Source organism: Haloarcula sp. MBLA0138 (assembly GCF_055632455.1).
This window is the reverse complement of record NZ_JBVMVU010000002.1, coordinates 334,256-391,633: the sequence shown is the minus strand read 5'-3', so window position 1 is coordinate 391,633 and position 57,378 is coordinate 334,256. Positions and strand designations below refer to the sequence as shown.

49 protein-coding genes and 1 pseudogene (2 of these 50 only partly in view) are annotated in these 57,378 nt (G+C 63.9%); 25 read left to right on the top strand and 25 right to left on the bottom strand.

Features of this window, described 5'->3' with window-relative positions; genetic code table 11:
- The 3 genes from ACV7JO_RS17375 to ACV7JO_RS17365 all read left to right on the top strand — a co-directional run.
- Positions 1–1,304, top strand: the 3' portion of a protein-coding gene (locus tag ACV7JO_RS17375) for an MmgE/PrpD family protein (RefSeq protein ID WP_470355926.1). Its footprint begins 49 nt before the window's first position; the window shows 1,304 of its 1,353 coding nt (coding positions 50–1,353); the start codon falls outside the window, past its left edge; it ends in the stop codon at positions 1,302–1,304.
- A gap of 128 nt (positions 1,305–1,432) precedes the next feature.
- Positions 1,433–2,257 carry a phosphosulfolactate synthase gene (locus ACV7JO_RS17370; protein WP_470355925.1) on the top strand — a complete coding sequence of 275 codons (825 nt, stop codon included), beginning with the start codon at positions 1,433–1,435 and terminating at the stop codon, positions 2,255–2,257.
- A gap of 139 nt (positions 2,258–2,396) precedes the next feature.
- Positions 2,397–3,065 carry a histidine phosphatase family protein gene (locus ACV7JO_RS17365; RefSeq protein ID WP_470355924.1) on the top strand — a complete coding sequence of 223 codons (669 nt, stop codon included), beginning with the start codon at positions 2,397–2,399 and terminating at the stop codon, positions 3,063–3,065.
- Position 3,066: 1 nt separating this feature from the next.
- Here the strand turns inward: ACV7JO_RS17365 and ACV7JO_RS17360 are convergent, their stop codons facing one another.
- From ACV7JO_RS17360 to ACV7JO_RS17345, 4 genes are all read right to left on the bottom strand, one after another.
- Positions 3,067–4,299 carry an ABC transporter substrate-binding protein gene (locus ACV7JO_RS17360; protein WP_470355923.1) on the bottom strand — a complete coding sequence of 411 codons (1,233 nt, stop codon included), beginning with the start codon at positions 4,297–4,299 and terminating at the stop codon, positions 3,067–3,069.
- Between the two features lie 64 nt (positions 4,300–4,363).
- Positions 4,364–5,485, bottom strand: a complete 1,122-nt coding sequence (locus ACV7JO_RS17355; protein ID WP_470355922.1) for a FecCD family ABC transporter permease — start codon at positions 5,483–5,485, stop codon at positions 4,364–4,366.
- Positions 5,486–5,573: 88 nt separating this feature from the next.
- Complete coding sequence (locus ACV7JO_RS17350; RefSeq protein WP_470355921.1) at positions 5,574–6,815, bottom strand: ABC transporter substrate-binding protein; 1,242 nt, start codon at positions 6,813–6,815, stop codon at positions 5,574–5,576.
- Positions 6,816–6,961: 146 nt separating this feature from the next.
- A complete protein-coding gene (locus ACV7JO_RS17345; RefSeq protein WP_470355920.1) occupies positions 6,962–7,729 on the bottom strand; it encodes an SDR family NAD(P)-dependent oxidoreductase in 768 nt (255 codons plus the stop codon).
- 69 nt (positions 7,730–7,798) lie between these two features.
- On the opposite strand from ACV7JO_RS17345, the gene ACV7JO_RS17340 reads away from it, so the two are divergent.
- From ACV7JO_RS17340 to ACV7JO_RS17320, 5 genes are all read left to right on the top strand, one after another.
- Positions 7,799–8,311: a TspO/MBR family protein gene (locus ACV7JO_RS17340; protein WP_470355919.1), complete on the top strand. Its 513-nt coding sequence runs from the start codon at positions 7,799–7,801 to the stop codon at positions 8,309–8,311.
- A 403-nt stretch (positions 8,312–8,714) separates the two neighbouring features.
- Positions 8,715–9,818 carry a metal ABC transporter substrate-binding protein gene (locus ACV7JO_RS17335; protein ID WP_470355918.1) on the top strand — a complete coding sequence of 368 codons (1,104 nt, stop codon included), beginning with the start codon at positions 8,715–8,717 and terminating at the stop codon, positions 9,816–9,818.
- Positions 9,815–10,600: a metal ABC transporter ATP-binding protein gene (locus ACV7JO_RS17330; RefSeq protein WP_470355917.1), complete on the top strand. Its 786-nt coding sequence runs from the start codon at positions 9,815–9,817 to the stop codon at positions 10,598–10,600. The genes ACV7JO_RS17335 and ACV7JO_RS17330 overlap by 4 nt, the downstream gene beginning before the upstream one ends.
- Positions 10,597–11,604, top strand: coding sequence for a metal ABC transporter permease (locus ACV7JO_RS17325; protein WP_470355916.1), 1,008 nt, complete (start codon positions 10,597–10,599; stop codon positions 11,602–11,604). The genes ACV7JO_RS17330 and ACV7JO_RS17325 overlap by 4 nt, the downstream gene beginning before the upstream one ends.
- Positions 11,605–11,662: 58 nt before the next feature.
- Positions 11,663–11,818: a hypothetical protein gene (locus ACV7JO_RS17320; protein WP_470355915.1), complete on the top strand. Its 156-nt coding sequence runs from the start codon at positions 11,663–11,665 to the stop codon at positions 11,816–11,818.
- Positions 11,819–11,858: 40 nt separating this feature from the next.
- Here the strand turns inward: ACV7JO_RS17320 and ACV7JO_RS17315 are convergent, their stop codons facing one another.
- From ACV7JO_RS17315 to ACV7JO_RS17305, 3 genes and pseudogenes are all read right to left on the bottom strand, one after another.
- On the bottom strand, positions 11,859–13,694 hold the full coding sequence (locus tag ACV7JO_RS17315; protein ID WP_470355914.1) for an SLC13 family permease: 1,836 nt from the start codon (positions 13,692–13,694) through the stop codon (positions 11,859–11,861).
- A 190-nt stretch (positions 13,695–13,884) separates the two neighbouring features.
- Entirely contained in the window at positions 13,885–15,012 is a 1,128-nt protein-coding gene (locus tag ACV7JO_RS17310; RefSeq protein WP_470355913.1) for a tyrosine-type recombinase/integrase, read from the bottom strand.
- A gap of 362 nt (positions 15,013–15,374) precedes the next feature.
- Positions 15,375–17,050 (bottom strand): annotated as a pseudogene (locus ACV7JO_RS17305) (transposase).
- A gap of 306 nt (positions 17,051–17,356) precedes the next feature.
- Between ACV7JO_RS17305 and ACV7JO_RS17300 the strand changes: the two are divergent.
- From ACV7JO_RS17300 to ACV7JO_RS17275, 6 genes are all read left to right on the top strand, one after another.
- Positions 17,357–17,725, top strand: coding sequence for a response regulator transcription factor (locus tag ACV7JO_RS17300; protein ID WP_470355912.1), 369 nt, complete (start codon positions 17,357–17,359; stop codon positions 17,723–17,725).
- Between the two features lie 176 nt (positions 17,726–17,901).
- Positions 17,902–18,810, top strand: coding sequence for a hypothetical protein (locus ACV7JO_RS17295; protein WP_470355911.1), 909 nt, complete (start codon positions 17,902–17,904; stop codon positions 18,808–18,810).
- Entirely contained in the window at positions 18,807–20,216 is a 1,410-nt protein-coding gene (locus ACV7JO_RS17290; RefSeq protein WP_470355910.1) for a glycosyltransferase family 2 protein, read from the top strand. Before ACV7JO_RS17295 ends, ACV7JO_RS17290 begins: the two co-directional genes overlap by 4 nt.
- Positions 20,217–20,314: 98 nt before the next feature.
- The gene (locus ACV7JO_RS17285; RefSeq protein ID WP_470355909.1) at positions 20,315–24,220 is read left to right on the top strand and encodes a PAS domain-containing protein; all 3,906 of its coding nucleotides are present in this window, start codon (positions 20,315–20,317) and stop codon (positions 24,218–24,220) included.
- A 197-nt stretch (positions 24,221–24,417) separates the two neighbouring features.
- Positions 24,418–25,521: a MarR family transcriptional regulator gene (locus ACV7JO_RS17280; RefSeq protein WP_470355908.1), complete on the top strand. Its 1,104-nt coding sequence runs from the start codon at positions 24,418–24,420 to the stop codon at positions 25,519–25,521.
- A 3-nt stretch (positions 25,522–25,524) separates the two neighbouring features.
- Positions 25,525–26,694, top strand: a complete 1,170-nt coding sequence (locus tag ACV7JO_RS17275; RefSeq protein WP_470353182.1) for an ISH3 family transposase — start codon at positions 25,525–25,527, stop codon at positions 26,692–26,694.
- Between the two features lie 683 nt (positions 26,695–27,377).
- Here the strand turns inward: ACV7JO_RS17275 and ACV7JO_RS17270 are convergent.
- Together ACV7JO_RS17270 and ACV7JO_RS17265 are read right to left on the bottom strand one after the other, a co-directional pair.
- Complete coding sequence (locus tag ACV7JO_RS17270) at positions 27,378–28,130, bottom strand: Lrp/AsnC family transcriptional regulator (RefSeq protein WP_470355907.1); 753 nt, start codon at positions 28,128–28,130, stop codon at positions 27,378–27,380.
- A gap of 57 nt (positions 28,131–28,187) precedes the next feature.
- Positions 28,188–28,646 carry a universal stress protein gene (locus ACV7JO_RS17265; protein WP_185194139.1) on the bottom strand — a complete coding sequence of 153 codons (459 nt, stop codon included), beginning with the start codon at positions 28,644–28,646 and terminating at the stop codon, positions 28,188–28,190.
- A 386-nt stretch (positions 28,647–29,032) separates the two neighbouring features.
- Here ACV7JO_RS17265 and ACV7JO_RS17260 point away from each other — a divergent pair, with 386 nt between their 5' ends.
- Together ACV7JO_RS17260 and ACV7JO_RS17255 are read left to right on the top strand one after the other, a co-directional pair.
- A complete protein-coding gene (locus tag ACV7JO_RS17260) occupies positions 29,033–31,279 on the top strand; it encodes an amino acid permease (RefSeq protein ID WP_470355906.1) in 2,247 nt (748 codons plus the stop codon).
- Between the two features lie 748 nt (positions 31,280–32,027).
- Complete coding sequence (locus ACV7JO_RS17255; protein ID WP_470355905.1) at positions 32,028–32,615, top strand: AsnC family transcriptional regulator; 588 nt, start codon at positions 32,028–32,030, stop codon at positions 32,613–32,615.
- 39 nt (positions 32,616–32,654) lie between these two features.
- Here ACV7JO_RS17255 and ACV7JO_RS17250 read toward each other — a convergent pair whose 3' ends face one another.
- On the bottom strand, positions 32,655–33,482 hold the full coding sequence (locus tag ACV7JO_RS17250) for an MBL fold metallo-hydrolase (RefSeq protein WP_470355904.1): 828 nt from the start codon (positions 33,480–33,482) through the stop codon (positions 32,655–32,657).
- Positions 33,483–34,050: 568 nt separating this feature from the next.
- Entirely contained in the window at positions 34,051–34,353 is a 303-nt protein-coding gene (locus tag ACV7JO_RS17245) for a DUF8011 family protein (protein WP_470355903.1), read from the bottom strand.
- Positions 34,354–34,795: 442 nt separating this feature from the next.
- Between ACV7JO_RS17245 and ACV7JO_RS17240 the strand changes: the two genes are divergently transcribed.
- Positions 34,796–35,869 carry a CNNM domain-containing protein gene (locus ACV7JO_RS17240; protein ID WP_470355902.1) on the top strand — a complete coding sequence of 358 codons (1,074 nt, stop codon included), beginning with the start codon at positions 34,796–34,798 and terminating at the stop codon, positions 35,867–35,869.
- Positions 35,870–36,028: 159 nt separating this feature from the next.
- On the opposite strand, the gene ACV7JO_RS17235 is transcribed toward ACV7JO_RS17240, so the two are convergent.
- Positions 36,029–36,898: a universal stress protein gene (locus tag ACV7JO_RS17235; protein ID WP_470355901.1), complete on the bottom strand. Its 870-nt coding sequence runs from the start codon at positions 36,896–36,898 to the stop codon at positions 36,029–36,031.
- A gap of 364 nt (positions 36,899–37,262) precedes the next feature.
- On the opposite strand from ACV7JO_RS17235, the gene ACV7JO_RS17230 reads away from it, so the two are divergent.
- A complete protein-coding gene (locus ACV7JO_RS17230) occupies positions 37,263–37,550 on the top strand; it encodes a DUF8153 family protein (RefSeq protein ID WP_470355900.1) in 288 nt (95 codons plus the stop codon).
- 277 nt (positions 37,551–37,827) lie between these two features.
- Here the strand turns inward: ACV7JO_RS17230 and ACV7JO_RS17225 are convergent, their stop codons facing one another.
- Both ACV7JO_RS17225 and ACV7JO_RS17220 read right to left on the bottom strand, forming a co-directional pair.
- Positions 37,828–39,327 (bottom strand): CoA-acylating methylmalonate-semialdehyde dehydrogenase, encoded by a 1,500-nt coding sequence (locus tag ACV7JO_RS17225; protein ID WP_470355899.1) that lies wholly within the window; start codon positions 39,325–39,327, stop codon positions 37,828–37,830.
- A gap of 44 nt (positions 39,328–39,371) precedes the next feature.
- Positions 39,372–39,791, bottom strand: coding sequence for an SRPBCC family protein (locus ACV7JO_RS17220; protein WP_470355898.1), 420 nt, complete (start codon positions 39,789–39,791; stop codon positions 39,372–39,374).
- 156 nt (positions 39,792–39,947) lie between these two features.
- On the opposite strand from ACV7JO_RS17220, the gene ACV7JO_RS17215 reads away from it, so the two are divergent.
- Both ACV7JO_RS17215 and ACV7JO_RS17210 read left to right on the top strand, forming a co-directional pair.
- The gene (locus tag ACV7JO_RS17215; RefSeq protein WP_470355897.1) at positions 39,948–40,262 is read left to right on the top strand and encodes a CGCGG family putative rSAM-modified RiPP protein; all 315 of its coding nucleotides are present in this window, start codon (positions 39,948–39,950) and stop codon (positions 40,260–40,262) included.
- A gap of 75 nt (positions 40,263–40,337) precedes the next feature.
- A complete protein-coding gene (locus ACV7JO_RS17210; RefSeq protein WP_470355896.1) occupies positions 40,338–40,922 on the top strand; it encodes a DUF7998 family protein in 585 nt (194 codons plus the stop codon).
- An 82-nt stretch (positions 40,923–41,004) separates the two neighbouring features.
- Here the strand turns inward: ACV7JO_RS17210 and ACV7JO_RS17205 are convergent, their stop codons facing one another.
- The 3 genes from ACV7JO_RS17205 to ACV7JO_RS17195 all read right to left on the bottom strand — a co-directional run bounded on the left by ACV7JO_RS17205 (position 41,005) and on the right by ACV7JO_RS17195 (position 43,909).
- Positions 41,005–42,369, bottom strand: coding sequence for a hypothetical protein (locus ACV7JO_RS17205; protein WP_470355895.1), 1,365 nt, complete (start codon positions 42,367–42,369; stop codon positions 41,005–41,007).
- Positions 42,370–42,474: 105 nt separating this feature from the next.
- Complete coding sequence (locus tag ACV7JO_RS17200) at positions 42,475–42,783, bottom strand: hypothetical protein (RefSeq protein WP_470355894.1); 309 nt, start codon at positions 42,781–42,783, stop codon at positions 42,475–42,477.
- Positions 42,784–42,790: 7 nt separating this feature from the next.
- Positions 42,791–43,909, bottom strand: coding sequence for a TIGR04053 family radical SAM/SPASM domain-containing protein (locus ACV7JO_RS17195; RefSeq protein WP_470355893.1), 1,119 nt, complete (start codon positions 43,907–43,909; stop codon positions 42,791–42,793).
- 220 nt (positions 43,910–44,129) lie between these two features.
- On the opposite strand from ACV7JO_RS17195, the gene ACV7JO_RS17190 reads away from it, so the two are divergent.
- Positions 44,130–44,390: a DUF2249 domain-containing protein gene (locus ACV7JO_RS17190; RefSeq protein WP_470355892.1), complete on the top strand. Its 261-nt coding sequence runs from the start codon at positions 44,130–44,132 to the stop codon at positions 44,388–44,390.
- A gap of 21 nt (positions 44,391–44,411) precedes the next feature.
- Here the strand turns inward: ACV7JO_RS17190 and ACV7JO_RS17185 are convergent, their stop codons facing one another.
- Both ACV7JO_RS17185 and ACV7JO_RS17180 read right to left on the bottom strand, forming a co-directional pair.
- Positions 44,412–44,645, bottom strand: a complete 234-nt coding sequence (locus ACV7JO_RS17185) for a DUF2249 domain-containing protein (protein WP_470355891.1) — start codon at positions 44,643–44,645, stop codon at positions 44,412–44,414.
- A 49-nt stretch (positions 44,646–44,694) separates the two neighbouring features.
- Positions 44,695–44,931, bottom strand: a complete 237-nt coding sequence (locus ACV7JO_RS17180; RefSeq protein WP_470355890.1) for a DUF2249 domain-containing protein — start codon at positions 44,929–44,931, stop codon at positions 44,695–44,697.
- A 140-nt stretch (positions 44,932–45,071) separates the two neighbouring features.
- Here ACV7JO_RS17180 and ACV7JO_RS17175 point away from each other — a divergent pair, with 140 nt between their 5' ends.
- From ACV7JO_RS17175 to ACV7JO_RS17165, 3 genes are all read left to right on the top strand, one after another.
- The gene (locus tag ACV7JO_RS17175; protein ID WP_470355889.1) at positions 45,072–45,737 is read left to right on the top strand and encodes a helix-turn-helix domain-containing protein; all 666 of its coding nucleotides are present in this window, start codon (positions 45,072–45,074) and stop codon (positions 45,735–45,737) included.
- Between the two features lie 129 nt (positions 45,738–45,866).
- A complete protein-coding gene (locus tag ACV7JO_RS17170; protein WP_470355888.1) occupies positions 45,867–46,178 on the top strand; it encodes a hypothetical protein in 312 nt (103 codons plus the stop codon).
- Positions 46,179–46,335: 157 nt separating this feature from the next.
- Positions 46,336–48,621 (top strand): nitric-oxide reductase large subunit, encoded by a 2,286-nt coding sequence (locus ACV7JO_RS17165; RefSeq protein ID WP_470355887.1) that lies wholly within the window; start codon positions 46,336–46,338, stop codon positions 48,619–48,621.
- A gap of 119 nt (positions 48,622–48,740) precedes the next feature.
- Here ACV7JO_RS17165 and ACV7JO_RS17160 read toward each other — a convergent pair whose 3' ends face one another.
- The 6 genes from ACV7JO_RS17160 to ACV7JO_RS17135 form a co-directional block, all read right to left on the bottom strand.
- Entirely contained in the window at positions 48,741–51,866 is a 3,126-nt protein-coding gene (locus tag ACV7JO_RS17160) for a hypothetical protein (protein WP_470355886.1), read from the bottom strand.
- Positions 51,867–51,929: 63 nt separating this feature from the next.
- On the bottom strand, positions 51,930–53,678 hold the full coding sequence (locus ACV7JO_RS17155; protein ID WP_470355885.1) for a cbb3-type cytochrome c oxidase subunit I: 1,749 nt from the start codon (positions 53,676–53,678) through the stop codon (positions 51,930–51,932).
- 85 nt (positions 53,679–53,763) lie between these two features.
- Positions 53,764–54,069 (bottom strand): cupin domain-containing protein, encoded by a 306-nt coding sequence (locus ACV7JO_RS17150; protein ID WP_470355884.1) that lies wholly within the window; start codon positions 54,067–54,069, stop codon positions 53,764–53,766.
- Complete coding sequence (locus tag ACV7JO_RS17145) at positions 54,066–54,452, bottom strand: cupin domain-containing protein (RefSeq protein ID WP_470355883.1); 387 nt, start codon at positions 54,450–54,452, stop codon at positions 54,066–54,068. The genes ACV7JO_RS17150 and ACV7JO_RS17145 overlap by 4 nt, the downstream gene beginning before the upstream one ends.
- Positions 54,449–54,700, bottom strand: a complete 252-nt coding sequence (locus ACV7JO_RS17140) for a hypothetical protein (protein ID WP_470355882.1) — start codon at positions 54,698–54,700, stop codon at positions 54,449–54,451. Before ACV7JO_RS17140 ends, ACV7JO_RS17145 begins: the two co-directional genes overlap by 4 nt.
- Before the next feature lie 986 nt (positions 54,701–55,686).
- Positions 55,687–56,454 (bottom strand): IclR family transcriptional regulator, encoded by a 768-nt coding sequence (locus tag ACV7JO_RS17135; protein ID WP_470355881.1) that lies wholly within the window; start codon positions 56,452–56,454, stop codon positions 55,687–55,689.
- Positions 56,455–56,659: 205 nt separating this feature from the next.
- On the opposite strand from ACV7JO_RS17135, the gene ACV7JO_RS17130 reads away from it, so the two are divergent.
- Positions 56,660–57,378, top strand: the 5' end (the start) of a protein-coding gene (locus tag ACV7JO_RS17130) for an ABC transporter substrate-binding protein (protein ID WP_470355880.1). The gene runs 787 nt beyond the window's last position; only the first 719 of its 1,506 coding nucleotides appear in the window; its start codon is at positions 56,660–56,662; its stop codon lies beyond the right edge, outside the window.

Below are 57,378 nucleotides of genomic sequence, written 5' to 3'. Positions count from 1 at the left end.
AGCAGTTCGACGACGGGACCGTCGAGGAACTCAAAAAGCGGGTGCTCGACTCTGTCGGCATCGGTATCGGGGCGCTGGGCGAGGAGTCCGTCGAGGTGGTCGCGGAGACAGTCACCGGCGCGAGCGACGGCGGGGACTGCTCGCTGTGGGGCCGGTCGGCCACGGCCTCCCCCGCGCAGGCGGCCATGCACAACACGGCGCTGACGCGCTATCTGGACTACATGGACTCGTTTCTCGCGCCGGGGGAGACGCCCCACCCCAGCGACAACATCGCCAGCGTCGTCGCCTGCGGCGAGCGGGTCGACGCGTCGGGCGCGGAACTCCTCGAAGCCGTCGGCGTCGCCTACGAGCTACAGGGCGAACTCGCGTGGAACGCCCCCGTCCGGGACAAGGGCTGGGACCACGTGACCCACACCGTGCTGTCCGCCGCGGCCGGCGCGGGGGCCGTCCTCGACCTCGACCGCGAACAGCTCCGCAACGCCGTCGGCATCGCGGGTACGGCCCACAACGCGCTCCGTGTCACCCGGACCGGCGGCATCAACGAGTGGAAGGGCGTCGCCAGCGCCAACGCCGCGCGCAACGGCGTCTACTCGTGTCTGCTGGCCGAGAACGGCATGGAAGGGCCGACGAACCTCTTCGAGGGCCAGAAGGGCTGGCAGCAGGTCATCAGCGGCGAGTTCGAGGTCGACCTCTCGCCGGGATGTGAGCGCGTCTTCGACACGATGACCAAGCGGTACGTCGCCGAGACCTACGCTCAGTCGGCGGTCGAGGGCGTCATCGAACTCGCCGAGGCCGACGACCTCGACCACGAACGGGTCGAGTCCATCCACCTCGACACGTTCCACGGCGCGAAGCTCATCATCGGCGGCGGCGAGGGCGACCGCCACGAGGTCGAGACCAAGGCTCAGGCCGACCACTCGCTCCCGTACATGCTCGCGGCCGCGCTCATCGACCGCGAGATGACCAACGACGCCTACGACCCCGAGCGCATCCGGCGGGACGACGTGCAGTCCCTGCTCCGGACCGTCACCGTCGAGGAGGACCCCGCCTTGACCGACCGGTTCGAGGCCGGCGAGATGCCCGCGAACCTCACCGTCACGCTCACTGACGGGACGACCTTAGAGGTCGAGAAAGACGACTTCCAAGGCCACCCGAACAGCCCGATGGACTGGGCGCAGGTCGAGGAGAAGTTCGAACTGATGACCCGTGACCGCTACGACCAGCAGCGCCGCGACGCCATCGTCGACACGGTGAAACACCTCGAAGAACACGACGTCGCCGACTTGGTCGCGCTCCTGACGTAGGCCCGCGACCGACGCCGCCCCGCCGTCGTCCGCTCGGAGACAGCGACGCGACTGGCGAAAACTGACGAATCTAAACTTTTAGTCCGGCCTAAAAATTATATGGGTGGCCGACGTACGCTAGCTTGCACATGTCACGAGCCTTCGACTTCCTGCACGTCAACGACAGACCGGACAAGCCCCGCACGAAGGGTATCACCGAGATACGCGGCCCCTACTACGACCCGATGGGGCCGCGGGAACTGCGCGACATCCTCGAGACGATGGGGCGGTACGTCGACATCTACAAGTTCTCCGGCGGGTCGTTCGCGCTGATGGACCGGAACACCGTCACAGAACTCATCGACATCTGCCACGAGTACGACGTCGACGTCTCGACGGGCGGGTTCGTCGAGAACGTCCTCGTCCGGGACAACGACAAGGTCGAGGACTACGTCGCCGAGGCCGAGACACTCGGGTTCGACATCGTCGAGATATCCAGCGGGTTCCTCGCCATCGACACCGACGACCTCGTCGCGCTGACGGAACTAGTCGCCGACTACGGCCTCAAACCCAAGCCCGAAATCAACGTCCAGTTCGGTGCCGGGGGCGCGTCCGACCCGGACGACCTAGAGCGGGAGGGCCAACAGGACCCGTCGATGGCGATTCGCGAGGGCCAGCGCCACCTCGACGCCGGCGCGGACCTCCTGATGGTCGAGGCCGAGGGCATCACCGAGGAGGTCCACGAGTGGCGGACGGACGTGGTCTACGAACTCGCGAACGAACTCGGCATGGAAAACCTGGTGTTCGAAGCGCCGGGGCCGGAGATGTTCGAGTGGTACGTCAAGAACTTCGGGCCGAACGTGAACCTCTTCGTCGACAACTCCCAGATAGTCGAACTCGAGTGCATGCGCTCGGGCCTGTGGGGGAAGGCGACGAGCTGGGGCCGGACGACGACGTTCCGCCGCGAGGAGTGAGCCGGCCGCCAAGCGCCGCCCGGGACGGCCGTTCGGCCGCGGTCGACCGCCGTATCGCTCGACTGACTGACGGCGGCCACGCGCGTGGCCGCCGCGACCGCGCGCCGCGGCGGACCACCGTCGGTATCGTCGGGACCGCGTGGCCGACCCTGCTGACGCCGCCATCCACCAGCCCATGACAGCGATAGTATTCCTGCGACACGGAGAGACGGAGTGGGACCGACAGCGCCGGCTCCACGGGACCGCGCCCGTCCCGCTCACCGAGACCGGCCGCGACGCCGCCGAGGCCGTCGGCCGCGAACTGTCCGCGACCGGCGCGTTCGACCGCGTATACGCCGCCGACACGACCGCCGCCCGCGAGACGGCGTCGCTCGTCCACCTCGCCGGCGTCGCGACGCCCCCGCGCACGGAGCCGGCGTGGCGGCCCCGCGACCCGGGCGCGTACCAAGGCCTCGCCTACGACCGCTTCGAACCGACCGACGACGCGGCCACCCTCCGGACAGATGTCGACGCCTTGCCGCCGCTGCCCCGGGACGGCGAATCCGTCACCGACGCCCGGGAGCGCGTCCTCGGCCGGTGGCGACGGCTCCGCGAGAACTCGACGGCCGGCGAGCGCGTGCTCGTCGTCACACACGATTTCCCGATTGCGGCGGTGCTGGCCGACGCTGCCGGCGCGGCGTCGGTCGCTGACCTCGGTCGGTTCGCGCCCGGCGAGTGCGCGGTGCGGGCGGTCCGGCTCACCGACGAAGGGCCGGTCGTCGACGACGCCGGGGTCGACGCCGGGCCGTCACCGAGCCGGTTCGACTGAGCTACTCGCTGACGATGTCGGCGACGCGGTCGCGGTCGAACAGCCGCTCGGACGCGGGAATCTCGGGGTAGGACTCGCCGTCGCCGTAGCCGGGCCACGCGCCGAACCGCTCGGGGTAGAGCTGTTTGGCCGTCATCTCTATCTGGAAGAGGTTCATGACTGGCCCCTGTCGCGGGTTCCCGGAGGCGTAGAGGCGGTCGTCGCGGACGGCGCGTAGCTCCGACCCGACGCTGTGTTCGCGGATGGCTCGCTTGGTCTCGGGCACGTCGTAGTACGCCGAAATCCCGTGGTTCATGATGACGACCTCCGGGTCGGCCTCCAGCATCGCCTCGTAGTCCACGAGTTTGCCGCCGTACTCGCCGGTCTCGATACCCGCGAAGACGTCGACGGGGTCCAACGGGCGCGTGTGTGCGAAGAAGTACCCCGGCTGGTTGAGTCGGTGGACGTAGAAGGAGTTCTCGGCGAGTCGCGGGTACACCATCGCAACGGTGGGGCGCTCGCTCCGCTCCGGGAGTCGGGACTCGACCGTTGACAGCAGGTCGTCCCGGACGGCGGCCAGCCGCTCGAACCGGTCCCGTTCCCGCAACACGGCGGCGTACGTCTCCGTGAGTTCCCAGAGCGTGTAGTACTCGTAGGCGTCGCGCCACGACGCGGGCGGCTGGCGGTGTTTCCGGCTGTACATGTTGCCGAAGAACGGGCCGACGTTCGACGCGATCTCGTCGATGTCGGTCGCGCTCCACCCGTCGAGCGTGCTGACGTACGCGGGGTCGAGGAAGTGCACGTCGCTGTCGAGTTCGTACAGCGTCTCCTTGCTGTACCCGCCCGCGTCCCGGAACTCGATCCAGTCCGTCGAGACGTCGAGCGCGCCGTAGCAGTACTCCAGCGACGGGACGGACGAGGACGGCCGGACCGTCGCCTCCACCGCCCGGCCGTGGCCCAGCGCTCCCGCGATGTCGATGTAGCTGGTCGAACTCGCCAGTATCTCGCGTGGCACGGCGTCGAACTCGACCGCTCCCATCGGTGCCATCGTCACCGAGTACGACCGGTCCTCGGGCGTCGACGTGGCGGTCGCTGCGCTGTCGCCGGTCGCCACGCTGTCGTCGTTCGGCCCGCCGTCGTCGCTGGACTCGCCGCTCGAACAGCCCGCGAGCAGGCCGCCGCCGACGAGTGCGCCGCTGTACTTCACGTAATCCCGCCGGGTCGGTGCGTCGCGAGTCGCGTCGTCCCTCACCATATTTTTAGTCCAACCTAAAGATTGATACTCGCTTCGGTCGACGACGCCGGGTGACTCGGACGGGTCAGATTTCACCCATCTCGTCCTGTCGCCGCATGAGATAGAGGAAGTACGGGCCGCCGACGAGCCCGGTGACGATGCCGACCGGAATCTGGACCGGGTTCAGCGCGAGCCGCGCGCCCACGTCGGCGGCTATCATCAACGCCGGCCCGGCGAACACGCAGCCGACGACGAGCTTCCGGTAGTCGCTGCCGACGATGTTGCGGACCATGTGCGGGACGATGAGGCCGACGAAGCCGACGATGCCGGCGACGGCGATGCTCGCCGCGGCCGCCAGCACCGCCACGCCCGACAGCGCGAACCGGACCTTCTCGACGCTCATCCCCAGCGACGACGCCGTGTCCTCACCGAGCAACAGGACGTTCAGCTGCCGGGAGCTGACGAGCGCGAGCACCATCGCGACGGCGCTCCACGGCAGCGCCATCCGGACCTGCTCCCAGTCCGTGCCGGTCAGCGAGCCGGTCGTCCACGCGATGGCGGACTGGACGACGCCGATGTCGTCCGCGAAGAAGAACAGCGCCGTCTGGAGCGACCCGAAGACGGTGCCGACGATGACGCCCGCGAGCACCAGCCGGACCGGCGACGTGCCGTTCTTCCACGCGATGACGTAGACGACGAGGAACGCGATGGCACCGCCGAGGGCGGCGACGAGCGGGAGGAACGTCGACAGCCCCGAAAAGACGACGAGCGTCAGGAGTATCATCAGCCCCGCGCCCGAGGAGACGCCCAGAATGAACGGGCTGGCGAGTTCGTTCCGTGTCACCGCTTGGAATATCGCCCCGGAGACGGCGAGGTTCATCCCGACGAGCGCGCCGACGAACACCCGCGGGAGCCGGATGTTCCAAACGATGAGGCTGCGGTTGTTCATCTCCGGGACCTCGCCGCCGAGCAGGAACGCCTCCCACGTCTGCCGGTTGAGTATCACGTCGGGGTTGAAGACGGCCTGCCACGCCTCGACGATGGTCATCGAGAACGCGCCGAAGCTGACCTGTACGAGGCCGCCGACGACGGCCACGACGAGGCTCCCCACACAGAGCGTGAACAGCGAGCCGTCGAACCGACCCAGCCACCGGTCGCGCCAGCCGGCGGGGTCCGCCCCCGACCCTGAAGACGTTTCGGTTGCCATCAGCGACCCCCCGCCGCATCCGGTTCGCGGGCACGGCCGTTGGTCCGTCCGTCCCGGCGGCCCTCGCCGCTCGACAACTCTGTGGCGGTCACGCTCCGCCCTCCCCGGTGACGATGTCGACGACGCGGTCGCGGTCGAAGAGCCGCTCGGACGCGGGAATCTCGGGGTACGGTTCGCCCTCCTCGTAGCCGGGCCACGCACCGAACTGCTCGGGGTAGAGCTGTTTGGCCGTCATCTCCAACTGGAAGAGGTTCATAATCGGCCCCTGCATCCCGTTCCCGGAGGCGTAGTACCGCTCGTCCCGGAACGCCGGAACGTCCCCGGCGAGCGCGTTGTCCAGCACCTCGGCGCGGTTCTCGACGAAGGTGTCGCCAAGCGCCGCGCCCCAGTAGCGCAGGACCACGTCGGGTTCCGCCGCCACCATCGCCTCGTAGTCGTAGGACCCGTCAGTGCCGGGGCCGCCGTCGATGGTCGTGAAGGCGTTGGTCACGCCGAACGGGCGGACGTGCGCCCAGAGGTAGCCGGGCTGGGTGAAGTCGTAGGGCCAGAAGGTCCCGCCGCTGTAGGCGACGACCGCGAGCGACGGCCGCTCGGACTCCGGCGGTAGCCCCGCCTCGATTTCGGCGAGTACGTCGTCGCGTACCGACTTGAGCGCCCGGTACCGCTCTCGCTCCCGGAACACCGCCGCAATCTTGCCGATGTACTCCCAGAGCGTGTAGTAGTCGTAGTGGTCCCGACACGCCGCCGGGGGCTGTGCGTTCGTTCGGCTGTAGTAGTTCCCGAACCACGGGCCGATGTCCGAGGCGAGCGCGTCCACTTCCGCCGCGTCCCACCCGAACGAGCCACTCTGGAGGAGACAGGGGTCGAGGAAGTGCACGTCGCTGTCGAGTTCGTAGAACAGTTCCTTGTCGAGCGTGTTCGGGTTGTCGCTGGGCGTGACCCGCCCCAGTTCCTCCCACTCGAAGTCGACGCCGTCGAGGCTGTCGTAGTAGTAATCGACCGTGTCGCCGAACAGTTGCTTGTCGTAGCCGATGGCGTTTATCGCGTCGCCGTGGCCGAGCGCGGCGACCGTCCCGGCGGCGATGGGGTAGTACGTCAGGACGCTCGTCGGGACGGCGTCAAGTTCCACGTCGCCGACGGGGGCCATGCTCACCGTGTACGACCCCGTCCCCGCTGCTTCCGCGGTTTCCGCCTCGGTTTGCGTCGGCGGCGTCGAATCGGACTCGCCGTCCGAACAGCCGGCGAGCAGGCCGCCGCCGACGACTACCCCGCCGTATTTCACGTACTCGCGTCGCGTCGGTGCGTTGCGTTCCGTTTCGTCGCTGGCCATATTTTTAGGCCCACCTAACTACACAAAACGGTTCCGATTATTAGGCGGGCCGAAAACACGCCGACGGCGCGGTACGGGCGCGTCAGCCCCTTTCGCCCGGTGAACCGCTTCGCGTTCCGGGACCGCACGGGCTCGGCGTCGACCGCTCAGTCAGCCGCCTGACCGCCGTCTATCGGCAACGTCTGTCCGGTGATGTACGACGCGTCCGCCGAGCAGAGGAAGACGACCGCGCCCGCCATCTCCGCCGGTTCCGCCTGTCGCCCCATCGGAACGTCGACCATCGCGGACGTGTCGAAGGGCAGCGCCGACGGGTCGCGCCCGCCGGTCATCCCGCGCTGGATGTTCGTCTTCGTCGGGCCGGGGGCGATAGCGTTCACGCGGACGCCCCGCGAGGCGTACTCCAGCGCGACCGTCTTCGTCAGTCCGACGACGCCGTGTTTGCTTGCCGAGTAGCTGGCGAGTCCACCCATTCCGACGAGCCCGGCCTCCGACGCCGTGTTGACGACGGCACCGCCGTCCTGTGCTATCACGGGCAACTCGGCTTTCAGGCACGTCCAGACCCCCTTCAGATTGATGTCGACGAGGCGGTTCCACTGCGACTCCTCGATGTCGGTCACCTCGTCGAAGCCGGTGAGGACGCCCGCGTTGTTGTGTGCGAAATCCAGACCGCCGTAGCTGTCGACGGCGACCGACACCATGTTCTCGACCGACTCCGAGTCGGTGACGTCGACCTCGACGAACGTCGCGTCCCCGCCGGCGTCCGCTATCAGGTCGACTGTCTCCCGGCCGCCGTCGGCGTTGACGTCCGCGACGACGACGTTTGCTCCCTCCTCGGCGAACCGCCGCGCCGACGCCCGTCCGATGCCCGAGGCCGCTCCCGTCACGACTGCCGTGTTGCCGTTGAGTCCGTCCATAGCGTCTCTCCGGTTCGGAGTGAATAGTCAGTGAATAATAAATTTATCTCGGGGCACACTTCACCACTCATGGCATCCCTCTCGGCACGTCTCCGCGAACTGCCGCGCGAGCGCCCGGTCCTCGCGCTCGCAATCGCCGTCCTGACCGTCGAACTCGTCGGCGCGTCGGGTTCGGTCTTCACCGTACAGGGGCTCGACCCGTGGTACGCGACCCTCCGGCGGCCGGCGCTCGCTCCCCCGAACTGGGTGTTCGGGCCGGTCTGGACCGCGCTGTTCGCGCTCATGGGCGCTGCGCTGTGGCTCGTCTGGCGACAGGCCGGGTCGTCGCCCCGCGAGGTCCGGGTCGGTTTCGCCGTGTTCGCGCTCCACTTCGTCTTCAATCTGGGCTGGTCGGCGGTCTTTTTCGGTGCGCGGGAGATCGGCTGGGGGCTGGCGGTAATCGCGCTCCTCTGGGCGCTCATCGTCGCGACGATGTGGGCCTTCGCCCGCGTCGACCGGCGCGCGGCGCTCTTGCTCGTCCCGTACCTCCTCTGGGTCTCGTTTGCCGCCTCCCTCAACTACCGCTTCTGGGTGCTGAACTAGCCTGCCGTCCGGACCACGGGGCCGGACGGCGACGTTCTCCCCGCGGCGTCGGCCTCGGCCACCACTTCTCGGAGGGCCTCGTGAAACGCGTCGTCCGCGGTACCCGCGGGTACGTGCCGCTCGTCGGGTGGAGCGCTACTCTGCTCGGGTTCGGTGCTATCGTCGTCTTTCGGAGTCATGTGTCGTTTCCCGGGGTGGGCGAAAGACCGCCGGCGTCGAGAGTCGCTACCTGACATGTCGGGGCCAACCGAGGGGGGCGACACGCGTCTTCTGTGGACGAAACTGGGCACGTAACGGTATATAAATGTGGGTCGCTGGGCATGGTCCGTGAATTATTAGACCTGTCAAAATAATAGATTCGATAGAAAGTACTATATTATTTGTACCACCAACATCAAATAGGATGGCAGACCAAATCCAGTCGACGTCCGAGTATCGTCTCTCACGAAGACACGCCATCGCTGCAGGGGCCGGACTACTCACTACCAGCCTCGCCGGGTGTACGACCGGTGAGGGAGACACGAGTGACGGCGGCGCTGGGGACGGGACCGGTACCGAGAACAGCGGGGCGTCGGGAGACGGGCCGTCCGTCGCGGTCGCCTCGTTTTTCAGTTTCTACGATTTCGCGCGTCACATCGTCGACGGGACGCCGGTCAGCGTGGAGAACCTCGTTCCGACCGGCCTCCACGGCCACGGCTGGCAACCCAACGCCAGCGTCACCCGACGGATAATCGAGGCCGATGCGTTCATCCACGTCGGTCCGGGGTTCCAGCCGTGGGCCGACCGCGCGATTCAGACGATTCAGGACGACGACGTCGACACCCGGCTCATCAACGCCCGTGAGGGAGTCGCCCTCGTCGACCTCGCTGCGACTCTCGACCCCGACGAGGAGGGCGTCGGTGAGCAACGGGGGAAAGACCCCCACTTCTGGCTCGACCCGCGACGTGCGAAGACCTCGATCGATAACATCACCGACGGGCTGGCCGAACTCGTACCGGACCGAGAGGGCGCGTTTCGGGACAACGCGGAGACCTACACGTCCGAGACGATCGACCGCATCGACGCGGACTATCAGGCGATTTTCGACGCCGCCGACCGCGACGTAGTCCAACTGGCGGCACACAACGCCTTCCAGTACATCGGCGTGCGGTACGGGGTCGAGATGCGCCCGCTCGTCACCAACTTGGCGGCGAGCGGCGATGTCGCGCCGGAAGACATCCGCCAAGCACAGGACGTTATCGAGGAACACGACATCCGGTACATCGCAAACGGCGTCTTCGAGGCGCGCCGTCCCGCCGTTCAGCTAATCGAGGAGACCCGAGCCGAGGCGTACTTCCCGGTAACGCCGTACGCAGGCGTCCGCGAGGACTGGGTCGAGGACAACTGGGGGTACGAAGAGATCGCCTACAACATCAACATGCCGACCTTCGAGGTCGTTCTCGGCAACGAACCGCCCGCGGAAGCCCGCCCCGACGGCTGGGCGAACGAGTGGAGAAACTTCGAATGAGTACACACCCCGATACGCGAGCGACGCCGGACCAATCGCGTGGCCAGCCTTCCGTCATCGAACTCACAGGCGTCGACTTCGGATACGCGGCCACACCCGTGGTCACAGACATCTCGCTCCAAGTCGACCCCGGCGAGTACGTGGCCGTGGTCGGCCCCAACGGTTCGGGAAAATCGACGCTAATGAAGCTGATACTGGGGCTTCTCGAACCCGACGACGGCGTCGCACGGCTGTTCGGCGAGCCGTCACACGCGTTCGACGACGGCTCTCGGATAGGCTACGTCGCCCAGCACGCCAGCGCCTCGAAGGCGATGCCGATTACCGTCCGGGAAGTCGTCAAAATGGGTCGGTTCCCCCACGTCGGCTTCGGGTTCCTCTCCCGAGCGGACTGGGAAATCGTCGACGACGCGCTCGAGACGGTCGGGATGACGGCGTTCGCGAACCGCCGGGTCACGCAGCTCTCGGGCGGACAGCGCCAGCGGGCGTTCATCGCCCGCGCACTCGCGAGCGAAGCCGATCTGCTCGTCCTCGACGAACCGACCGTCGGCGTCGACGCCGAGTCGGTCGAGGCGTTCTACGGATTGCTCGAGGCGCTGAACGCCGACGATATCACCGTCTTGCTCATCGAGCACGACCTGCGCGCGGTCACGAACCAAGCCGAGCGCGTCGTCTGCCTCGACGGTGAGATATACTTCGACGGACCGACCGACGAGTTCGTCGACAGCGACGCACTCGCCCGTGCGTTCGGGACCGCGGCAGCTATCACGGGTGACTCGGAGTGATCGAGCCGGTTCTCATCCCGCTACAGGGCGGGGGGCTCGATGCGATACTTACCCCCCTGTACTGGATTCTGTCGTTCTGGTCCGGGATACTGTCGTGGCTCGCTGACGTCACCGGGCTCGAACTGCTCACGTACGGGTTCATGCACCGAGCTATCCTCGTCGGGCTCTGCATCGGCGTCATGGCCCCGCTCATCGGGACGTTCCTCGTCCACCGGCAACTCGCGCTCATCGGCGACGCCCTCGCACACACCGCCTTCGCCGGTGTCGCCGTCGGATTGTTCCTCAACGCGGTCATCGACCTCGGGGTGACGCCGTACCTGACTGCCGTTGTCGTGGCGATGGTCGCCGCGCTGTTTATCGAACTCATCTCCGAGGCGACCGACGCCTACAACGACGTCTCGATGGCGATCGTCCTCTCGACGGGATTCGCGCTCGGGACGACGCTCATCAGCATCAACGCCGGCGGACTGACCGTCAGCGTCGACCAGTACCTGTTCGGGAACCTCTCGACGGTCACACAACAGAGCGCCGCAATCCTGCTGGTACTCTTTGCCGTCATCGTCGGCGTCGTCACACTCACTCGGAACCAGTTGCTCTACGTCACGTTCGACGAGACAGCTGCGGAGGTATCGGGGCTCTCGGTGAACTGGTACAACCGAATCATGGTGATGCTGACCGCGCTGGTCGTCGTCGGCGCGATGCAGATAATGGGTGTCATCCTCGTCGCGGCGATGCTGGTCGTCCCGGTCGCCGGCGCGGCGCAGGTCTCCCGGAGCTTCAACGCGTCGCTGCTCGTCTCGATCGTCCTCGCCGAACTGTCCGTCCTCCTCGGCATCGGCGTCGCCTACTACGCCGGTGCGACTGCCGGCGGCGTGGTCGTCCTCGTGGCCGTCGCCATCTACGTCGTCGCCGTCGTCGTCGGGAAGGTACAGACGGCGCTCGGAGCGGAGTCGACCCCGGAGACAGGGAGCATCGAGTCGGGAAAGAAACCGACCGGCGACTGACCGAAACGCGGTCAGAAAGCGAACCGCGCCGCTCCGAGACACGCACTCGACAACTCCGATGGACTCCTCGGACGCCACGCCGCCCGCAACATCCGAACCGGCCACGTCGTTGACGCCGAAGATGGAGGACGACCTCCGTCGCATCTATCGGCTCCGACAGGGGTCGGCGAGTCGCGTTTCGAACTCGGACCTCGCCGACCCCCTCGATAAATGATGAAGCGGTATATGGTTTATCACGTCGTGGGCGAGTCCTCTCAGACGCCCCAGAAGAGCGTGATGCCGCCGACCGTTACCACCGAGAGGAGCAGTTGCAGCGGCGCACCGATACGGAAGTAGTCGCCGAAGCGATACCCCCCGGGGCCGTAGACGAAGAGGTTCGTCTGGTAGCCGACGGGGCCGAGAAACGTCGTGCTCGCGGCGAAGGTCACCGCCAGGACGAAGGCGAACGGGTTGGCTCCGAGGCGGGCCGCCGAGGCGGCCGCTACCGGGACGAGCAGGACGATGCTCGCGTTGTTGCTGATGACCTCGGTGATGAGTCCCGTGGCGATGTAGAACAGCCAGAGGACGACGACGACAGGAAGTGCCGCACCGAACGCGACGACCTGCCCGGCCAGAAACGTCGCCGCGCCGGTGCGTTCGAGCGCGATTCCCAGCGGAATCACGCCGGCGAGCAGGAAGATGATGTCCCACTCGACCGCGTCGTAGAGTTCGTTCGGTTCGAGGACACCGGCCAGTACCATCGCCACCACCCCGGCCAGCGCCGTCACGAGGATGGGAAGCACTTCGAGCGCGGCGAGGCCGACCACCCCGACCATGATGCCGACTGCCAGCGGGGCCTTCTCCGTCCGGTAGTCCGGCTCTCGGGGCTCGCGCGCGACGATGACGTCGGGGTCGCGGCTGAGGCGCTCGATACCCGCCTCCGACACGTTGACCAAGAGCGTGTCCCCGACGCGGAGGCGACGGCCAGCGATGCGGTTGACCACTCCGTCGCTCCAACTTCGAACGCCGAGGACGGCCGCCCCGTACTCCGTCCGGAACAGCTCGGGGTCGAACCGCTCGCCGACGAGCCGCGAGTCCATGGCGACGACCAACTCGACCAGCGTCCCGGTGTCGCCCGATTCGAGCGCCGCCGTTCCGGACCCGCTGACGACGAGCCCGGGAATCTGTGGCCCCCCCGCGACGACTTCCCGATTGGTCCGGACGACGAGTACGTCGCCCCCGTCGAGTCGCTGCTCCTGTCTCGGCGCGACGGTGTCCCGGCCCTCGCGGACCAGTTCCACGACGTCGACGTCCGGGCCCAGCGCCGCGGTCACCGCTTCGACGGAATCGCCGACGAACCGCGATTCGGGGCTGACCGCGAGTTCCGTGACGTACTCGCCGACCTCGTACTCCGCCAGATAGTCCGCTTCCGGCGGGACTCGCGCCGGTAGCAGTCGGTAGCCGACGAAGACGAGGTACGCCCCGCCGACGAGAACGACCAGCACCCCGAGTCTGGTGAACTCGAACATCGAGAAGGCGTGCAGCTCCGGATAGCGCCCGGCCAGTCTCGCGCTCACGTCGCTGGCGAGGATGTTCGTCGAGGTGCCGACGAGCGTGAGCATGCCGCCGAGCTGTGAGGCGTACGACAGCGGGATGAGCAGCTTCGACGGCGAGGTCCCGCCGCGGTTGGCGACGTCGGTGACGACCGGAACGAGCAACGCGACCACCGGCGTGTTGTTCAGGAAGCCCGAGACCGGCCCCGCGACGCCGACGGTCGCAAACAGCTGTCGCCGGAGGTTCGTCCCGGCGAACTCGGCCATCCGGCGGCCCAGTCGTTGGACCAGTCCGGTCCGGCTGACGCCCGCGCTCAGAATGAGCAACGCGAGGACGGTGATGGTCGCCTCGTTGGAGAACCCGGAGATAGCTTCGTCGGGCGAGATGGTCGTCCACGGTTCGAGCAGCGTCAGGACCAGCAAGACGACGATGGCCGTCACGTCCACCGGCAGCGCCTCTGTGACGAACAGCACGAGGGCCAGCAACACCACCCCGAGAACGACGGTGATGTCCGTCGAGACACCCGCTTGGAGCAACTGCCCGTGGGCCCAGCCCATCGCTGATGGGTTCCGGTGTCGGACGCAAAGTTACCGTTCGGTTATCGACGCGTCCGGCTGTCTACCGGCGGCCTCGGCCCCGCTGTCCGCCGATTACCGGCGGAGTCGGACGCGAACGAATCTTCGGTCGGTAACGGCAGCCTAGTCGTCCTCGCCGTCGATTCCGTTCCCGACCGCCACGGGGAACGTGCTACGAGTCGTGGCTCTCGAACGCCTCGCCGGTCGTCTCCGCCTGCTCCGAGGCCAACACGTCCGCGTACCGCTCCTCGAAGACGCGAACGGAGTTCCCGAGCTGACGAGCGCCGGGGTCGGCCCCCTTCTCCTTTGCGAGGACGCGACCGACGCCGCGGCGGGCTCCGTGGGGTTCGAGGTACGCCTCGTCGACGTCGATGTCCGCGGCGTCGGTGAGCGTCCGGAGCAGTCGCCGCGCCCCGTCGGCGGTCATCGCCGGCGGCGAGCCGTCGGCGGCCCGCAGCGCGTCGAAGATGCTGGCGTACCCGTCGAAGCCGTCGGTCGGACACCCCGCCTCACGCAGCGCCTCGTACAGTGACGGGTAGTGCAGCGTCGGAACCACCGGCCAGTCCGGGGCGGGCGAGAGGACGGTGGCCCACCGCTCTAGCGCCGGCCGGGCCTGTGGCGGCACCGACCGCGTCTCCCAGTTCTGGGTCTTGCCGAGGACGGTGACGCTCTCGTAGCCGTCGCCGAGGTCGCCCCACTGCGCTCCGACGCGGCGGTCGTCCTGCGAGTTCGCGAACAGTTCGCTCGCTCGCAGCCCCGTGTAGGCCAGACTGTAGACGACTGCGCGGTCCCGGACCGGCTTGTACGCGTCCGTGCCGTCCTGCGTGATGGCCGCGCGGGCCCGTTCGTCGACGTGGAACAGCAGTTGCGTCCGTTGTTCGCGCGTCCACGACTGCTGGCGCTGTTCCTTTCGCGTGTCGGCCTCTGGCAGAAGTTCGCGGGCCGTCTGCTGGTTCCCGTAGTGTTCCGGCACGAGCCCTTCCCGCTGTGCCCAGCCGACCCACGCGGAGACGTAGTCGAAGTACTTCCGCACCGTTCGGGCCGAGAGGGCTCCGTCCAGCAGTTCGTCCTGTACGTACTCGCGCAACACCCGGGCGTCGATTCCCCGGAGGGTTCGGATGTCGCGGCCGGCGAGGTAGTCGATGAACTTCGTGAGTTCGCGCTCGGCGTTGCGACGGTAGGTCCCGCTCTGGTTGTCCCGTCCCTTCCCGCGTGAGAGCAGGTAGCGGTCGCGGGCACTCGTGAGGGCGTCTGGGCGGCCGTCCTCGGCCGCTGAATCCCCGGATTCGTCGTCTGGCATCGGGTCGGCTTCACCGAGGGCACGGTGTCCCATAAATCCACTCGTGATTCTCACGTGAATCACGAGTGGACACGATTCCGATAGATTCCGGGCGTACAGTACGCTAACGCTCTTGCGGCGTCTTTTCGTGCATCTATAAATCTCATGCCGCTATATTCAATCGATTCCCGGGGAAGTTGAGACTACACCGGGTTTAGCGGGGCTGTGATGCGTGATGTCGGGCGGTTTTTCGAGGCGAAGCTGCTTTGAATCTCCTCTCGATGGTCTTCTCGTGTCGCACTACCAACTGGACTTGTGAATTTCCAAGATTCCCGACAGCGTTGCCACTCAGGAATCCGTACTGGCCCGAACAGAGGACCGCCCTATCCAATTCCGGTCTCCTTCTTCAACAGCGTCAGCGTATTGTCGGCCGTCACAATAGGCGAGTGCTCGTACTCGTCGGTTAATTCAACCTGCACGAGCAGATCGACCGCTCGCCAGATAGAGTACAGCAGACACGCAAACGCGAAGTAGAAGAATCGAAGCCCGAAATCCTTCGACGTCGTCGCTGCCATGAACCGTTTGATCGACCGATAGCCACTCTCGATTTCCCACCGGTAGCCGTACTCCGTGAGGTGCCCACTCCCGCAATTCGTCATGAACACCGAGTACTGCCGGTGGTCGTCGTGCTCGGAGTCCTCTTTCCGGCGGTAGATCAGCGTCGTCTCGTGCCACTCGTTCTTCCCGAGGTGGAGCTTCCGGTCGGTCTCGTATCGGTCCCGGTCACGCTGGAGCAATCGCTTGGCCTGGGCTTTCTCGCTAGTCTGCATCCGCTTCGGAACGACGTAGGAGAGCCCTCGCTGGCTGATCATCTCCAGGACGTGCTGGCTATCGAACTCCCGGTCCATCAGCACGTTATCGACGTGAACGAGGTCCTCAGCCGAATCGAGCAAGTCTTCGACGATTTCCAGTCGTGTCTCCCCCTTTCGGACGGGGCGCGCGTCCAGCACGATTGGGACGGCATTGCCGACCAGCTGTACTGTCGCCCACTGGTAGGCGTATTGGTCACTCTTCTCTTTCGTTCCGATGATTTCGTCTTCGTAGCCCGTCCTGTACCGGTGAAAGGGTCGGCTTCGGTAATGTCGATGGCGACGACTCCGGCTCGAAAGAACTGCTCTGTCTCCGCAACTTCGTTTAGGAGCCGAGTGGTGGCCTGCTGGTACATCGCTCGAATCTTTTCAATCGAGAGGTCTCGAATCTGCTCCCGATGAGCGTGCCCCAGCGGTGTCCGATCCCGAGTCGACTCGTAGAGGAAACTACGAGCACCTTCGTTTGCAGCCAGCCGCTCGCGAAGTCCGAGATATGTCTGCAGGCCCCAGTAGGCGTTCTCGTGGATCTCACAGCCCTCTCCACGGTCCAGAGAGAACGCGGGAAAGACGACACGGCTGACGTGCTTGGTGACTCTATCGGCGTTGTCTAGAATGGCTCGATCGTCTGGAACCGATTCGTCCACGTCATCGCCACGAGCCGGGAGGATCTGCTCCGGTTCGCGGGGGACGATGACGTCGGCGTTCTGCGCTTTGATGAGGATCGTTCGAGCCGCTTTCTGGACCGTCTCGCGAAGCTCATCGCTGAAGCGCGTGTGCCAACTGCGCCAGAGTGTCGATTGGTCAGGCACTGTCTCCAGCCCAAGCCGCTCGCAAAGTTCCGGATGACTTTCGAGGTACTCGTAGAGTGCTGTTTCGTGCTCCCATCCGTGAAGTTCTTTCAGAACGAACACGCGAAACAGGGTGTCCATCTCGTAGTGTGTCGGACTCTCGTAGCAGTCGTGGGTCTCGAATTGGAAGTAGGTCAGCGGAAGTTCGAAGACGAACTGCTCAACAGAGATGTGCTTATCGTGGGCGAACCAAGCTCCTGAGACAATCCGGACGTCCGATTCTAATCCGGCAAGTGAGGTGCGATCGTACAACGGTGTCGAATCGTACGCTGGCCACTCAACGTACGACCGTCGTGCAATTTGTCGAAAGACGGTTCTCCGGGATTCAGTAGTAATGGGCACTACCGGACAATCGCTATGGCTCCCTCAATAACAAGTCTACATCTAACCAAAAGGCCGGACCCGTACAGAAGCTAACGTTTTATTTGTGCTCTTTTGATTTAGTCGCTTCCACGCACCCCAGTTTGGAGATGTCACCAGCTTCGCTTGCCGAGGCAGCCTCTTTTTCGATCGAAGGACAGTATCACGCATAATGTATTTATAGACTGTCCATCCAAAGCTAACTTGAGAAACATAAACAGCACGCAATTGGAGACTCATCCAAACACATATTGTAATAGAACGATTACTTCTAGGAACTCACTACGGATGCATTCTATCCTAATTGCTGACGATGACGAAGAGATGCGTGAACTGCTTAAATTCAAATTACAGGGTGGATACGAAGTCACTGCCGTGAGCGATGGCGAAGAGTGTTGGAGCTTTCTTGTAACAAATTCAGATAACCTCCCGGATTTGATGGTTCTCGATGTCATGATGCCCGGGTTGAACGGGTACCGGATTCTCGATAGAATGCAAAACGACGATCGCTTCGATGAGGTGGATGTGATCATGCTAACATCACGCGGGAAAAAAGACGATATCGTTCGCGCACTTGAGTCCGGAGCTACCGACTACATGACAAAGCCGTTCTCAGCGAATGAACTCATCGCACGAATCAAGAGAGTGCTTGAATGAGTGGTATCTCCGGCATTTCTTTCGATATTTTGATACTGCTCAGTTCTATCATAACGGTTCTACTTGCCGTCATTGCGATACTCACGATCTCTAAGTCAATTGTATTGAGACGTAGAGATCGACGTGACACCGAAGTAAGATCAAGTGTTCGGCAGACACTTCTCGGACGAATGGAGATGGAAGACCCAGAATGGCAAGAGTGGGTCGAAGGTCTAAGTGTATCTGAACGACGTGTTGCCACTGAACTGCTAGAAGAATACCTTCAGCGAATTCGTGGACGTGATCGAGCGGTCCTGCAACAACTCGGCTACGCGCTTGGGGTCGATCAACGGGCCCGGCGTAAACTTCGTGTTGGCGATCCTTTCGAACGCCGCTGGGCACTGCATTGGATTGCCCGTCTCGATATCGATATCGAAATAGAGACGCTCCAGATCAGTAGTGGAGACTATCCAGAAACGAGAGCTGCAGCAGCGCGAGTGCTCTTCGAGCAGGAGCGTCCGGAAGCAGCACGAACGGGTACCGAGTTACTACTGCAGGGGCCGAAGCCACTGTCTGTTCTCGGCATCGATACACTCTATCAACTCAATAAGCTCTCGCCTGAGCCACTGGTTTCAGCTACGAAAAGCTCGTACGATGAGTGGGACGAATCGCGACTCATTCAGGTGTTACAGGTGATCGGTGAAGCAGGTCCCTCGAAGCCGGATACAGCTCTTGGGTGGATTGGTTTTCTGTTCTTGAGTGAGTCTCCGAAGGTCCGAGCGGCGGCAGCGCAATCTCTCTACGGGTACGGGTGGCACGATGATGTTCGATCTGCAGTCGATATCGACCAAGTGCGAACAGACGAGTCCCCGCAGGTCCGACAGGCAGTCTATGGAATGCTCGGAACATGGGAGGATGACGCGTCAACGAATGCACTCCTCGACGCTGTCGGAACTGAATCGGATCCGCGGGCGGCGATTGACGCGATTACCGCTCTCGGAGAGCGGGCCGAACAGATCCCCGAAAGCGAACTCAGCACTCCCAGTTCGGCAGCCAGAGACTGGGTTGTTGCTTCGACGTATACGAACAAGGAGGCCACACAGTGACGACCTTGAGCGATATACTACTGTTTGTCGGCTGGGTCGTGCTAGGGTATTACCTGTTGGTCAACGGTGTGTATCTGCTGGTACATATCGCAGCACTGTACGAACTCCGTGCCGATCTGAAGAAACAGGCCGCAGGAACGATGTTCCAGCGGTTTTCCTCACCTTTCTTTCCGGGCGTAACCGTCGTAGTTCCCGCGTACAACGAGGAAGCCGTAATCGTCGAATGCGCCCAGTCGCTGTTGAATCTCAACTATCCAGAACTCGAAATTATCGTCGTCAATGATGGCTCAGACGACACGACCCTCTCTCGGCTCCGCTCAGCGTTCGATCTCCAGCCGATCGACGCTCCAGTTCCGTTCGATGTCCCGAGCGAACCGATCGAAACCGTCTATCAATCCACTGATGCGAACAACCTAAAAGTCATCGACAAAGAGAATGGAGGGCGAGCTGACGCGGTAAATGCCGGTATCTGGCTTGCCGAGCAGCCACTGTTCTGTACGGTCGACGCCGATTCGATTATCGACAGAGACGGACTACTGCAAGCAGTCGAACCGTTCTTGGAGCAGCCGGAGGAAACCGTCGCCACCGGTGGGACGATTCGTGTCGCAAACGGGTGTACAATCGAGAACGGCACTATCGATTCAGTCGGCCTCCCGAGTAACCGATTGGCTGGCATCCAGACGATGGAGTACCTCCGGGCCTTCTACTCGGGGCGACTCGGACTCGACCGGTTGAACGCCTTGGTTTTGATCTCTGGAGCCTTTGGCGTCTTCCGAACGGATCTCGTCCGCGAGGTCGGTGGCTACGAAACCGACAGCGTCACCGAAGACTTCGAGTTGACCCTTCGGTTGCATCGCTACCTTCGAGAGCAAGGCCGCGATTACAACGTCGAATTCGTCCCGGAACCAGTCGTCTGGACAGAAGTCCCGGAATCGCGCACCGCGTTCAGTCGACAGCGACGACGCTGGTATCGTGGGCTTCTCGATACGATGACTCGGCATCGACAGATGGTCGGTCGGCGACGGTACGGATCACCCGGGCTATTCGGGTATCCCGCGTTTCTGCTCGCCGAAGTGCTTGGACCGCTCGTCGAAGGGTTCGGCTACGTGATCGTACCACTGGCGTTCGCGATCGGGGCAGCAGATCTATCGTTCGTACTCATGTACTTCGGGATCACAGTCGGTGTCGGAGTGTTTCTGTCCTGGTTTGGCATCCTCAGTGAGGTGTGGAGCTTCAGACGATACGATCGACCGAAACAAGTAATTCGACTGTTAGGCATGGGAATCATCGAAAACTTCGGGTTTCGTCAGTGGAAGACACTGATCGCATGGCGGGGGCTATACGAATATATCCGTGGAGACACATCGTGGGGAGAGATGCAGCGCTCCGGTTTTGACGCCGACTAGCGAGTGCGATTCTACTCAGGACAATCATCTTCACTCGGGATATCGCGAACGAGAACTGGCCCAAACAATTGATAAAAGAATACTGTTTAGATGTAATAATGAATCATACAGACCGCGGGGCACCCGATTCGATTCACGTTCTATATGTAAACGACGATGCTGACTTTGCCGAGTTGGTTCAAACCAAACTCCTGAATATTTCACCAGTCTTTGAGTTTACGGCTGTCGGCACTGCGGAGGCTGCTCTCGAAGAACTGGCTATTTCTCCTATCGATTGTGTTGTCACCTCCTATTCACTACCAGATGAAACTGGAATTGATTTCTTGGAGCAGTTACGAGCCGAACGGGACGAACTGCCGACCATCTTGTTTACTGGTAGAGGAAACGAACAGATCGCAAGCGAAGCGACAAAAGCCGGCGTCTCTGATTATATTCCGATCCATGCCGAGCAAGACAATTTCGAGTTGCTTGCCCGCCGCATACAGACCCTGATCGAGGCGGCTCGTCAAGAAGAAGTCGCCGAGCGGATGTTTGACCGTTTTCAGCGGACGCTCGAACGCGCAGCTGACGCGATTTACGCCGTTGATACCGAGTGGCGCATCGAGTATATGAACGGGAAGATGGCCGAGCGAGTCGACTGTGACCCGGACGCGGTCGTCGGAGAAATCATCTGGGAAGAGTTCCCGTCGATTGTTGGGACGGAACTCGAAGACAAGTATCGAACGGCGATGGAAACCGGTGAACCAGTATCGTTCGAACAGCACCTGGGAGAGCCGTTCGACTACTGGGTCGAAGTGCGAGCGTTCCCAGATGACGACGGGCTGACCGTCTTTTCACGTGAAATTACTGCCGAGCGAGAACGGAAGCTGGAGCTAGAGCGCAGTGACGCGATTCTGGAGAACATCCACGACGTCGTGTTTATCCTAGACGAAACGAGGCACGTCGAGTTCGCGAATACGGCTGCGAAGCGGTTGCTCGCCGGAGATCAGTCGGCCCAGCTCACAGGACAACAGCTCGAAACGGTCGTCGGTGGCCGCGTTAGCGATTCCGATGTAACGCGATTCTCTCAGGCAGTCGAATCGACGCTTGACGAGATCGAGAGCGATGGTGGGTCCACGGGGTTGTACGATGCAGACCTCCAACTCGACGTCGTGGTCGGGACCAGCGAGCGGACATTCGACGTCCGGGTAACCCCGTTCCAGAGTCGCAAAAGCAAGCAGGTGCTCGTTGTCGCTCGAGACGTGACCGAACAAAGCGAGGTAAAGCGTCAATTGGAACGAGAGCGGGACGCACTCCAAGACCTCCAGGCGGTCATGGGAGAAAGCGATGTCTCGGCCGAGTCGCGCCTCCAGAATCTCCTTGAAGTCGGTTGCCAGACGCTCGGACTCGAAATCGGTATCGTCTCGCGGATTCAGGACAGCGACTACACGGTCGAAGCAGTTCATGCACCAGAGGCAGATATCGAAGCTGGCGATCAGTTCGATCTCGAATCGACGTACTGTGCTGAAGTCGTCGGCACGGATTCGGTCTGTTCGTTCGTCGACGCCGTTAGCGCTGGGAAAGAGACGCATCCTGCCTACCGTGAGTTCGAGTTAGAATCGTACATCGGCGTGCCACTCGTCGTCGATGGCACGCGTTACGGGAGCGTCAATTTCTCGAGTCCGACGACGCGGGTCGCGCCGTTCGGAGCGCTCGAACGAACGTTCGTCGAGTTGGTCGCACAACTCGTGAGTACCGAACTCTCGCGTCGTCGTGACCGTGCCGAACTCGAACGTCAGGGGTTCCTCTTCGACCGCGTTCAGGACATCGCAGATATCGGTATATGGGAATTCATCCCATCGAGCGGCGAACTCGCCTGGTCTGACGGGGTCCGTCAGATTCACGGTGTCGACGAGGACTACGAGCCCTCCCTCGACGACGCGATCGAGTTCTACCACCCCGACGACCGAGAGACGATTACCGCAGCAGTCGACCGAGCAATCGAAGACGGGGAACCGTACGACCTTGACCTCCGAATCGTTCGACCCGACGGCGAGGTGCGTGACGTTCGGGCGTGGGGAGAATACGTCGACGACACACAGCGCGGCGACTCAGCACTTCGGGGCGTTTTTCAGGATATAACGGAGCGAAAAGCGAAACGCCGTGAGCATCGAGAGCTCGCGGAGGAATACGAGGCGTTGCTCGAAACGTCCGGGGACGCGATATTCTTGCTTAACGTCGATACTGCTGGTGAGGACCCTTCATTCGAGTTCGCCAGACTCAGTCCCGGATACGAGACGCAGACCGGACTTACAACTGAGGAGGTCCGCGGCAAGACACCCCGAGAGGTGTTCGGCGACGAGCAGGGTGCTGAACTCGAGGCTAACTACACTCGCTGTGTCGAGCAGCGTGCACCGATTTCGTATCGTGAAGAGCTCGACATCGGAGAGGATGCTCGGTTCTGGGAGACCAGCCTCGCGCCAGTCGTCGTCGACGGCGAGACCGTTCGAGTCGTGGGTATCGCTCGAAACGTTACCGAGCAGGTCGAACGGGAGCGTGAACTTGAGGCGACGAACCAGCGACTGGAATCACTCATCGAGGCCACGCCACTCACCGTCATGGAGATAGACACCGACGGAACCGTCGTCCGCTGGAACGACGAGGCTGAAAATATGTTCGGCTGGTCGCGCGAAGAGGTGCTTGGTGAGTTCAATCCGATGGTCCCGGACGAGCAGCAGGAAGAGTTTGCCTCACACCGGCAGCGCGTCCTGAACGGCGAGCGAATCCGAGCAAAGGAGATACGGCGAGAGACGAAAGACGGAGACGAACTGGACCTGCTCTTGTCGGTCGCGCCGGTTACAGGCCCCGACGGAGAGACTACGAGCATCCTCGCCGTCTTGGAGGACATAACCGAACAGAAACGGTTGGAAGCTCGCCTCCGCTCGCTTCAGGACACCGCACAGCAGCTGAGCGGCGCTGAATCAAGCGACGAGATCGGAGCGATTGCCGTCGATGCCGCGGCCGAGATACTGGACCTCGATATCACCGGAATTTGGGAGTACGACGACCGAGAGAACGTGCTCGCCCCAATTACGGAAACGTCTGAAGCACGAGACCTGTTTGGCGAGTCTCCCCGGTTCACTCCTGGAGACAGTCTGGCCTGGGACGTGTTTGAGTCCGGAGAGACCCAGGTATATGATGATATCCAAGCTGAGGGGCAACCCCACAACCCGAACACAGAGATACGGAGTGAGATTCTCGTCCCACTAGGTGAGTATGGGCTCATGTCGACGGGGTCAGTTTCCACGCAGGTCTTTTCTGAGACGGACGTCGACCTGTTCCGGATTCTTGGTGCGACTGTCGAGGCAGCACTCGCACGAGCGAGCAGGGAGGAAGAACTACACCGACAGAACGAGCGACTCGACCAGTTCGCGAGCGTCGTTGCCCACGACCTTCGAAACCCGCTCTCTGTCGCAATGGGGTTCCTCGAAATCGCGGAGGAGACCGGGAAGGCCGAGCACTTTGAGAAAGTAGAATCCGCACACGACCGAATTGAACGACTCATCGAGGACCTCCTGACGCTGGCACGTGGGGAGACAACGATTGAGGATGCAGAAGAGATCGACCTCGAGAGTATTACGACGGAGGCGTGGGGATACGTCGACACGGAGGAGGCAACGCTTACAGTCGCAGATGGAATTCCGACAGTCACCGGGGATGCAGGGCGGCTGACCCAACTCTTCGAGAATCTCTTCCGAAATGCAATCGAGCACGGTGGTGCCGACGTCACGGTGACCGTGGGTGGACTAGACGGAGACGATGGATTCTACGTTGAGGATACCGGCAGCGGGATTCCCCAGGAGAAGCAAGACGACGTGTTCAAACACGGCGTCACGTCCAGCGAGGGGGGAACCGGGTTCGGGCTCTCGATTGTGGCCGACATCGCGAAGGCGCACGGTTGGACGGTTTCGGTGACAGACGGAAGCAATGGCGGGGCACGGTTCGAGTTCAAGCGGTCGAAATAGTACCCGTTGTCAGTGAGCAAACCGTGCCTGCGGTCTATGCATTGAGAGAACCAGTCTCAACTATCAGCGGCTGCTCCAGAGGCCAGTCTTAAAGACTAATTGAGACTCAGCCCTTGTGCAGTAAATTACAATCTCTAGTATCTGGTATGCAAACATTCATTCTCTCTAATAACCATTAGATATGCAGTAATCGCACTATGAATCCCGAGAAATTCCTCCAATCTCTTCTAGATTCCCGGGTACAAGCCAGTGCTAGCTCCTCACACCGGGGGCCGCATCCAACGCGTATCCGCGTCTTGCAAGCTCTCCAACGTGGAAGCCTCTGTATTCCCGATCTTGCAGAGATGACAGGTGTTACTCGCCAGACGACGTATCGAGCGGTTGCCCCACTCGAAGAAGCCGGTCTCGTTCGAGAGCGGAACGAGCGGTACACGTTGACCTGCTCTGGAGCGAGACTGCTGCAGGCCTACTCCGATATCGATGCGAAGGTAACAATCGAATCGCTTGCCCGCCTCGCACGCTCATCACACCAACAGTGGCTACTCCGTGCTCTCAGTGAAGAGTCCATTAGAAAGTGCAATCTCGTCGAGCGTGCCCGAGATGAAAGAGCAATCTCTCGTACAACGGTCCATCGGATAATCACCTGTCTACAGAAGGATGGCCACGTCGAGCTCCGAGCAGGTGTCTATGAACTATCAGAGACAGGTGAGCTGCTTCAGCAGGCATTCGAACAACTTCAGACCATAGCAGCAGGAGCTATTGAATACAAGAAGTTCATCCGATGGCTACCCGCTGAGTTCGATTCGTTTCCGCTCGAAGCCCTTGAAGATTCCACGCTTATCCATAATACTCCTGACCAGCCCCACAACGTACTGAACGCGTTCGTGAGCGGCGCTAAAGTAGATTTACAAGGATTACAGGGTATGAGTGCCATCCGGAGCCCCGCACTCGATCAGGCATACCGTCCCGTCATCGAACACACCCCTAGTGTCACTATTATATTCACCGACCAGGTTCTCTTCCAGTTTCACAGCGACCATCGATTTGTCGATTATGCCGCACAAGACGATTATTCCGTGTATCTCGAAGAGGGCTCCATCAGGCCAAGTGCACGACTGCTGTTCGTCCCTGGACCGATACCGCTTCACCTCGCGATATACGACGATTCGCGGGTAATCATGGCACCTGCTCCCTCAACTGGAGTTACGGAAGCAGAGTCAACAGCTCTCGACTCATCCGACTCCTGTGTTATAGAATCAGTACCTCACAAAGCTCGCAAGTTGAAGGAGTCCGCTTGCTGAGTTGTGTCCAAGCAAGCAAAGCAAGCGGACAGTGAAATCCACGAAGACCAACTTCTTAACTTCCTCGTCAACCGGCTTGACGAGGAAGTTTCTCTCACCCTGGCGAATAACGCTGAAATCGATCCCGAGGACATCTACGAGGTCCTCGTCGGCGCGACCGCCGACGGGACCTCGATCTCCACGCTGTGCAACTCCAGTGAAGACTCGCCATCGGCGAACACGATCCTCTACCACCTGCGGACGAAGTTCGAGCCGGAACGGCTCGAACGAGTCGCTAACACACTCCTTCGGCAGGATGTCGTCGAACTGCTCCCCGAGCAGGTGGAGGTCTGCGCAGACCTCCACCTGCGGCCCTACTACGGTGACGAAGCCGACACAGACGGCCTCTACCACTCGGAAGCGAAGCGGGGAACCACCGCGTTCCACGCGTACGCGACACTCTACGCGCGTGTGAAGAACAAACGCTACACGCTGGCGGTGCGCCGTCTCGAAGACGGCGACACCGCCAGCAGCGTCCTCGCTGAGTTCCTCGGTGTGCTTGACGGCCTTGACACCGAGGTCAAGGCCGTCTACCTCGATCGCGGATTCTACGACAGCAAGTGTCTCACGCTGCTTCAGGCGCATAACTACGCCTACGTGGTCCCGATCATCCGGTGGGGTGAGGCGATTCAGCAGGAACTCTCGGAAGGCTGGAGCCGCGTCATTCAACACGACCTGACAGGGAAACTCGACGGTCATAGCTGGACCGTCGAGTTTCCCGTCTACATCGACTGTACGTACCTGAATGGACGGTATGACGAGAACGGCGTGGCGCGTCACGGCTACGCCGCTGACGCGCCGTTCATCGAGACTCCACGCGACGCTCGATACCACTACTCGAAACGCTTCGGTATCGAGTCGAGCTATCGCTTGTCCGAGCAAGCGATAGCGACGACAACGACACGAGACGCAACGGTGAGACTGATGTACGTCGTGGTGAGTCTGCTGTTGCAGAACGTCTGGCGGTATCTCCACTACGAATACGTGGCGACGCCCCGCCGAGGTGGGCGTCGCCTCTGGTGGTGGCCGTACAAGGAGTTCGTGAATATGGTTCGCCGGGCCGCGTGGACGGCCCTCGCGGTGCGTCGGGCCGTCCCCGCAAACCGGCCACCTGACGACCGGTTTCATCGGTAGTCACTTACCAGGATCGCCGCCTTGTGAGTGGCTACGCTGTCGCGTCGGCGGCTGACCGCCGCCGACAGCGACAGCTCCGTCTCCGATTAGTGTTGTTCAACCGCTATCGACGACTCATCACGACAGAACAGGTGACTTAGGTCAGGCTAACTGGTGATGCTTTGTGAGGTACTGAGGTTCTCTTGGCCGAGGTTTTCCATCGATAACTGGAATGAATCGTGCCCTTCTCGGAGTCGATTATTCGCCGACGGTGACCGAGAGTGAGCAGCATCATATAACTCATCGGATGACTGCTCCGTAGGTCGCCACCACACTCGACCTCTCGCCCCGACTTTCTTTGTCTCAAGAGCACCTTGGTTGACGAGGACATCTAACTTGTTGTAAATCGTGCGCGCTGTACAGTCGAACTCGGCTGCGACCTCCGTCGTCGTCACCGGCGTGCCAGCAGGTGCGAGCGTGTCGACAGCATTCAACACGGTGGCTGGCGAGGGTGACGCAGAACTCATACATATTAATTGCACGCGAGGTCAAAAACGATTCCGTCAAAAGAAACGTGGAGAGAGGCGTTCTGGGACCGCCATCGAATCACGAGGCGATCGACGACTGCGTCTGTTTTATCTCTCCGTCTTGATGACAGGCGATCAGACACTCGTCTGCCTCCACAGCGACGAGAGCTATTGGGATTATCGGTCCCCAGCACCACCAAATGTGGTTCCGAACTCTGCATCGGCATCGCCTCGGAGCAGTAGTGTGACCGCGTCCCCAGCCTTGACCGTCGTCTTCCCACGGGGGGTGATGATGACGTCGTCTCGTTCAATCGTAATTACCAGCACGTCCTCATCGAGGAGATCGTTGGCGTTCGCTTCTTCGAGCGTCTTGCCTGCGATGTCGGCTCCCTCTTCGACGGTGATTTCGAGCAGCTCCGCGTCCCCGGCAAGACTGAGAAAGTCCGTGATCGCTGGCCCCTGTTGTGCGCCATCTGAGTCGAATTTCCGGTACGGGCTAACGTGTTCACGTCGAACCAGATCCTCTTCTTCGATGTCGATACCGAGATCAGTAATCGCCCGGGCGATCTGTGAAATCTCGTCCGTGTCCTGGCCGATAGCTGTAATCCGCAGATCGGTGTGTCCGGTCATAATCTCACGGATGTTGACCACCCCGGGGATCTGGAGTGCCTGTCGGGCCAAACGTTCGCGGTCGCTCGCCGACGTGGTACACATGAACAGGTTCGTAAGCAGACCGTCGGCCCGTTCGTAATCGATCTGTGGGTGATACCCCTTGATCACACCGCTCTCCTCGAGTTGTTTGATTCGATTGCGCACCGTCTGGGCGGATACCCGGACGTGGTCGGCGATATCTGTGGCCGAGTTACGTCGGGCATCCCGAGAGAGATGATAGAGGATCGATCGGTCGATATCGTCGAGTCCGTATACCATACAATCTGTATTTGGGTAGCACCAATATATCTGGCTTCTCTTACTGAAAGTCCTAATTCATCGTGGAGACCTCGTCCCGGAAGCACTGTCAGCCTCGGGGAGGACGATAACCGGCAGGTCGCTTGAGGAAACAAGCGTTTCCGTGACATCCCCCGTGAGAAGCTTGAGCCATCGACTCCCACCGCGGGGAGTGAACGCAATCCCGTTTGCTTGATGAGCGTGTGCTCCCTCAATGATCGCCTCTCCGATGTCAGTTCCATATAGAACGTCTGTTTCATACGAGAGACCTTGCCCTTCAAGCACGGTGTGAACACCGTCGAACAGCTTCTGAGCGTATGTTTCCTGCTGTTCGACCGACGCTTTGTCCGGGGCGCCGCCAGCTTTCTCTACGACGTACACGAATATGCCGGTACCCCCGTCACCATTCAGAATTGGCCGAACCGCGGTAGCAGTCGCGTGCGCGTCCGATTCGGACGCGACTGGGACAAGAATGCGCCTGAATACGCCCGTACTCATGCCGGATCACCGCGCGTTAAGCGGGTCCCGGTAACCGCACTGTTGAACGCTGGGTCGCCAGACCTGACTGGAGACAGCGGGGTGTGGTGCATAGCGCAACTGACGGGTCGACCGTCTTAAAGTTTGTGTAGTAAATTTGTCTTTATCTTGTAAATCCAAATTATAGTGGCTAATATTATGTCTTACACTCTAATCGAGGGTTTGAAATTGTTTTATCTCGGAGAGCCAGATATGCACAGCGAACTGGCTGCGGATTGTGACACGCGTTGCACACGCAGGAAGGGGAACCGTATCGGACCGGGTCACCCAGGTTATCTGCCGGATGAGACGTGTTGTCTGGTAAACCCTTCTCAGCGGACGGCGCTCACTGAACGGGAGGGGAGCTGATGGGTGACGAGGAACTCGCGAAGGACCTCGGGCTGCTCTCGGCGCTGACCATCGGGATCGGAACGATGATCGGTGCCGGTATCTTCGTCTTGCCCGGCGTCGCAGCCAGCACGGCTGGTCCCGTCGTTGTTGTCTCGTTCGTAATCGGCGGGTCGATCGCGATGGTGAATGCACTGTCGGTCTCGGAACTCGGGACCGCGATGCCCAAAGCTGGCGGCGGCTACTACTACGTCAATCGTGCCCTCGGTCCGCTATTCGGGTCGATCGCCGGCCTCGGTGACTGGACGGGGCTGGCGTTCGCGAGTGCGTTCTACAGTATCGGATTCGGCCAGTACCTTACCACACTGCTCCCGATCCCGGGTGTCTTGTTCCTCTCTGATATCCAAGTGGGCGCGCTCATCGCTGGTGTGGTCTTCGTCGGGGTCAATTACATCGGCGCCAAGGAGACCGGCGGCGTTCAGACGATTATCGTGACGATTCTGCTGTCGATCCTCGCGCTGTTCGCGATCCAGGGGTGGCTCTCGTTCGACTTCGGGACGCTGCTCGGCGACGGCGGACTCGCGCCCCTCGGGTATGGAGCGATCCTTCCCGGGACGGCACTAATTTTTGTTTCGTTCCTCGGGTACGCGAAGATCGCGACCGTCGCCGAGGAGCTGAAGGACCCGGGCCGGAATCTCCCGCGAGCCGTCATCGGAAGCGTTGCCGTCGTAATGATCGCCTACGCGGTCCTCGTGAGCATTATGCTTGGTGTGGTGCCATGGCCCGAATTGAGTCAGACCGCACCCCTCACGCAGGCCACTCGGGTCGCGTTCCCCGGTGGGGTAGCCGGCATCGCCGTCACGGTTGTGACACTGGGTGCACTGTTGGCGACAGCCTCGAGCGCGAACGCGTCGATTCTCGCGTCGGCACGCATTAATTTCGCAATGGGTCGCGACCGGATCGTCACCAACTGGCTCAACGAAATTCACCCCTCCTACGCGACGCCGTACCGGTCGATTCTGGTCACGGGTGCGATGATCGTCGTCTTTATTACGCTTCTCGGACAGAACATTGAAGTTCTCGCGAAGGCGGCGAGCGTCCTTCATCTGGTCGTCTACGCGCTGATGAACGCCGCACTCATCGTGTTCCGCGAAACCGATCCTGAATACGAGCCCGCGTTCCGTGTCCCGTTCTATCCACTGACGCCGATCCTGGGAATGATCCTCTCGATCGGGCTGCTGGCGTTCGTCGGCCAACGCGAACTCCTCCTCTCGGCGGTATTCGTCGTCGCAGCACTGGTGTGGTACTTCGCGTATGCACGTCGTCGAACCGAGAACCAAGGGCTCCTCGGCCGACACGTTCTGAACCGGCAAGAGGAGTTTCCCCGAGCCGTGGTCAACGCAGCAGCGACCGTTGCTCCGGACGGCGCCGGTGAAGAACCCGACATCCCGACGACGATGGTTGCGCTCTCCAATCCTCGGACGGAACGCGCGCTTATCACGTTAGCGGCGGCGCTCGCGAGGAACGATGGCGGACGGCTCCTTGCGACTCACGTTATTCAAGTACCAGACCAGACGTCGCTTACAGCCGCCGCTGACCAGCGTGAGCGCCTGCCGGAGACGTCCGAGCAGTTGCTGGCCGACGCCCAAACCGATGCTGCCGATCTCGGAGTCCCAATCGAGACTCGAACGATCCTCTCGCATCAAGGTCTCAAGGAGGTGTTTGACGCGGCCCACGAGCACGACATTGACAGGCTGATTATGGGCCACCGAGGGACGCGCTTGGCCGGACGCCGTGCCGAAGGCCCCCTCGACGAGTTGCTTCACGAACCACCGTGTGACGTGCTCGTTCTCGATGAGCGCGGATTCGATGCAAGTGAAATCCTGTTGCCGACTGCTGGTGGTTACTCTTCAGACCTGTCCGCGGAGGTCGCAAAGGCGCTTCAAGCAACAGTTGGTGCGAACGTCTCGGTGTTGCATGTGGCCGATAATCCGACCTCGGGCCGAGAGTTTCTTCAGAACTGGGTCGCCGATCACGAGTTAGAAGAGGCCGAACTATTGATTGAGACGGGCGACGTGGAAACTGCAATCGAGAACGCATCGGCCGGTCGGACACTGGTCATCGTGGGAGCAACAGAGCGTGGTTTGCTCTCTCGAGTCGTGGGCGGATCGCTGAACATATCCGCCCTTGATGATCTCGATACGACGGTTTTACTCGCCGAACGGCCACACACTCGCTCGCTCCGACAGCGTCTGTTAGGTCGATAGAGTCCCATGATTCTCTTTCTGGAGTTGCAAAGAATACATTCCATATGCATTGGGATGGTCGGTCTCAACTACTGGATTCCCGGCAGGTGAACGTGATGAAGTTCGATACCTCGATGTTCTACAGAACCGTTACCGTCTGGGTGGAGTGAATCTGACCCTCGCAGGTGCTGTGTGAGTTGGTCGACGGTCGTGCCGTCGGGTGTCTTAGCCACTCGGCGGAGGATCTGTCGTCGCTGCTGGTTGGTCAGCAGCTCTAGTGCTGTCTCGGTCGCTATCCGCTGTTCTGAGTTGCTCATGAGTAGTCCCACCATATTCAGTTGAGACGTTAATTCGCGTGAACATGGACTAGATACTTCACAGGCTTAGCGGAAACCCGTGTCGTTAACCCGAATTCTCAAATGATGTTGGTGAATCGGTGGAAAAGTGGATTTTTCGCGGACAGCTGAGTTCAAATCCGTATGCATTGAGAGCGCCGGTCTCAACTACTGAGTACCCGCAGGAAAGTTTCGGAGCATATACCAGTTCTGGGTCGATTCGACGTCGATTCGTGTTCCATGAGTCATTCGACAGGCACGACCCGAGAGCGGGCCCAGCGTGTTGGCTACCGTTCCCAAATCTGTCGGCATTTCACGTCTACAGGCAGTCCAACTGAATAACGCGATTCTCACTAAGAATGTCAGGATTACGGGTTTGGAACCTTCTTTTTCTAACCATTGCTTACTTCTCTCGTCGGGTTTCTATCGAGAGTATGGCATCTCTCGACGAGACCGACATTGAGATTCTGCAACTGCTCAGTCACGACGCCCGACAGTCATATACTGACCTCGCTAAGGAAGTAGACCTCTCGGATCCCGCCGTCGCTGACCGCATTGAACGGCTGCAAGACGCGGGAGTGATCAACCGTTTCACCGTGGATATCGACCGGACCCAGCTCGGTGCTGGGGCACAGATTTTCGTCCAAGTCGACCCCAAAGGCTCCTTCACAACGCTCCGGTCGCGTCTCGACGAATCTGACGCGGTGGAGCACGTGATGGTGACCGCTGGCGGCGAGCTGTGGTTCAACGCGAGGGTCGATGTTCATAACGTCCACCCTTGGCTCCGCAGTCTACTAGACCCAGCCGAGGACGCGGAGTACACTGTGACGCTCATCGACGAAATCGAGTGGCAACCATCGATCGACGGAACAGATTTCGCACTCACCTGTGCGGAATGCGGAAACAACGTGGATAATCAGGGCGAATCCGAATGGATCGATGATCAGATGTATCACTTCTGTTGTTCCACTTGCCAGCGTCAGTTCAAAGACCAGTTGAATCAGCTCAAAGAGGGCATCTGAGTGATTCGAGATACTGCGGGGTTGAACATCTGGAGAGCGTCAGCGGTTCGGCGGAAGTTCGATCGAACTTCCGACACCGACCGAGCGAAATGCACTGGGGAGCCGCTCCGAGAAGATCTTCTCCGCTTGGAAGCCGGTACAGTGCGTCCCGGCGAACACGTCGAGTTTGCCGTCTAGCCAGTCCGCTAGTTCGTGGATTTCGTCGGCGTCACGGGCGACGAGGTGTGTACCGCCGATGACGTGACGAACTTCTTGGCCGGTGACCGTTTCGGCATGCTCGACGGTATTTCGAAGGCCTGCGTGACAGCATCCGAGCACGAGCGCCGTCCCGTCGGTCGTTTTGACTGCGACTGATTGGTCGTCGGGCACCGAATCGTCGACCAGTTCGCCGTCTTCCTGACGCAGGTGGACGGGGTTGTCAGCGTGGGGCCGTGGAATCTCACCGAGCGCGAACACGCCCTCGCTCACTTCTACGGGGTCGCGGTGTTCGACTATCTCGGCGCCTGTCTCCACTTCCACACGAGAATGGGGAACTCCGATGTGAATCGGTTCGTCCAGAATCCGTCCGTTCGCCGGTTCCTGAATGAATCGGCCGTTCCAGATGTCAGGATGGCAGTAGACAGTCGGACGCTTCTGCGGATCGAGGAACGGTTCGAGCCCTTTAGTGTGATCGTAGTGCGCGTGGCTCAACACGATGTCTTCGAACTCCGTTCCGATATCAAGCAATCGCGCGTTATCCAGAGCGGCCGACGACTGGCCGGTGTCAAATAGCACGTCGCCGACCGCTGCCGCGAACCCCCACTCGCCGCGGAGGCCCTTCGGGATTCCCGTCGCCACTGTATTGTCCGCTAGAATTGTGACGTTCATGGGTCTTGACCGTCCGAAGGCACGCAATAGACCGTCTCATGTCGGTCGTTGTTCCGACCTCGGACACCGACCGAACGGACTCTCGAACCGGGACTCGTTGTTGTGCTCACGGCAATTGGTAGGAGTGTGTTTCTGATTTCTGTTTTCGATAAAAAATCGAAGCTCAGCGAACCGTCGTCTTAGGTTTTGAACCGCAAATCGACGCGTGGCGCATATTTCCAGAGTGTCGGGAGAGAAATCTGTCGGGTTCTTGGCCTCTCTTCTGACGTGGGTCCCCCAAACTGGGAACGAATTAGACATTAACACCCGATGTCGGGAGTCTAGTTCGGTCGACGATTGTGACTCGCTTTTCTAACCTATGGGCAGGACTACCCCCTCTTTTTCTAATACAAGCCACATTAAGAGTACGGGCCGAATATCGGGGCAACCCGAATGAACAGTGAGACTCATTCCGCACGCTGTGCCCAGTGAGCTTTCGGGAACGGTTCGGGTCTGTGGACGTGATGTCACCGAGACATCGCAGGCTGAACTACGAATCGTTCGGTACAGAAAACGACAACACCGACGGCTATCCTCCAATAATAAGCTTGAGACCGATGAAGGGGGCAGCGACGACGCATAGCAGTACGAGGACCGCCGCGAAGCGAAGTATGCCTACCGCCTGTCGCCGGTTCTTGGGGAGGGATTCGGCGAGTCCGGATAGCGCAGTTCCGACGATAAGGAATAGTACCCACAGGACTTCTCCAGCGTCGCCGACGCTCCAAGCATACACGAATATGCACAGGAAGGAAAGCGCCACGCCAAACTGGACGAGTGATTTGGGACGGCCTTGTGGCTCGTTGAACAGAAAGTCGCTGATATATGGGACCATAAGCGGTGTATTCCTGCTAAAGATACAAAATTATGACTCACTGAGATGCCAGTTGAACGCCCTTTCCCGTGCTACGCGATTCCACGACAGGGACTAGGAGGTAACATACTGCCGGATTCGCGCCCTGTGTTCAGGACGACATTCCGATCAAGGTCTGAGTATTTCGACAGAGCCGGTGTAACTTGTTCTCGTATTCGGATATCTGATTTTGACCCCGAGAAATTCGAACCGTGATCGTTTCTTGTCATTCGCAACGCAACAGTGCCGTGGTACGCAACCAGCGAGACACTGGTGAATCGAAAACACCTCTCTGGGGTACGAGTGATAGCTGCCGCGGCAGCGAGACGAGAAGCGCACACCCCCACGCAACACTGCTACTTTGCTATCTCGGTGTGATTCGATGTCCATACTATTTTTTGTCTGCTACTAGTATCGCCGGGCGATGGACCCGCTCGAAATCGGTTTGCGGATTCTCGGTGGCATCATCCTCATCGGCGTGAACGCCTACTTCGTCGCCATCGAGTTCGCCCTGACCCGTGTTAGACAGTACCCCAAGTCGGAGTTCGACGCCCCGGGGCTCGAACTCGCCTGGGAGATGACCAACGATCTGGAGTTTTATCTAACGACGTGCCAAGTCTGGATATCCGGTACGAGTATCGCGCTGGGTATCATCGCCGAACCCGGACTCGCAGCCATATTCGAGCCGCTGTTCGAGAACACCACGCTTGCATCGGCGGGAGCCGGTTCGCTACTCGGATTTCTCGTCATCAATCTGGTCCACCTCACACACGGGGAACAGACACCGACGTACCTCGGCGTCGAGCGCTCCAAACAGGTCGCCCGGTACGGGGCGCGACCTCTGTACTGGTTCGCCAAAATCCTCGCCCCGGCCATCTGGGTCGGTGACTCGGTTGCAAAAGCAACGCTCGGGCTGTTCGGCATCGAGATGACCCAGTCGTGGACCGAGACCGAGCAGGAAATTATCGAGACTCGCGCCGACCTCCGAAACCAGCTTGGGTCGGTTCTCGAAGACGGTGACGTGGCTGCCGACCGCCGCGAGGAGGTGATGAACGCCCTCGCTATCGGTGAAAAGCCGATACGCGAGGTGATGGTCCCCGCAGACGACATCGTCGCGCTGTCGACAGCGGTCGACTCGGAAGAGAACTTCCGACGGATGGAAGCGAACCCACACACTCGGTACCCGCTAATCGGTGACGAGTTGACCGACTTCGAGGGAATCGTCTACTTCCCTATTCTGGCGCGACATCGCGAGGAGCTCGCCACGGGGAACGTCGACTTCACCGAACTGGCAGCACCACCGATGACGCTCTCCCCGGACGTGGATGTCAGTGACGCCATCGACCAGTTCCAAGCAGCGAGTCAGGAACTCGCTCTCATCATCGAAGACGGCGAGGCCGTCGGGATGGTAACTGTCACAGACCTGCTCGAATCGGTGATGGGTGATATCGAAGACCCGATCGACGCCGACGACCTCTCAACAGACGAGCCCCGCTAATACCCGCGCAGGGCTCGTCGATACGAGTGGGCGCTCCGCGTTCAGTCGCTCCCGTCTAGGTTCAGTGCGGTCGGCTCTCGAGTGACCACTCGGGTACTCGAATCTCGGACGCCAAAACGGCCACAGGAGCCCGACACGGGGACTGCTCTCACAGGGCCGCTACTCTCCGTGCCCGACCGTGATGACGGGAACGGGGACAGAGCGGACGGTCTTCTCAGCGACGCTCCCGAGGAGGATTCGGTCACTTCCACGCCGCCCAGTCGTTCCCATCACGACGGCGTGAACGTCGTTCGACTCGATGGTGTCGAGTATCACTTCGAGAGGGGACCCACGCTCGACGTGCCGGATCGCGTTCGATACACCGCGTGTCTCCGCCGCAGACACGATGTCGTCCACGGCATCGGTCGCGGCCTGTTCACGCTCCCGTCCCGAAACAGTCGAGCGAACGTCCAGCCCCAGCGACGTATCGTCGACGACGGAGAGCACGTGAACCGTCGCGTCAAGGGCCGCTGCAAGGTCGAGACCGTGTTCGGCAGCACGCGCTGCACTGGGGCTCCCGTCGGTCGGTATGAGGATGTTCTCGTAGGGGAACACCAGTTGTTCGTCGGGGCGCATCCGTGCCGTCAGAACCGGGACCGAAGACAGACGGACGACCTTCTCCGTGATACTGCCGACGAGGTACCGTGACACCCCCTCCCGACCGTGGGTCGGCATCACAATCACGTCGTAATCGTATCGCTCGGCGTACTCGACGATTGTCGGTGCCGGATTCCCTTGGACGACATCGGACTCGCAGTCGACAGCGAGTGTGTCCAGCGTCCTCTCTGCGCTCTCGACGATGTCCGCACCCTCCTGAACAAGGGCGTCGACGACCTGCGTATCGACGACCGTGACACTATCGCGTGCCGTATCCGCGACGAACAGAACGTGGATAGTGGCGTCGGCCCAGTGTGCGATCTCGGCCGCGTGATGCAGCGCCTCCGCGGCCCCGTTACTGCCATCGAACGGGAGCAAAACGTCCTCGTACATGTGTCCTGTGAGTATCTACGGGCATCACTGTCAAGTGGTTTGTCACCACCCAGCAGAGGGGTCACTCGTCACCCGAGTTCGACTCCTCGGGAAGTTCAGACGATACCTGAAACCTCACCGGGTTTCGGGGATAGGAGCCCCCGATTGGACCGTGGGGTACCTCCCCGGCTCTCTGCTGTCCGGGCAAGCCACCGACCCGCTGATAGACTCTATCCCCAGTGTGGACTCTGTCGAGATACGCTGCTCGTGATGGGCATGCCGGACGAGAGACAATTCCGAACAGTGAAATGATGGGCTGGCGACATATACTCCTGTGCAACGGTCCATTCGCTACACCCTCTCGGCGGTTGTCGGCCTCGGAGTGATGGCGCTGACAGTCGCCGTCGACGACGGTTCCCTCGCTCTCGTGGCGATGATTCCACTCATATACGGGACGGCGACGGCGTTCGCGCTCGACAGCGTAGAGACGCTCCGAACCATGTCCGGCGGAGACGCGTCACGGAAGGTCGGGGCGCTCGGCGGGGGAATTGGTGCAGGAAGTACCGTCGGTCTGTTCCAACAGTCGTTCGCGGCAGGAATCGTAGGTTACGGGCTGTTCGCATTCGGAATCGCACTGGTCACCGTAGAAGTCGGCAACCAGATACTCGAGTAACTCCTCGCGGTGACGAGGCGCATCGCGTGCCAACCGCTGTCACCGGTAGGGGGTTCCAAGGGAACACCGTGGGAGGAGAGGTGCGCTCGGTCAGTGCGGGGACACGAACAGTAGGCCTAATACCGAGAGTACAGAGACACGAGACGTGCTTGTAGACGCTTGACCGATAGCCCGGTCTTTCCCACCTCTTGTCTATCTGTTTTCATATGGCCAACAGTGCCCTCTCCCGTCGCGGGGTCCCACTCGTCGAACCCCGGAGACAGGGGGACCGACGGCGTCAGCGACTGTACCAGCGCTGAATCTCGACGGTCTTGTCGGTGTAGAAGTTCACGGCGTCCTCGCCTTGGGCGTGGAGGTCGCCGAAGAACGACTCCTTCCGGCCACCGAAGTGGAAAAAGCCCATCGGCGCACAGACGCCGACGTTGATGCCGATGTTGCCCGCGTCGACCTCGTAGCGGTACTTGCGGGCCTCGGCTCCGCTCTCCGTGTACAGCGAGGAGGCGTTGCCGTACGCCGTGCTGTTGACCATCTCGATGGCCGCGTCGAGGTCGTCGGCCCGGGCCAGTGCCAGCACCGGTCCGAAGATTTCGGTCTGGGTGATATCCATCTCGGTGGTGACCCCCGCCAGCAGCGTCGGTCCGAGGAAGTTCCCGTCGGGGTACTCCGGATGGTCGAACCCCCGGCCGTCGACGACGAGTTCGGCCCCCTCCTCGACGGCGTCCTCGACCATCCCGTCCACGCGCTCGACGGCTTCGGCCGTGACAAGCGGGCCGACGTCGGTGGCCTCGTCCAAGCCGTTCCCGACAGTCAGGTCGGCGACGGCGTCGACGAGCCTCTCGCGCAGGTCGTCGTACACGTCGCCGACGCCGACCACCACGTCGTTGGCGAGACAGCGCTGGCCGGCGTTGCCGTAGACGGAGCCGACGATGTTGGGGACGGCCCGGTCGAGTTCGGCGGCCTCGGTGACGACGGCGTAGTTCTTCGCGCCGCCCTGTGCCTGCACGCGCTTGCCGTGTCGAGCCGCCGTCTCGTAGACGTGCCGGGCCACGGGCGTCGACCCGACGAAGGAGACGCCGGCGATGTCGTCGTGTTCCAGCAGCGCGGTGACGGTGTCGACGCCGCCGTTGACGAGGTTGACCACCCCGTCGGGGAAGTCCGCGGCCGCGACGGCCTCGAAGATGAGCTGTGAGCTGAGCGGGACCGTCTCGCTGGGCTTGAGGACGAAGGTGTTCCCGGTCGCCACGGCGTAGGGCAGGAACCACAGCGGTATCATCGCCGGGAAGTTGAACGGCGTGATGGCGGTGAACACGCCCAGTGGCTGGCGGACGGCGTGTTCGTCCATCGCCGGGCCGACCCCCTCGACGTTGCCGCTGCCCTCCCGGAGCATGTTCGGGATACCGGCGGCGACCTCGACGTTCTCGATGCCGCGGCGGACCTCCCCGCGGGCCTCGTCGAGCGTCTTCCCGTGTTCGCGGGTCAGCGCCTGCGCGATGGCCTCCTGTCGCTCCTCCAGTTCCCGCTTGAGGTTGAAGACGTGCTGCACGCGGTCGGCGGGCGACGTTGCGCGCCACGCCTCGAAGGCTTCGCTGGCCGTCCCGACGGCCGCGTCGACCGCCGCGTCGCCGGTGAACGGCACGTCCGCCAGCGTCTCGCCCGTCGCCGGGTCGACGACCGGGTGCCCCTCGTTGCCCTCGACGGCGACCCACTCGCCGCCGACGTAGTTCTGCACCGGGTCGGGTACTGTAGTCGCCGCCGTCTGCGCTCGGTGGTCCGTCATGTGTCGGCGACGACGGCGTGAAGAACCATTATACAATCGCTCTCTCAGTCGTCGCTCGCGACGCGTTCGAGGTAGTCGAACTGCGCTTCCAGTTCCCGGCGGCGCTGGCGCGAGATGACGGTGGCGTCGAGCATCTCACCGACCAGCGCGAGGTCCAGTTCGAACTCCGTCGTCGCGGTCACCTCACACTCGTCGTCGACCGACCGGAGCGTGAACGCGGTCCGCATCTCCTCGAAAATCCCCTCGCGTTGCTCGTAGGCCAGCGCGGCGTCAGGGTCGTCGACGACCGCCAGTTCGAGGCGTATCTCCGCGATGCCGACCGTGTTCGAGACGTGTATCGTCCGCCCGTCGACGGTGACCTCGTCGAACCCCGCGGCCTCGGTGAACGGTTCGAGGTCCAGCATCGCCTCGCGGACCGCCGCGACCGGCGCGGCCGCCGTTCGGCTCGCGGTGACGGTTTCCATGCCCGCCGCTGGGTCGGGGCGCACAATAGTTCCCTTGGTGAACATCTCCGAGCGGCGCGTCCCACGGCCCGCTCGAAGCAGTTCGCCGTCTGAGTCCCGGATACCGAACCCGTTCGGACACACCGTTTTCCGACGCCCGTTCCGAGAACGACTCGGATGAGTACCTCCCCGAACCGCGACCACGGTGATGCCGAACCGGTCACCGACCGCACGCACGACAACTCGTGGTCTGCGAACCTCGAAAAGCCGTGTCACGCCGCCGACGCGGACCTCGTCGTCTCGCAGGCCGTCGACGCGGTCGAACACACCGAACCGGGGTACCACGTCAACCTCGTCACCCACGCCGACCACGGCCACCCCGCCGACTACCTCTATCCCGCCCTCGAAAACGCGCTTGCCGACGACGTGAAACTTGAGTACGTCCGCCAGTGTGGCTGCGGGGGACACGTCACCCGCGTCCACGTCGCGTGAGGCCGGTCGCAGTCGGCTTCCCCGGCGAACGTGTTCGGGGACAGCGACAGGCGGCGACCGCCCGTACGGCCCTACATGGTCGGCGTCCCATCACCCTTCGGTAGCGGCACCGACGACGCGCTCTTCGACGGCTACGACGAGTTCGCCCCGGAACACCTCCCCGACCCCGGTCCCTTCCTCGACGGCCATCGTGTCCTCGACGGCACCGAACACGCGGCCTTCCACGCGACCACCCGCGACCTGTTCGAGGAGCGGACGGTCTACGACGTGACCTTCGACTACAATCTGGCGCGGCTGAACCTCGACAGCCGCCACCCGGACGCCGGCTACCGGTACGCCGAGGACCGCGACGACCCCGGGGTCCTCCGGGCCGAGTTCACGCCGACGACGCCGTTCTGCCCGCAGACGCACACGCTCACCGTCGGCTCCTTCCGGGCGTGGAACGACCTCTCGGAGCGCCACGAGTACGACCTCGTCAGCGTTCGCGCCGCCCCGACCCACCAGCGAAGCGACGAGATAAACGCCGAACTGGCCGACCTCGAGGAGACGTTCCGCGAGACCGGTTCGCTCCCGGACCCCGATAGCGAGCCCGGCGCTGCCGGTTCGGGCGGGAGCCGTCCGGCGGACGGCGGACCGAGCGGCGGCGGCACGCCCTTCTGAACCAGCGTCCCGCGACACCACTCACCACACCGTTTACGACATCGCTCGCCGCGGCGGCCGCCACCCACGGCGCGGGTGGCGGTCAGCGGCCGTCGGCGGGGTCGACCGACTCGTCGGACGCGGGCTCGTCGCCGAACGTGCCGAAGAGGAGGCCGGGCAGCGAGTGCGGACTGTGTTCACGGACGACCCACCCGACGTTCCCGAGGAAACAGAGCGCCCCCGCGAGCAGGAGTCCGCCGCCGACGGCGGAACTCGGCGAGGGCAGCGCGAACAGGTCGGCCGCGACCAGCACCGCCGTCCCGCTCCCGAACAGCGCGAAGTCGGCGGCGGCGACCCGGTCGCTGTAGAGGTCGTCTATCATCGGCACCGACTCGTACCCCAGGCGGTCGCTGTAGCGGTGGACCCAGACGACGAACGGGACGACGTGATAGAGCGTCCCGAGGACGACGAAACCGACGACGCCGAGGACGAGCAGGTGGACCGTCCCCGGGGCCCCGAACAGCGCCGGCCGGGCCAGCGGCTCCGTCAGCCAGACCGGCGCGGCGAGCGCGGCCCACAGCACCGTCGCGGCGACCACGACGGCGTACCGCGAGAGCATCGGCGTCCACGCGACCTGCGTCTCGTAGAAGCGCCGCCCGAGTACCGCGCTGAAACCCAGCAACGAGAGGACGACCAGCCCGCCACCGAGGCGCGCGAGCCACGCGCCCCCGAGCAGTCGCCCCGCGGCGAGGAGGACGACCCCCGCGGGGTAGCCGACCTCCTCGAACCGCCGGAGCCGGTGGTCGACCCCGTGGAGTTCCGTCTGCGTGAACATCGTGGCGAGTTGGTAGAGCGCGCCCAGCACGGTCGTCAGCACGGCCCCGAACACGGCCAGCGTCGCGTGACTCTGGACGACGGCCGCCCGCGACACCGGAAGCGACGCGAACACGGGGACGACGAAGCCCAGCGCGAGGAGGTAGCCCAGCGCGGTCAGGGCGACGAAGAAACCCAGCGCGAGACCGAAGTGACGCTCGGTCACGTCCCACGAGGGACTCGCCCGGAGCGTCCGGCCGACGTTGTACGCGAACGTCCAGAACCCCAGTACCATCGCGGCTCCGAACACCGGTAGCCACGACAGCGCCCCGACGAGCAGGCTGGCGGTGAACCCCGACAGGCCGGCCGTGACCAGCCACAGTTGGACGGTTGCGAGGCGACGGGAGTACAGCGCCACGCCCGACCAGACGGGGACGAACTGCGTCATCGCGCCCATGATGGTGAGACAGACCCACCCGGCCAGCAGGAGGTGGACGTGTGCGAGGTTCGCGTACCCTTCCGCCGTGCCGGCGGCGACGGCGACGCCGACGGCTGTGCCGGCCAGCAGGAAGCCCAGCCCGACGAGGAAGTGCCGGAGCGGTACCGTCATCGGCGGCTGTCGCTCGGTTTCGAGGTCGCCGGGAACGACGCTCATACGTGAGCGAACGCCGCCGAGACCCCTTCCCCTACTCCCGAACACGTTCGCCCCTCGGCGCGGTCGCCGTGGCGCGTACCGCCGGTTTCCCGCCTGTCGGGGCCGCTACTCCCCGGGGTCGAAGAGTTCGAGCGCGGTTCGCACCGTCTCGGCGTCGTGGGCGTGGCTCTCCGCCAGCGCCGACTCGGGGGCCGCCAACACCCCGTCGACGACGGCCGTCGCCAGCCGACGGACGCTCTCGCGTTGCTCGGCGGTGAGGTCACCGTTCGATTCGAGGCGGTCCAGCGCCCGCCGAAGCTCCCGGCGCTGTATCTCCTCGCCGCGAGCGCGGATGGCGTCCCGGACCGCCGCCGTGTCGGGGTCGTCCCGGTCGGTCGAGTCGGCCCGGAACAGTTCGTGTGGCTCTGCTTCCATCGTCGGTTCACTCGGCCGCGGGGGCGTCCCCGGTCGCTAGCGACTGTTCGGGGCGCGGGCCGTCGTACTCGTCGGGGACGTAGGCACAGAGCGGGTCCGCGGCTAGCGGGTCGCCGGTGTAGGCGTACGCCCGCGACCGGCTACCGCCACAGACCTGCCGGTACTCGCACGCGCCGCATTTCCCGCGGAGCGCGTCGGTGTCGCGCAGCGACCGGAACAGCTCCGCGTCCCGGTACGTCTCGACGACGCCCTCCCGGCGGACGTTGCCGGCCGACTCGGGCAGGAACCCCGACGGGTAGACCGAGCCGGTGTGACTGACGAACGCGAAGCCGTCCCCGGCCGTGATGCCGGTCCGACGGCCGATGGCGTCCGAGGGCGGCCCCGCGGTCGCGTCGCCCCCCTCACGGCGCTGCATCGCGACCCGCCGGTAGTGGGGGGCCTCCGTCGTCTTGACGCCGAAGGGTGCCTCGTCGGCGACCTCGCAGAGCCACTCCATCACGCGCTCGGCTCGCTCGGGCGAAATCGGGTCCAGCACCCGCCCGCGGCCGACCGGGACGAGGAAGAACACCGACCACAGCACCGCGCCGAGGTCGGCGACCAACTCCCGAATCGCCCGGAGTTCGTCGACCGTCTCGGCACAGACCGTCGTGTTGACCTGCAGGGGGAGGTCGGCGTCCCGAGTCGCTCGCGCGGCCGCCATCGTCTGCTCGAAGCTCCCGGCCTCCTGCCGGAACTCGTCGTGTGCCGCCGCCGACCCGCCGTCGATGCTCAGCGCCATGCGGCGCAGTCCCGCGTCGGCGAGGTCCCGCACCCGCTCGGGCGAGAGCGACGCCGTACCGCTTGGCGTCGCCGTCATCCGGAGCCCGATGTCGGTCCCGTAGTCGACGAGGTCCACCGTGTCCCCGCGGGCCAGCGGGTCGCCCCCCGAGAGGACGACGAGTTGCCCCTCGCCGAACCGCCGCGCGTCGTCGAGGAACGATTTCGCCTCCTCCGTCGTCAGTTCGTCCAGATGCCGACGCGGCTCGGCGTCGGCCCGACAGTGCTTACAGGCCAGTTCGCAAGCCTGCGTGACCTCCCAGATGAGCACGAACGGCCGTTGGCTCGTATCGATTTCTCGCGGGTTCATCGTGAATCACCTGTCGGCGGGCACGGCTGCCGCGGTCCGGTCTCCCGGGCGCGGTCGCCACGTCCCGCGTCCGCCACACTGCGGGCTTGGATGCCCCCGTGGGAAAGTCGACCTCCGAACACGTTCGACCGTCCCGGTGGCCGCCCGTAGCTGCGCCGTCGAGCGGACCGGCGAACATCTTCGGCACAATCGCCTGAACCGCACGGCTTGAATCCCCAATATGGTCGAGTCGACCGAAGCCGTCGCGGCGACCGCCGCACCGTCGGACCGCCCCCGCGAGACGATGGACGCCCGGGACCTCCCGCCGCCCCAGCCGCTCCAGCGCACGCTCGAACGGCTCGCCGACCTCGACGACGAGGTCCTCGTCCAACTGAACGACCGAGCACCGCAGCACCTCTATCCGAAGCTCCGCGACCGGGGGTACGAGTACGAGACCGTCGAGACCGACGACGCGGTCGTGACGGTCGTCTGGCGGCCGTGACCGCGGTTCGGCGGCCGTGCGCTACTCTTTCGGGAAGGTGGCGACGAACTCGTCGTCGGCGCGCCGTTCGACCTCGTAGCCGTCGGCGTCGAACGCCTCGACCTCGGCTCGCATCTCGTAGAACAGCGGCGTGGGCTCGTGGTCGTTGACGAGCGTCAGCGCCTCGCCGCTGTCGAGGTCGGCGAAGGCGTCGTGTATCTTCGGATGTCGCTGTGGCGGCGGTATCTCGCGGACGTCGAGCGTCGTCTCTGACATGCACGTGTCGGTTGTCGCCCGCTCGGCGTGGCTCTTGTTCCGAACACGTTCACGCGTGGGTTATCGAGACGTGCCACTCGTCGTCGGCGACGTGGGCGGTCTCGTAGGCGAACCCACGCTGTTCGAGCACGTCGTACAGCGGTTCCGGCTCGAAGCTGTTGACCAGCACGAGGGTGTCGCCCGCCGGGAGCGCGTCGAGCGCGTCCGTGATGTCGCTGAAGGGTTCGCCGTCGATCTCACGCGCATCCAACACTCGACCGTCGACGGTTGTGGTGTCCACGCCCATGTGTGGCGGTCGGGACTACGCCGACAAACCCGTTGCCCCGATGGTGTTCGCCCGCAGTGACGAGCCGATACGCGCCCACGGCCGAACATATTCGGCATCACTAACTGGTGTCGGAGGCGAATACGTTCGAACGAACACCGATGCCCCAAGCCAGTATCACCATCACCATCCCCGACGGCGTCTGGATAGGCGACATCTCGCGGGACCACCCCGACGCGTCCATCCGCATCCTCGCGGCCATCTCGGACGACGGCGCGGGCGTGGGGCTCACCGAGATTACGGCCCCCGACCTACAGGGCCTCGTCGGCGACATGCAGGAAAGCGAGTCGGTGACCGAACTCGAGATACTCCAGCGCTACGAGGATACCGTCCTCGTCCAGTTCGAGACCACGGAGCCGCTCCTGTTGCTCCCGGTACAGGGCTCCGGCGTCCCGCTCACGATGCCGTTCACGCTCGAAGACGGACGGGCCGAGTGGGACATCACCGCCCCGCAGCACCGCCTCTCGGAACTGGGCGAGCAGTTGGACCAGTTCGGCATCTCCTTCACCGTCAACGAGGTCAGCCAGCGAATCGAACCCGAGAAGCTGCTGACCGACCGCCAGCTACGGCTCGTGACCGCCGCCGTCGAACACGGCTACTACGACACCCCGCGGGGGTGCTCGCTCACGGAACTGGCCGACGAGATGGACCTCGCCAAGTCGACGTGCAGCGAGACGCTCCACCGCGCGGAGGAGCAGGTCGTCAAACAGTTCATCGAGGGTCTCGACGACGCCGAACGGCTCGCCCAGTCCAGTTCGGTCCCGTAGCGTCCGCGGCCGCCCCCGCCGCCGTCGGGAAGCCCCGGCGGCTCAGCTCCATGAGCTTCTCGGGCGCTGAAACGCCTCGCAAACGTGTTCGGCGAAAACGTATACGGGTCCGTGCGTCGACACTGACACATGCCAGACCGACAGTCACGAGGGCGGGACCTCGACGCGCTGGTCGACGCGCTGGCGGACCACGACGCCGTGGCCGACGCGTTCCTCGCCAAGAGCTTCACCGACCGCCTGCTGGTACTCGACCTCGTGGAGGCCGGCCCGGTACCCGACGCCCTCCGCGACCGCCTCGCCGCGCGCGGCTTCGAGCGCGCGGGGTCGGTGTACGACGAACTCGACGGGCGGCCGACGCCCGGCGAGGCGGGCGACACGACCCGCCACCACTTCGTCGACGTTCGCACGCGCGGAACCCACCAGTCCTACGTCGTCGACTGACGCCGACGCCCGCCGAACCCCATTCTCGCCGACCCCGCCCCGTCGCGGACCGGTACCGTCTCCGACGTGTCGTGGTCGAGCCGAACGTGTTCCGGGTCGTACTCAGTCCCTGAGAAGCGGGGGACCCTTCATTGAACGGGCTGTCGGAACTCCGGACATGGAGCTCGAACGGAAGACCATCGCGAAGGTCATCGTCGTGGCCTTCGTGTTCAACCTCGCGGTGATGGGTGTCGGTGCGTGGTTCGCGTATCAGGAGGCCCCGCCCATTCCGGAGCGGGTCGTCGGACCCGACGGCGAGACCGTCGTCACCGGCGACCAGATACGCGACGGCAAGCGGGCCTTCCAGAAGAACGGGCTGATGAACCACGGGTCGGTTCTGGGCAACGGCGCGTACTACGGGGCCGACTACACGGCCGACGCGCTGGAGCTCAAGACCCAGTACATGCGGTCGTACTACGCCAGAGAGCGCTACGGCGACGACTACGACGCCCTGTCGTCGTCCGAACAGGCGGCGGTCGACGACGTCACGCGGCGTGACCTCGACGGGCAGTACGACGGCGGCAGCATCGACTACTCGGCCGCTGAGGTGTACGCCCACGAGCAGGTCCGCGAGGAGTACGTCCAGCGGTACCACGAGGGCAGCCACTACCGCGGTGTGCCCGAGGGAATGATAGAGAGCGAGGACGAAGCCCGGCAGTTCGCCGACTTCGCCCTCTGGACGGCGTGGTTCTCCCACACCGACCGCCCCGACGGCGACCACTCGTACACGAACGAGTGGCCGTACGCGCCGGGGGCGGGCAACGACGCCACCGCCGCCGCGATGACGTGGAGCGTCATCGCCATGGTCCTGCTCGTCGGCGGGGCCGGCTTCGGCATCTGGTTGTACAAGTCCGTGCAGTTGCCCGAACCTTCCGCCGAGGACATCTCCGTCCCGGAGCCCGGCGACGTGAGCGTCTTCCCGAGCCAGCGCTCGGCGCTGCGCTTTATCCCCGTCGCCGGCGGCCTGTTCCTCGCGCAGGTGTTGCTGGGCGGCCTGCTCGCGCACTACTACATCGAACGGGCCGGCTTCTTCGGCATCGAAGAGCTGTTCGGCGTCCCGATTCTCCAGTTGCTCCCCTTCGCCATCGGGAAGACGTGGCACATCGACCTCGGCGTCCTCTGGATAGCCACGACGTGGCTCGGCGCGGGGCTGTTCCTCCCGCCGCTGCTGACGGGCCACGAGCCGAAACGGCAGTCCACCTACATCGACGTGCTGCTGGGTGCCGTGGTGGTCGTCACGGTCGGCGGCCTCGGCGGCATCTGGCTGGGCGCGAACGGCTACCTCGACGGGTCGCTCTGGTGGCTGCTGGGCAACGAGGGCCTCGAGTACCTCGAAATCGGGAAGCTCTGGCAGGTCGGCCTCCTCGCCGGCTTCGGCATCTGGGCCGCCCTCACGGTCCGCGGCCTGAAGCCGCTGCTCGACCGCGAGCCGGTGTACGGGCTGGCACACATGATACTGTACGCCGGCGGCTCCATCGCCCTGCTGTTCACTGCCGGCTTCCTGTTCACCCCCGAGACCAACATCGCGGTGACGGAGTTCTGGCGCTGGTGGGTCGTCCACATGTGGGTCGAAGGGGCCTTCGAGTTCTTCATCGTCGCCATCGTCGGCCTGACGTTGGTGTCGATGAACCTCCTGAGCCGCCGGAGCGCCGAGAAGGCGGTGATGCTCCAAGCGCTGCTCGTGATGAGTACGGGCGTCATCGGCGTCTCCCACCACTACTGGTGGATAGGGATGCCCGACATGTGGGTGCCCATCGGGAGCGTCTTCTCGACGCTCGAACTCATCCCGCTGGTGTTCATCCTCTACGAGGCGCTGGGCCAGTACCGGGCCATGTCCGGCAGCGGCCAGTTCCCGTACCGGCTGCCGTTCATGTTCATCATCGCCAGCGGCGTCTGGAACTTCGTCGGCGCGGGCGTGCTGGGCTTCTTCATCAACCTCCCGCTCATCAACTACTACGAGCACGGGACCTACCTCACGGTCGGGCACGCCCACGCCGCGATGTTCGGGGCCTTCGGCTTCCTCGCGCTGGGCATGGTGACGTACATGCTCCAGATAGCCATCGAGCCGGGCCGCTGGGACGGCTCGTGGCTCAGGGCGGCGTTCTGGTGTTGGAACGTCGGGCTGGCGCTGATGGTGTTCGTCTCCGTCCTCCCGGTGGGCTTCCTCCAGTTGGAGGCGGCGTTCACCGAGAGCTACGCCGTCGCCCGCAGTGTCGCCTTCTACGAACAGCCGCTCGTCCAGACCCTCTTCTGGGCGCGCCTCCCGGGTGACACGCTCATCATCGTCGGCACGGTGCTGTACGCGGCCGACCTCGTCCGCAAGCGGTTCGTCCTCCGGCAGTCCGAGGACGACCCCGACGTCGAGGACATGGCCGTCGCCGAGGGCGTGCTGAACGACGACTAGGCCCTCCCACTCGATTGGGGCGGTCTCCCTCTCGGCTGCCTGCGCTGTCGTCTCCCGTGTCCACGCGACGCCAGCACGAACTCAATCTGCCAACTCCCCGTCGTCGGGCTGCCCTGTCTTCATCGCTTGTACCGGTCGAGTGCGTCGCCGGCCGTGAGGTCCTGCTCGTCTGCCTCGAAGAATTCGCCGAACGGCGGGTCCGCCGGCTCGTCCGCGGCAGGCCGGCAGTGGGCCGGCGGCGACCCCCAGTCCGGAACGCCCCGGTCCAGCCGGTGCAACACCGGGAGCAAGCGCGGGTCGGTCAGTTCGGCCGCCGCTTCGAGGGCGTACTCGGTGACCGCCCCGTCGCCGTCGCACAGCCCGCGACGGAGCGGCCCGACCATCGCCTTCCCGCCCGCGTTTCCGTCGGCGGCGAGCAGTGCGAGCGCCTCGTAGCGCCGCCGTCGCCGTTCGACGCTCTCGGCGGTCCACCGGTGCGAGGTGAGCCAGCCGGCCAGCGGCCGGAGGACCGCGGGCGACGCTCGGCCGACCGCGACGAGCGCCGACAGGGCCGGGCGGCGGACCCGCTCGTCGTCGTCGCGGACCCCCTCCCGCAGCGCGTCCGCGGCCGGCCGGACGCCGGCGGGCCACGCGTCGGCCACCGACTCGAGTACGCTGTACGCCGCTTCTCGCCGCTCGCTCGTCCCCTCGCGGGCCATCGGGACGAACGTCTCGCGCAACGCCGCGCCGCCGTCGCAGTCGCGCAGCACCTCGCCGAACTGATAGCAGGTCCGGTCGCCCGCCGTGACCGTCGCGTCGAGGGCGTCCCGTTCAAGCGCCGCGACTACGTCGTCGGCCGGAACCGTCACCGTCGGGGCGAGCGCCGCCAGCGCCGTCGTGAGAGCGTCGGTGTCCCGACGCCCCTCGTCGAGCCACGCCAGTAGCCGGTCGGCCACCCGCTGTGGGTCGCCGAGGTGGTCGACGACGTGCGGGAGGAGTCCGAGATAGGTCCGCGAGGGCGAGCGGTCCGGGGCCGATACGGCCCGCTCGACGGCGGCCGCCAGTTTCCCTCTCGGCACCGTCGTCGCGCCGTCGGTGACGACCCGGCGGAGCGACGTCACCTCGGCGTCGGTGACGGCGTCGTCGTCCAGACGGGCCACCAACGCCGTGACGAGGTCGTTCTCGGCGTCGGTCTGGCCGCAGACGTGGCTCGCTGCGTCGACGAGCGCACGCCGCGTCTCGCCCTCGGTGGCGCGGAGGCGGCCGGCCAGCCACCGCTGGAACGCCGGCGACGGCCACGTCCCGTCGAACAGCGTCGCCCGCGCGAGCAGGTCGGCCGCGGAACGCCGCTGACCGGCGTCGCTCTCGTACAGGTCCCGGACGAGCGCCGCGTTCGCGGTGTCCGCGACGTGGGTCGCGAGCGCGTCGAGCGCCGCCGCGTGGACCTGCTCGTCGGGGTCGCCCAACCGCTCCGTGAGCGCCGCCACCGCTCGCTCGTCGGTTCGCTCGTCGTCTCCCTCGGCATCGACGAGCGCGGCGAGTACGCGCGTCGCCGTCCGCCGGGCCGCCGGGGTGTCGGCGGTCGACCGAGCGAGCGCGGTCTCGAAGACCGTTCGGTCGTCGGACAGCGGTCTGTCGGCGACGGCGGCGAGGACCGCGGCGACTTCCTCCCCGCCGCCGGGTTCCCGTTCGAAGGCAGTCGCGAGCGCCGGCAACTGGTCGTCGAGCAGCGACGGCCGCGCCGCACCGACCGCGGCGAGCGCCTCCGCGGCCGCCGACCGACCGGGTATCGAGTCGCCGAACACGCAGTCGACGAGCGCCGGGACGGCGTCGGCAACGGCTTCGGGGTCGGCTTCGGCCACGGTCGCGAGGACGGCGGCGGCGTCGCCGGCCGTCCGCGTGTTCCCGAGGCACCCCTCCAGCGCGGGACAGACGGACCGGACCGCCGCCGGGTCGTGGCGAGCGACCGCTTCGAGCACGCTCAGTGCCGGCTCCACGGCGAGCGAGTCGGCCCGCGCGTCCGACGCGAAGATTCCCACCGGTGCCCGGTTCCGGGCGGCAGGTTCGCTCGCCAGCGCCGGCCGGAGCCGCGTGACGACGCTGTCGGCGTCGACGACGCCCTCGGCGAGACAGCCGGTGGCGAGGTCGACTCCGAGGGACCGAACGTCGGGGTTCGGGTCGGCCAGTAGGTCGCCGACGACGGCCACCGAGACAGCGTCCGGGCGGTGTGGGGAGAGCGCGAGCATCGCCTGTCCGGCCCAGTACCGGACGAACTCCGACCCGTCGGTCAGCAGGGTCCGCACGTCGTCGGCCGTCGCGGCCACCGCCGCGGGCCGCTGCCGGGCGACGGCCGCGAGCGCCCGCGCGAGGTGACTCCGCGGCCACTGGTCGTCCCGGGTACTCTCGTCCGCCGCCAGCGAGGCCGCGATGTCGTCACAGTGGGGGACGACTGCGTCGGGCGTCTCCGCCGCCACTCTGGCGAGTACCCGCGTCACACCGAGTGTCCCCGCCGGCGGACTCCCGACCAGCGACGGGTGCAGCACCGACTCACGCGGGTCCCGCCGCGGGCGCTGTTCGCGGGGTTCTCTCGGATGCGTCGCCAGCCAGCGGACCACTGTCCCGACCACCCGAGGTCCGTCCGCCGGGTCGGCGGTCAGCGAGCACAGGAGGTCAGCGGCGACCCGGCGCGTGTCGCTGTCGCCCGCCTCGAACTCAGCGAGGAGGTCGGGGACGACCGGGCGGGCCGCCGCCCGGTGGTCGGCGGCGAGCGCGAGGTGGACGCCGAGGAGGTGCGCTCGGGCATCCGGGCTGACCGTCCGCCCGATTCCCCGGAGCGGTTCGAGCGACCCGACGAGGCGGGCGGGGTCGTCGACGGCGAGGCGTTCGAGCGCCCGCGCCACACCGGCCGCGCCGGCGTCCCCGCGCTCGTCCGGCGGGACCGCTTCGAACCCCGCGAGTGCCGCGTCCAGACCGGCGTCCGGGGCGGTGGCGACGACCGCTTCGAGGGCGGTCGCCAACCGACTCGAGCGCGGGACCGACCCGTCCAATGTCAGCCGGACCAGCGCGTCGAGGGCCGACGCACCCGCGTCGGGTCGGGCGTCGAGTCCGACGGCGAGGGCCTCGACGGCACCGTGTCGGACCGACCACTCCTCGTCGCGGGCCAGTTCGAGCAGTTCCCCCAGCGCCGGCCCCACGGCGTCCGGGTCGTCCTCTATCGCCTCTCTGAGCGCGTCCACCCGCGTCAGTCTGTCGGCCCACTCTGTCATCGGAACACGAGGCCGTACTGTTGGCGGGTAAATAAGTTCTCGTGGCACCGACGGCGCAGCTTCTCAGTCGGCCGCGGGCTCGCTCTCGTCGCCGCCGTCGGCCAGCGCGGGCCGCTTTTCCCGCTCGAACCACGCGAACTCCCGCGTTAGCTGGTCGTGCTCGGCGAGGTCCCACGGGTCGGCGTCGGTCACGCGGGGGCCTTCGAGCCACGAGACGACGATGTTCCAGACGAATATCAGCTGACCGACCACCAGCAGGACGACGCCCAGCGTCGCCAACTGGTGGAGGAGCGTGAACAGCTCTATCGGCCCGACGGTGACGTTGTAGGTCGCGTACCGGCGGGGCATCCCGGCGTAGCCCAGCAGCACCATCGGAAAGAACGTGACGTTCGTCCCCACGAGCGTCAGCCAGAAGTGCCAGCGGGCCAGCGACCGCTGGTACCAGCGGCCGGCGTAGATGGGGAACCAATAGTAGATGCCCGCGAAGACGGCGAAGGCGATGCCGCCCATGATGACGTAGTGGAAGTGCGCCACCACGTGGTAGGTGTCGTGGAGAATCAGGTCGACCGGAATCGACGCCTCGAAGACGCCGGTGACGCCGCCGACGATGAAGTTCCCGACGAAGCCGACACAGAAGAGGAACGGGACGGTCGTCCGGAGGCTCCCGTTCCACATCGTCGCCATCCAGTTGAACGTCTTGACCGCGCTCGGGATGGCGATGGCGATGGAGACGGCCATGAACGAGGCCCGCAGGCGCGGGTCCATGCCCGTCGAGAACATGTGGTGGGCCCAGACGCCGAAAGAGAGGACGCCCAGCGCGAGCGTCGAGTAGACGACGAACTTGAAGCCGAACAGCTTCCGCCCGCAGAACTTCGGCAGGATGTAGCTGACCAGCCCCATCGGCGGGAGCACGAGGATGTACACTTCAGGGTGGCCGAAGAACCAGAACAGGTGTTGCCACAGCAGCGGGCCGCCGCCGTCGACGGCGAAAAACGCCGTCCCGACGTTCCGGTCCAGCAGGAGCATCACCAGCGCGCTCCCCAACAGCGGGAACGCGAAGAGAATCTGGGCCGACTGGACGAGCACGGTCCACGAGAAGATGTCCAGATTCGCCCACGTCACGTCGTCGTCCCGCTCGGTGAAGATGGTCGCGATGAAGTTTATCGCGCCGATGGTCGCCGCGACGCCCGAGAGGTGCAGCCCCAGCAGCAGCAGGTCGACGCCGGGGTTGGCCTGCTCGACCGAGAGCGGCGCGTAGATGGTCCACGCCGTCTGTGCGGGCTCGATGCCGTCGAGAAACGGCGCGCCGAGGATGCCGCCCCAGATGAGCAGGGCGGCGGGCGGGAGCAGCCAGAAGGCGACGGCGTTGATGCGCGGGAACGCCATGTCGTCGGCCCCGATGAGCAGCGGGATGAAGTAGTTCGAGAACGCCGCCAGAATCGGCGTCCCGAACAGGAACAGCATCGTGATGCCGTGGGTGGTCAGCAAGCCGTTGTAGAGGCTCGTGCTGAGGAAGTCCTGTGCCGGGTAGAGCAGTTCCAGCCGCATCAACACGACGGCGATACCGCCCCACGCGAACGAGACGACCGCGAAGACCCCGTAGAGGATGCCGATGTCCTTGTGGTCGACGGTCGTCAGCCACCGCGTGAGGCCGCCGGGTTTCTCTCGGTGTGTCTCTCCGACTGTGGTGTGCCCGTCGCCGACCGACGGGGTGTACGAGCGCCAGTTCTCGACGCGGGCGAGCGTGGCGGCGACGCCGACGAGGAGCGCTGCCATCGTCGCCGTCCCGACGACTGAGCCGACTGATGCCATTTCGGACGGCTTCTCGCCACCGCAGTATGGTGGTTCTCCGGAACATGTTCACCGCGGTCTTGTCGCGGCTCCGGGCGCTCCGGACTCAGTCGGTCGCCCGGTCCGCGAGGACTATCAGCGCGGTGCTGTCTTCGAGCGCGCGCGGCGATATCTCTTGGTCGCCCTCGAAGCGGGCCACGTCGCCGGCGGTCACCTCGTGCGTCTCCTCGCCCACCTGTAGCGCCACCGCCCCCTCGACGAGGTAGCAGACGATGTCGCGCCCGGGGTGGGTGTGGGGCGCGACCGTCTCGCCCTCGGCGAGCGTCAGTCGGACGGTCTTTGGCTCCGCGTCCGGGAAGACGTTGGCGTGTGGCTGTCCATCGAGGTCATCGAGCGCGTGCAGCGTGGTCATGACTCCTCCCTCCGCGGGTCGAACCGGTCCTGTCGCAGCCCGGCGCGGACCGGTTCGTGTTCCGCGTCGGTCGGCGGCGGCGCAGTCACGAGCAGCGCCTCCAGTTCCGCGTCGTCGTCGGCCCTGACGCCGCGGTCGGTGCCCGCTTCGACGGTCACCACGTCGCCCGCGCCCACACGGCGGTCCGCGTCGCCGTCGCGGACGACGCCGGTCCCGGACCGGACGTGTATCGCCACGTCGCTCGCTGGGGCGTGGACCGGGATAAACTGCCCGGGCCGGAAGTAGCCACAGACGACCTTCATCCGGTCGCTGCGGAACACCTCGACCGCGGAGAAGCGGTCGTCGTCGTACTCGCGCGCCGCGTCGAACCCGGTCGCCGTCATCCCGACTCCCCCCGGCAGATGTCACACCCTATCGACCAGACGGCGATGAGCGCGACCACGGCCGGCACGTGTGCGAGTACCAGCAGCGGGAGCACGAGTCGGCCGAGATGCAACGTGCTCCCCACGGCTCGAACCGCCGTCCCGAAGAGCGGCAGCGACAGCAGTGCCGCGAGCGTTATCGCACCGCAAACCGGGAGCGACCGGCAGTCGATGGCGTGGTGAAGGTGGCGCACGTGCTCACGAATCACTCGCGTTCACCCCCGGTGTGGCGGACTGTTGCACTCGCGGGTGCTCTACCTCTGTAGGCGTTTTAGGCTCTCCTAAACACATCACATCAGGCTGCGGCGAGACGGACAAAGAGGGTTGGCGCGAACATATTCCGCCGCCGGGCCGTGGCTCGGACGTGGTGGCCGCGCCCGAGCGGCCACCCTCGTGTTTCCCGTTGCCGTCGGGACCGACCGGGTCGGCATTCCACGGGAGACGGTGCTGCCGCGCTCGATGTCGACGCCGGCCAACCCGTCGCTCTCCGGCCTGTGTCGAAAATTGTCGAAGCGGACCCGTCGCCAAAATCACCACTAGATAGTTAAAAGTGTATTTTGTAGAAGCTTTCTATCGATATATGGGACGAAAATAGAGAATATGGGCCCATATATTGGAACATGGTGCCACAGTGTGCAAACAAATTACGGAAGTCGGAATAAATGGCTGGAAAGGCGTCTCTCTCGTCAGTTTTGTCGACAGTGTCCCGTCACGCTGGTCGCCGTGGCGACGAGGACACCGTTTCGACCGGTGGATTCGGTGACGAACGCGGCGGCGGTCCGCCGACACCGCCCCTCCGCTCTGCGCTGTCCGCCGGGCGGTCCGTCACTGCCCAAAATATAACGAACGTACGGATGTTATGTACGCCACGCGGAACAGCAACGGTGGCCGGCCGTCGTCTGCCGACCGCATAACAACTGTACGGATAGTAGACCACACACTCCCGGTTCGCTGCGACGCCGTGTGTCGCCGCGACCCGCTGTGTTCGCTGTCGGCCTCCGTGTCTGTGGCGACGGGAGCAGCCGTTGGTACTATTCTGACTCTTATTCAGTATAACTGAGTATATCTACCTCTATACTGGACACGAATCAATAGATAGTGTATCCGGACGCAATTTCACGCAATATTCAGATATACTAAACAGGAGTTAGCAATACTGGACTACTGCACACGTTGGCTAAGCGACGGTAGCGTCTCACGTGTATGTGATGTTCAGTTCGATGACGTTGGCGACGCTTTTCAGTTTGGCCGGAAGCTCCTCCCGGAACCGCTCGTCCTGAAACCGACTGGTCGGACCGGACACGCTTATCGCGCCCTCGACGGTGTCGTTGTTGTTGACGATGGGGACCGCCACGCACCGGAGCCCCTTGACGCGGGCCTCGTCGTCGAACGCGACGCCGTCGTCGCGCACCTCGTCGAGGTGTGCGAACAGCGCCTCGCGGTCGGTGATGGTGTTCTCCGTCGTCGCCGGCATGCCGTGTCGGTCCAGAATCGCCTCGATTCGTTCCCGAGGGAGGTGTGCGAGAATCGCGTTCCCGAGCCCCGTGTTGTGGAGGTAGACGCGCTGTCCGATGTACGAGTCCGTCTTCACGGCGTCGACGCCGTGTGCGCGGTGCAAGTAGACGCCCTTCCCGTGTTGCTCGACGAGCAGGTTCGCCAGTTCGCCGGTCTCCTCGGCCAGTTCGGTCACCTCCTCTTTCGCGATGTCGTAGAGACGCTGGCGGTGACGCGCGTGGCCGCCGAGGTCGAGCAGTCGGAGGCCGACCTCGTAGGTGTTCCCGTCTTTGACGACGTAGCCGTCCTCCTCCAGCGTCGTGAGGTAGTTGTGGATGCTGCTTTTCGAGAGGTCGAAGGCGTCGGTGAGCTCCGTGACGGTGGCCTCGTTTCGCGCTTTCAGTTCCTCCAGAATCGCGAAGGTAGTGCGTGCGGTCTTGACTGCGTTGGAGTTTCGCTCTCCGGCCATGCCCAGTACGAGTGTGTGGGAAGGCATAAATCTATTCCAGCTATCCCAAACTGTGGTTCAGTAATACTGGACGCGCACCGGGCGTACGCACGGTCCAGCAGAGACAGTCGGTACCGACCGGTTCCGGGCGATTCCCGGCGTCTCCCTCGGCTTTCGACCGCCAGCAACAATAGATTTATATGGCATGGTTGCGGTATTGTGGACTATGGACCGTGATAGTCGCGGCACCCGTACGGTTAGTCAATCACGCGCGCTCTCCCGCCGCCAGTTCGTCGCTTCCGTCGGCGCCTCGGGGCTCGCGGTCGGACTGGCCGGCTGTTCGAGCACCGGCGGCGACAATCAGGGCGGTGGCGATGGTGGAACAGCCACCGAAGACCTAGAGTACAACGGTGAGGACATCACCGTCGAGTACAGCACCGCACCCCTGTTCGGCAACGTCGCCGACATGCTGAAAGAGACACTGTACGACGCCGGGCTTCCAGAGAGCATCGACGTCAACTTCTCCACGACAGTATGGGGGGCCGACGACCTCCAGTCGCGGTACAACCAGATTCTCTCCGCCGGCCGGGCCACGCCCGACATGATGCTCACGAACTTCGCGTACACGCCCTACTTCGCGCCCCGGGGCTGGCTGCTCGACCTCTCGGAGGTGTTCGGTGACGAGACGATACGCGAACTGGAGAACGCTTACTCGCAGGTGATGGTCGACTCGATGCGGTGGGACGGCGGCCTCTACGGTATCCCGCAGTTCATCGACATTCCCACCGTCCAGTATCGCAAGGACTTGGTGGAACAGGCCGGCTACGACCCCGAGGGCGAGAACTGGGCCACGGAGCCGATGCGGTGGGACCGCTTCGCCGAGGTCGTCGCCGACACCAAGGAACAGGCCGGCACCGACGACGGCTACACGGTCGCGCTCAACCA

What these genes read in the sequence shown, in the direction of transcription:
- ACV7JO_RS17370 (WP_470355925.1), top strand. Translation starts at nt 1,433, where the DNA reads ATGTCACGAGCCTTCGACTTCCTGCACGTCAACGACAGACCGGACAAG.
- ACV7JO_RS17360 (WP_470355923.1), bottom strand. Translation starts at nt 4,299, where the DNA reads ATGGTGAGGGACGACGCGACTCGCGACGCACCGACCCGGCGGGATTAC.
- ACV7JO_RS17355 (WP_470355922.1), bottom strand. Translation starts at nt 5,485, where the DNA reads ATGGCAACCGAAACGTCTTCAGGGTCGGGGGCGGACCCCGCCGGCTGG.
- ACV7JO_RS17350 (WP_470355921.1), bottom strand. Translation starts at nt 6,815, where the DNA reads ATGGCCAGCGACGAAACGGAACGCAACGCACCGACGCGACGCGAGTAC.
- ACV7JO_RS17345 (WP_470355920.1), bottom strand. Translation starts at nt 7,729, where the DNA reads ATGGACGGACTCAACGGCAACACGGCAGTCGTGACGGGAGCGGCCTCG.
- ACV7JO_RS17340 (WP_470355919.1), top strand. Translation starts at nt 7,799, where the DNA reads ATGGCATCCCTCTCGGCACGTCTCCGCGAACTGCCGCGCGAGCGCCCG.
- ACV7JO_RS17335 (WP_470355918.1), top strand. Translation starts at nt 8,715, where the DNA reads ATGGCAGACCAAATCCAGTCGACGTCCGAGTATCGTCTCTCACGAAGA.
- ACV7JO_RS17330 (WP_470355917.1), top strand. Translation starts at nt 9,815, where the DNA reads ATGAGTACACACCCCGATACGCGAGCGACGCCGGACCAATCGCGTGGC.
- ACV7JO_RS17320 (WP_470355915.1), top strand. Translation starts at nt 11,663, where the DNA reads ATGGACTCCTCGGACGCCACGCCGCCCGCAACATCCGAACCGGCCACG.
- ACV7JO_RS17315 (WP_470355914.1), bottom strand. Translation starts at nt 13,694, where the DNA reads ATGGGCTGGGCCCACGGGCAGTTGCTCCAAGCGGGTGTCTCGACGGAC.
- ACV7JO_RS17310 (WP_470355913.1), bottom strand. Translation starts at nt 15,012, where the DNA reads ATGCCAGACGACGAATCCGGGGATTCAGCGGCCGAGGACGGCCGCCCA.
- ACV7JO_RS17300 (WP_470355912.1), top strand. Translation starts at nt 17,357, where the DNA reads ATGCATTCTATCCTAATTGCTGACGATGACGAAGAGATGCGTGAACTG.
- ACV7JO_RS17295 (WP_470355911.1), top strand. Translation starts at nt 17,902, where the DNA reads ATGGAAGACCCAGAATGGCAAGAGTGGGTCGAAGGTCTAAGTGTATCT.
- ACV7JO_RS17285 (WP_470355909.1), top strand. Translation starts at nt 20,315, where the DNA reads ATGAATCATACAGACCGCGGGGCACCCGATTCGATTCACGTTCTATAT.
- ACV7JO_RS17280 (WP_470355908.1), top strand. Translation starts at nt 24,418, where the DNA reads ATGAATCCCGAGAAATTCCTCCAATCTCTTCTAGATTCCCGGGTACAA.
- ACV7JO_RS17270 (WP_470355907.1), bottom strand. Translation starts at nt 28,130, where the DNA reads ATGGTATACGGACTCGACGATATCGACCGATCGATCCTCTATCATCTC.
- ACV7JO_RS17265 (WP_185194139.1), bottom strand. Translation starts at nt 28,646, where the DNA reads ATGAGTACGGGCGTATTCAGGCGCATTCTTGTCCCAGTCGCGTCCGAA.
- ACV7JO_RS17260 (WP_470355906.1), top strand. Translation starts at nt 29,033, where the DNA reads ATGGGTGACGAGGAACTCGCGAAGGACCTCGGGCTGCTCTCGGCGCTG.
- ACV7JO_RS17255 (WP_470355905.1), top strand. Translation starts at nt 32,028, where the DNA reads ATGGCATCTCTCGACGAGACCGACATTGAGATTCTGCAACTGCTCAGT.
- ACV7JO_RS17250 (WP_470355904.1), bottom strand. Translation starts at nt 33,482, where the DNA reads ATGAACGTCACAATTCTAGCGGACAATACAGTGGCGACGGGAATCCCG.
- ACV7JO_RS17245 (WP_470355903.1), bottom strand. Translation starts at nt 34,353, where the DNA reads ATGGTCCCATATATCAGCGACTTTCTGTTCAACGAGCCACAAGGCCGT.
- ACV7JO_RS17240 (WP_470355902.1), top strand. Translation starts at nt 34,796, where the DNA reads ATGGACCCGCTCGAAATCGGTTTGCGGATTCTCGGTGGCATCATCCTC.
- ACV7JO_RS17235 (WP_470355901.1), bottom strand. Translation starts at nt 36,898, where the DNA reads ATGTACGAGGACGTTTTGCTCCCGTTCGATGGCAGTAACGGGGCCGCG.
- ACV7JO_RS17230 (WP_470355900.1), top strand. Translation starts at nt 37,263, where the DNA reads ATGGCGCTGACAGTCGCCGTCGACGACGGTTCCCTCGCTCTCGTGGCG.
- ACV7JO_RS17225 (WP_470355899.1), bottom strand. Translation starts at nt 39,327, where the DNA reads ATGACGGACCACCGAGCGCAGACGGCGGCGACTACAGTACCCGACCCG.
- ACV7JO_RS17220 (WP_470355898.1), bottom strand. Translation starts at nt 39,791, where the DNA reads ATGGAAACCGTCACCGCGAGCCGAACGGCGGCCGCGCCGGTCGCGGCG.
- ACV7JO_RS17215 (WP_470355897.1), top strand. Translation starts at nt 39,948, where the DNA reads ATGAGTACCTCCCCGAACCGCGACCACGGTGATGCCGAACCGGTCACC.
- ACV7JO_RS17210 (WP_470355896.1), top strand. Translation starts at nt 40,338, where the DNA reads ATGGTCGGCGTCCCATCACCCTTCGGTAGCGGCACCGACGACGCGCTC.
- ACV7JO_RS17205 (WP_470355895.1), bottom strand. Translation starts at nt 42,369, where the DNA reads ATGAGCGTCGTTCCCGGCGACCTCGAAACCGAGCGACAGCCGCCGATG.
- ACV7JO_RS17200 (WP_470355894.1), bottom strand. Translation starts at nt 42,783, where the DNA reads ATGGAAGCAGAGCCACACGAACTGTTCCGGGCCGACTCGACCGACCGG.
- ACV7JO_RS17195 (WP_470355893.1), bottom strand. Translation starts at nt 43,909, where the DNA reads ATGAACCCGCGAGAAATCGATACGAGCCAACGGCCGTTCGTGCTCATC.
- ACV7JO_RS17190 (WP_470355892.1), top strand. Translation starts at nt 44,130, where the DNA reads ATGGTCGAGTCGACCGAAGCCGTCGCGGCGACCGCCGCACCGTCGGAC.
- ACV7JO_RS17185 (WP_470355891.1), bottom strand. Translation starts at nt 44,645, where the DNA reads ATGTCAGAGACGACGCTCGACGTCCGCGAGATACCGCCGCCACAGCGA.
- ACV7JO_RS17180 (WP_470355890.1), bottom strand. Translation starts at nt 44,931, where the DNA reads ATGGGCGTGGACACCACAACCGTCGACGGTCGAGTGTTGGATGCGCGT.
- ACV7JO_RS17175 (WP_470355889.1), top strand. Translation starts at nt 45,072, where the DNA reads ATGCCCCAAGCCAGTATCACCATCACCATCCCCGACGGCGTCTGGATA.
- ACV7JO_RS17170 (WP_470355888.1), top strand. Translation starts at nt 45,867, where the DNA reads ATGCCAGACCGACAGTCACGAGGGCGGGACCTCGACGCGCTGGTCGAC.
- ACV7JO_RS17165 (WP_470355887.1), top strand. Translation starts at nt 46,336, where the DNA reads ATGGAGCTCGAACGGAAGACCATCGCGAAGGTCATCGTCGTGGCCTTC.
- ACV7JO_RS17160 (WP_470355886.1), bottom strand. Translation starts at nt 51,866, where the DNA reads ATGACAGAGTGGGCCGACAGACTGACGCGGGTGGACGCGCTCAGAGAG.
- ACV7JO_RS17155 (WP_470355885.1), bottom strand. Translation starts at nt 53,678, where the DNA reads ATGGCATCAGTCGGCTCAGTCGTCGGGACGGCGACGATGGCAGCGCTC.
- ACV7JO_RS17150 (WP_470355884.1), bottom strand. Translation starts at nt 54,069, where the DNA reads ATGACCACGCTGCACGCGCTCGATGACCTCGATGGACAGCCACACGCC.
- ACV7JO_RS17145 (WP_470355883.1), bottom strand. Translation starts at nt 54,452, where the DNA reads ATGACGGCGACCGGGTTCGACGCGGCGCGCGAGTACGACGACGACCGC.
- ACV7JO_RS17135 (WP_470355881.1), bottom strand. Translation starts at nt 56,454, where the DNA reads ATGGCCGGAGAGCGAAACTCCAACGCAGTCAAGACCGCACGCACTACC.